Annotated in this window: 52 protein-coding genes (1 of these 52 running past the window's edge); 28 read left to right on the top strand and 24 right to left on the bottom strand. The window is 58.0% G+C overall.

The window, feature by feature from the left end; translation table 11 throughout:
* The 3 genes from mmsB to chvE all read right to left on the bottom strand — a co-directional run.
* A protein-coding gene (gene mmsB, locus NHF56_RS18770) for a multiple monosaccharide ABC transporter permease (RefSeq protein WP_252807446.1) crosses the window boundary here: on the bottom strand, nt 1–505 show its 5' end (the start). It extends 743 nt beyond the left edge of the window; only the first 505 of its 1248 coding nucleotides appear in the window; the start codon lies at nt 503–505; its stop codon lies beyond the left edge, outside the window.
* Nucleotides 506–517: 12 nt separating this feature from the next.
* Nucleotides 518–2032, bottom strand: coding sequence for a multiple monosaccharide ABC transporter ATP-binding protein (gene mmsA, locus NHF56_RS18765; RefSeq protein ID WP_252807443.1), 1515 nt, complete (start codon nt 2030–2032; stop codon nt 518–520).
* A gap of 104 nt (nt 2033–2136) precedes the next feature.
* The gene (gene chvE, locus NHF56_RS18760; protein WP_252807441.1) at nt 2137–3201 is read right to left on the bottom strand and encodes a multiple monosaccharide ABC transporter substrate-binding protein; all 1065 of its coding nucleotides are present in this window, start codon (nt 3199–3201) and stop codon (nt 2137–2139) included.
* A 156-nt stretch (nt 3202–3357) separates the two neighbouring features.
* Between chvE and NHF56_RS18755 the strand changes: the two genes are divergently transcribed.
* The gene (locus NHF56_RS18755) at nt 3358–4299 is read left to right on the top strand and encodes a LysR family transcriptional regulator (protein WP_252807439.1); all 942 of its coding nucleotides are present in this window, start codon (nt 3358–3360) and stop codon (nt 4297–4299) included.
* Here NHF56_RS18755 and NHF56_RS18750 read toward each other — a convergent pair.
* The gene (locus NHF56_RS18750) at nt 4296–4961 is read right to left on the bottom strand and encodes a TetR/AcrR family transcriptional regulator C-terminal domain-containing protein (RefSeq protein ID WP_252807437.1); all 666 of its coding nucleotides are present in this window, start codon (nt 4959–4961) and stop codon (nt 4296–4298) included. The two genes, NHF56_RS18755 and NHF56_RS18750, sit on opposite strands and share 4 nt — an antisense overlap.
* A gap of 122 nt (nt 4962–5083) precedes the next feature.
* Here NHF56_RS18750 and NHF56_RS18745 point away from each other — a divergent pair, with 122 nt between their 5' ends.
* The 5 genes from NHF56_RS18745 to NHF56_RS18725 all read left to right on the top strand — a co-directional run bounded on the left by NHF56_RS18745 (nt 5084) and on the right by NHF56_RS18725 (nt 8719).
* The gene (locus tag NHF56_RS18745) at nt 5084–5797 is read left to right on the top strand and encodes an NAD(P)-dependent oxidoreductase (RefSeq protein ID WP_252807435.1); all 714 of its coding nucleotides are present in this window, start codon (nt 5084–5086) and stop codon (nt 5795–5797) included.
* Nucleotides 5798–5908: 111 nt separating this feature from the next.
* Complete coding sequence (locus NHF56_RS18740) at nt 5909–6502, top strand: TetR/AcrR family transcriptional regulator (RefSeq protein WP_252807433.1); 594 nt, start codon at nt 5909–5911, stop codon at nt 6500–6502.
* 27 nt (nt 6503–6529) lie between these two features.
* The gene (locus tag NHF56_RS18735; RefSeq protein WP_252807431.1) at nt 6530–8008 is read left to right on the top strand and encodes an AMP-binding protein; all 1479 of its coding nucleotides are present in this window, start codon (nt 6530–6532) and stop codon (nt 8006–8008) included.
* The gene (locus NHF56_RS18730; protein WP_252807430.1) at nt 8001–8369 is read left to right on the top strand and encodes a MaoC/PaaZ C-terminal domain-containing protein; all 369 of its coding nucleotides are present in this window, start codon (nt 8001–8003) and stop codon (nt 8367–8369) included. Before NHF56_RS18735 ends, NHF56_RS18730 begins: the two co-directional genes overlap by 8 nt.
* Nucleotides 8366–8719: a phosphate acetyltransferase gene (locus NHF56_RS18725; RefSeq protein ID WP_252807426.1), complete on the top strand. Its 354-nt coding sequence runs from the start codon at nt 8366–8368 to the stop codon at nt 8717–8719. The genes NHF56_RS18730 and NHF56_RS18725 overlap by 4 nt, the downstream gene beginning before the upstream one ends.
* Before the next feature lie 21 nt (nt 8720–8740).
* On the opposite strand, the gene NHF56_RS21050 is transcribed toward NHF56_RS18725, so the two are convergent.
* Genes NHF56_RS21050 through NHF56_RS18710 form a run of 3 tightly spaced genes read right to left on the bottom strand, consistent with a single transcriptional unit; the run spans nt 8741 to nt 13043 of the window.
* Nucleotides 8741–10411: a CRTAC1 family protein gene (locus NHF56_RS21050; RefSeq protein ID WP_373456342.1), complete on the bottom strand. Its 1671-nt coding sequence runs from the start codon at nt 10409–10411 to the stop codon at nt 8741–8743.
* The gene (locus tag NHF56_RS18715; RefSeq protein WP_252807424.1) at nt 10408–11820 is read right to left on the bottom strand and encodes a di-heme oxidoredictase family protein; all 1413 of its coding nucleotides are present in this window, start codon (nt 11818–11820) and stop codon (nt 10408–10410) included. Before NHF56_RS18715 ends, NHF56_RS21050 begins: the two co-directional genes overlap by 4 nt.
* A gap of 23 nt (nt 11821–11843) precedes the next feature.
* Nucleotides 11844–13043 carry an ROK family transcriptional regulator gene (locus tag NHF56_RS18710; RefSeq protein ID WP_252807422.1) on the bottom strand — a complete coding sequence of 400 codons (1200 nt, stop codon included), beginning with the start codon at nt 13041–13043 and terminating at the stop codon, nt 11844–11846.
* Between the two features lie 213 nt (nt 13044–13256).
* Between NHF56_RS18710 and NHF56_RS18705 the strand changes: the two genes are divergently transcribed.
* The 3 genes from NHF56_RS18705 (at nt 13257) to NHF56_RS18695 (ending at nt 16563) form a co-directional block, all read left to right on the top strand.
* Complete coding sequence (locus tag NHF56_RS18705; RefSeq protein ID WP_252807420.1) at nt 13257–14291, top strand: substrate-binding domain-containing protein; 1035 nt, start codon at nt 13257–13259, stop codon at nt 14289–14291.
* Between the two features lie 140 nt (nt 14292–14431).
* Complete coding sequence (locus NHF56_RS18700; RefSeq protein WP_252807418.1) at nt 14432–15760, top strand: sugar ABC transporter permease; 1329 nt, start codon at nt 14432–14434, stop codon at nt 15758–15760.
* An 11-nt stretch (nt 15761–15771) separates the two neighbouring features.
* Entirely contained in the window at nt 15772–16563 is a 792-nt protein-coding gene (locus tag NHF56_RS18695; RefSeq protein WP_252807416.1) for an ATP-binding cassette domain-containing protein, read from the top strand.
* Nucleotides 16564–16647: 84 nt separating this feature from the next.
* On the opposite strand, the gene NHF56_RS18690 is transcribed toward NHF56_RS18695, so the two are convergent.
* The 9 genes from NHF56_RS18690 to NHF56_RS18650 form a co-directional block, all read right to left on the bottom strand.
* Nucleotides 16648–16845, bottom strand: a complete 198-nt coding sequence (locus NHF56_RS18690; RefSeq protein ID WP_252807414.1) for a DUF3329 domain-containing protein — start codon at nt 16843–16845, stop codon at nt 16648–16650.
* A 57-nt stretch (nt 16846–16902) separates the two neighbouring features.
* Nucleotides 16903–18414 carry an aldehyde dehydrogenase (NADP(+)) gene (locus NHF56_RS18685; protein WP_252807412.1) on the bottom strand — a complete coding sequence of 504 codons (1512 nt, stop codon included), beginning with the start codon at nt 18412–18414 and terminating at the stop codon, nt 16903–16905.
* Between the two features lie 160 nt (nt 18415–18574).
* On the bottom strand, nt 18575–20194 hold the full coding sequence (locus NHF56_RS18680; protein ID WP_252807410.1) for a hypothetical protein: 1620 nt from the start codon (nt 20192–20194) through the stop codon (nt 18575–18577).
* An 11-nt stretch (nt 20195–20205) separates the two neighbouring features.
* Nucleotides 20206–21423: a CpaF family protein gene (locus tag NHF56_RS18675; RefSeq protein ID WP_252807408.1), complete on the bottom strand. Its 1218-nt coding sequence runs from the start codon at nt 21421–21423 to the stop codon at nt 20206–20208.
* Nucleotides 21420–21557 (bottom strand): hypothetical protein, encoded by a 138-nt coding sequence (locus NHF56_RS18670; protein ID WP_252807406.1) that lies wholly within the window; start codon nt 21555–21557, stop codon nt 21420–21422. The genes NHF56_RS18675 and NHF56_RS18670 overlap by 4 nt, the downstream gene beginning before the upstream one ends.
* Before the next feature lie 3 nt (nt 21558–21560).
* Nucleotides 21561–23462 (bottom strand): hypothetical protein, encoded by a 1902-nt coding sequence (locus NHF56_RS18665; RefSeq protein ID WP_252807405.1) that lies wholly within the window; start codon nt 23460–23462, stop codon nt 21561–21563.
* Nucleotides 23459–24283 (bottom strand): ABC transporter ATP-binding protein, encoded by an 825-nt coding sequence (locus NHF56_RS18660; RefSeq protein ID WP_252807403.1) that lies wholly within the window; start codon nt 24281–24283, stop codon nt 23459–23461. Before NHF56_RS18660 ends, NHF56_RS18665 begins: the two co-directional genes overlap by 4 nt.
* Complete coding sequence (locus tag NHF56_RS18655) at nt 24280–26775, bottom strand: hypothetical protein (protein WP_252807401.1); 2496 nt, start codon at nt 26773–26775, stop codon at nt 24280–24282. Before NHF56_RS18655 ends, NHF56_RS18660 begins: the two co-directional genes overlap by 4 nt.
* 49 nt (nt 26776–26824) lie before the next feature.
* The gene (locus tag NHF56_RS18650; RefSeq protein WP_252807399.1) at nt 26825–28939 is read right to left on the bottom strand and encodes a hypothetical protein; all 2115 of its coding nucleotides are present in this window, start codon (nt 28937–28939) and stop codon (nt 26825–26827) included.
* 250 nt (nt 28940–29189) lie between these two features.
* On the opposite strand from NHF56_RS18650, the gene NHF56_RS18645 reads away from it, so the two are divergent.
* From NHF56_RS18645 to NHF56_RS18565, 17 genes are all read left to right on the top strand, one after another.
* Nucleotides 29190–29402 (top strand): hypothetical protein, encoded by a 213-nt coding sequence (locus NHF56_RS18645; RefSeq protein ID WP_252807396.1) that lies wholly within the window; start codon nt 29190–29192, stop codon nt 29400–29402.
* Between the two features lie 46 nt (nt 29403–29448).
* Nucleotides 29449–29631 carry a hypothetical protein gene (locus tag NHF56_RS18640; protein WP_252807395.1) on the top strand — a complete coding sequence of 61 codons (183 nt, stop codon included), beginning with the start codon at nt 29449–29451 and terminating at the stop codon, nt 29629–29631.
* A gap of 105 nt (nt 29632–29736) precedes the next feature.
* On the top strand, nt 29737–30306 hold the full coding sequence (locus tag NHF56_RS18635; protein ID WP_252807392.1) for a prepilin peptidase: 570 nt from the start codon (nt 29737–29739) through the stop codon (nt 30304–30306).
* 7 nt (nt 30307–30313) lie between these two features.
* A complete protein-coding gene (locus NHF56_RS18630) occupies nt 30314–31102 on the top strand; it encodes a hypothetical protein (protein ID WP_252807390.1) in 789 nt (262 codons plus the stop codon).
* Nucleotides 31099–32553: a pilus assembly protein TadG-related protein gene (locus NHF56_RS18625; RefSeq protein WP_252807389.1), complete on the top strand. Its 1455-nt coding sequence runs from the start codon at nt 31099–31101 to the stop codon at nt 32551–32553. The genes NHF56_RS18630 and NHF56_RS18625 overlap by 4 nt, the downstream gene beginning before the upstream one ends.
* Nucleotides 32525–33115 carry a hypothetical protein gene (locus NHF56_RS18620; protein ID WP_252807387.1) on the top strand — a complete coding sequence of 197 codons (591 nt, stop codon included), beginning with the start codon at nt 32525–32527 and terminating at the stop codon, nt 33113–33115. The genes NHF56_RS18625 and NHF56_RS18620 overlap by 29 nt, the downstream gene beginning before the upstream one ends.
* Entirely contained in the window at nt 33112–33759 is a 648-nt protein-coding gene (locus NHF56_RS18615; protein WP_252807385.1) for a hypothetical protein, read from the top strand. Before NHF56_RS18620 ends, NHF56_RS18615 begins: the two co-directional genes overlap by 4 nt.
* Complete coding sequence (cpaB, locus tag NHF56_RS18610; RefSeq protein ID WP_252807382.1) at nt 33756–34526, top strand: Flp pilus assembly protein CpaB; 771 nt, start codon at nt 33756–33758, stop codon at nt 34524–34526. The genes NHF56_RS18615 and cpaB overlap by 4 nt, the downstream gene beginning before the upstream one ends.
* Nucleotides 34527–34529: 3 nt before the next feature.
* Entirely contained in the window at nt 34530–36494 is a 1965-nt protein-coding gene (locus NHF56_RS18605) for a CpaF family protein (RefSeq protein ID WP_252807381.1), read from the top strand.
* Nucleotides 36491–37354, top strand: a complete 864-nt coding sequence (locus NHF56_RS18600) for a type II secretion system F family protein (protein ID WP_252807379.1) — start codon at nt 36491–36493, stop codon at nt 37352–37354. Before NHF56_RS18605 ends, NHF56_RS18600 begins: the two co-directional genes overlap by 4 nt.
* Entirely contained in the window at nt 37354–38232 is an 879-nt protein-coding gene (locus NHF56_RS18595; RefSeq protein ID WP_252807377.1) for a type II secretion system F family protein, read from the top strand. The genes NHF56_RS18600 and NHF56_RS18595 overlap by 1 nt, the downstream gene beginning before the upstream one ends.
* 7 nt (nt 38233–38239) lie before the next feature.
* Nucleotides 38240–39070 (top strand): FHA domain-containing protein, encoded by an 831-nt coding sequence (locus NHF56_RS18590; protein ID WP_252807375.1) that lies wholly within the window; start codon nt 38240–38242, stop codon nt 39068–39070.
* Nucleotides 39071–39093: 23 nt separating this feature from the next.
* Nucleotides 39094–42813, top strand: coding sequence for an SUMF1/EgtB/PvdO family nonheme iron enzyme (locus tag NHF56_RS18585; protein ID WP_252807373.1), 3720 nt, complete (start codon nt 39094–39096; stop codon nt 42811–42813).
* Nucleotides 42814–43205: 392 nt separating this feature from the next.
* A complete protein-coding gene (locus NHF56_RS18580; RefSeq protein WP_252807371.1) occupies nt 43206–43601 on the top strand; it encodes a DUF4384 domain-containing protein in 396 nt (131 codons plus the stop codon).
* A 2-nt stretch (nt 43602–43603) separates the two neighbouring features.
* Complete coding sequence (locus tag NHF56_RS18575) at nt 43604–44188, top strand: OmpA family protein (RefSeq protein WP_252807369.1); 585 nt, start codon at nt 43604–43606, stop codon at nt 44186–44188.
* A 38-nt stretch (nt 44189–44226) separates the two neighbouring features.
* Nucleotides 44227–45801 (top strand): caspase family protein, encoded by a 1575-nt coding sequence (locus NHF56_RS18570; RefSeq protein ID WP_252807367.1) that lies wholly within the window; start codon nt 44227–44229, stop codon nt 45799–45801.
* A gap of 79 nt (nt 45802–45880) precedes the next feature.
* Entirely contained in the window at nt 45881–46993 is a 1113-nt protein-coding gene (locus NHF56_RS18565; protein ID WP_252807365.1) for an RHE_PE00001 family protein, read from the top strand.
* A 343-nt stretch (nt 46994–47336) separates the two neighbouring features.
* On the opposite strand, the gene NHF56_RS18560 is transcribed toward NHF56_RS18565, so the two are convergent.
* The 3 genes from NHF56_RS18560 to NHF56_RS21045 form a co-directional block, all read right to left on the bottom strand.
* Nucleotides 47337–47669: a type II toxin-antitoxin system PemK/MazF family toxin gene (locus tag NHF56_RS18560; protein ID WP_252807362.1), complete on the bottom strand. Its 333-nt coding sequence runs from the start codon at nt 47667–47669 to the stop codon at nt 47337–47339.
* Nucleotides 47669–47926: an AbrB/MazE/SpoVT family DNA-binding domain-containing protein gene (locus NHF56_RS18555; protein ID WP_252807360.1), complete on the bottom strand. Its 258-nt coding sequence runs from the start codon at nt 47924–47926 to the stop codon at nt 47669–47671. The genes NHF56_RS18560 and NHF56_RS18555 overlap by 1 nt, the downstream gene beginning before the upstream one ends.
* A gap of 171 nt (nt 47927–48097) precedes the next feature.
* Entirely contained in the window at nt 48098–48343 is a 246-nt protein-coding gene (locus tag NHF56_RS21045) for a GNAT family N-acetyltransferase (protein WP_373456341.1), read from the bottom strand.
* Nucleotides 48344–48705: 362 nt separating this feature from the next.
* Here NHF56_RS21045 and NHF56_RS18550 point away from each other — a divergent pair, with 362 nt between their 5' ends.
* Complete coding sequence (locus NHF56_RS18550) at nt 48706–49731, top strand: hypothetical protein (protein ID WP_252807359.1); 1026 nt, start codon at nt 48706–48708, stop codon at nt 49729–49731.
* Between the two features lie 81 nt (nt 49732–49812).
* On the opposite strand, the gene NHF56_RS18545 is transcribed toward NHF56_RS18550, so the two are convergent.
* The 5 genes from NHF56_RS18545 to NHF56_RS18525 all read right to left on the bottom strand — a co-directional run bounded on the left by NHF56_RS18545 (nt 49813) and on the right by NHF56_RS18525 (nt 56194).
* A complete protein-coding gene (locus NHF56_RS18545; protein ID WP_252807357.1) occupies nt 49813–50901 on the bottom strand; it encodes an ABC transporter ATP-binding protein in 1089 nt (362 codons plus the stop codon).
* An 11-nt stretch (nt 50902–50912) separates the two neighbouring features.
* Nucleotides 50913–52577, bottom strand: a complete 1665-nt coding sequence (locus NHF56_RS18540) for an alpha-glucosidase family protein (RefSeq protein ID WP_373456340.1) — start codon at nt 52575–52577, stop codon at nt 50913–50915.
* Nucleotides 52578–52602: 25 nt separating this feature from the next.
* Nucleotides 52603–53745 carry a carbohydrate ABC transporter permease gene (locus NHF56_RS18535; protein ID WP_252807356.1) on the bottom strand — a complete coding sequence of 381 codons (1143 nt, stop codon included), beginning with the start codon at nt 53743–53745 and terminating at the stop codon, nt 52603–52605.
* A gap of 10 nt (nt 53746–53755) precedes the next feature.
* Nucleotides 53756–54763, bottom strand: coding sequence for a carbohydrate ABC transporter permease (locus tag NHF56_RS18530; RefSeq protein WP_252807355.1), 1008 nt, complete (start codon nt 54761–54763; stop codon nt 53756–53758).
* Between the two features lie 78 nt (nt 54764–54841).
* Entirely contained in the window at nt 54842–56194 is a 1353-nt protein-coding gene (locus tag NHF56_RS18525; protein WP_252807354.1) for an ABC transporter substrate-binding protein, read from the bottom strand.
* 273 nt (nt 56195–56467) lie between these two features.
* Between NHF56_RS18525 and NHF56_RS18520 the strand changes: the two genes are divergently transcribed.
* Nucleotides 56468–57502 carry a LacI family DNA-binding transcriptional regulator gene (locus NHF56_RS18520; RefSeq protein WP_256995430.1) on the top strand — a complete coding sequence of 345 codons (1035 nt, stop codon included), beginning with the start codon at nt 56468–56470 and terminating at the stop codon, nt 57500–57502.
* Nucleotides 57503–57671: the final 169 nt, after the last annotated feature.

Genomic DNA, 57671 nt, shown 5'->3' with positions numbered 1-57671 from the left:
CACGCGGGAAGGGGCCGACCGACTGGCCTTCGAGCAGCCAGAGCGACAGGCCGCGGAAAACCAGCATGCCCGCCAGCGTCACGATGAAGGACGGAATTTTCCAATAGGCCACCCAATAGCCTTGCGCAGCGCCAACGAGCCCGCCGACGATGAGACACACGACGATGGTGGCATAGATCGAGATGTCGTAATTCACGATCATCACGGCTGCGAGTGCACCGACGAAGCCCATGACCGAGCCGACCGAAAGATCGATATTGCCCGACACAATGACAACCAGCATGCCGAGCGCCATGATGATAATGTAGCTGTTCTGCAAGAGCAGATTGGTGACGTTAACGGCGCGCAAAAGCGTGCCTTCGGTGACGATCTGGAAAAACGCCATGATGACGATAAGCGCCAGAAGCAGACCGTATTCGCGAAGGTGCGAGGCCAGATAGGCCGCAACGCCCTTGCTGGAGCCTGATGCATCGCTGGAAGAATGTTCAATATTGGCCGAATCCATGACTTGGCTTTCCTATTCGTTCACAATGAGCGACATGATGCGCTCCTGACTGGCTTCTGCGGCTGTCAGTTCCCCGACAAGCGCGCCTTCATTCATGACATAGATCCTGTCGCACATGCCGAGCAACTCGGGCATTTCCGACGAGATCATGACAACGCCCTTACCCTGGGCGGCCAGATCGTTGATAATGGTGTAGATTTCATACTTCGCGCCAACGTCGATGCCGCGCGTGGGTTCATCCAGGATGAGTACCTCGGGCGAGGTGAACAGCCACTTGGCCAGCACCACCTTCTGCTGATTGCCGCCGGACAGGTTCACCACCTTCTGGAACACCGATGGCGTGCGCGTTGCAAGCGCCTCACGATAGTGCTCGGCAATGCGGGTTTCCTCGTTGCGATTCAGCACGCCGCCGGAAGAGACGGCTTCCAGATTGGCCAGCGTGGTGTTGAAACGGATCGGCTCATCAAGCACGAGGCCGAGAGACTTGCGGTCCTCGGTCACATAGGAAATACCGGCCTTGATGGCGCGCGGCACGTTGGAAACGTCGACCGGCTGGCCTTTCAGCTTCACCGTACCGGAAATATTGCGCCCATAGGAGCGTCCGAAAATCGACATGGCAAGCTCGGTGCGGCCCGAGCCCATGAGGCCTGCAATGCCCACAACCTCGCCGGCGCGGACATTGAAGGACGCATTCTTGATAACCCTGCGTTCCTTGTGTTCCGGGTGCCAGACGGTCCAGTCCTCGACTTCCATGAGAATGTCGCCCGGCGTGCGGGCGTGCTCGGGAAAGCGGTGCGTCATGTCACGACCCACCATGTCGCGCACGATGTCGTCTTCGCTCAGCCCCTTGGCGGGAAGCGTCGAGACGGTCGTGCCATCGCGGATCACGGTCACCGTGTCGGCGACATAGCGCACTTCGCCGAGCTTGTGCGAAATGATAATGCTGGTAACACCCTGCGCCTTCAATTCCAGCATGAGGTCAAGCAGCTTGCGGCTGTCATTTTCCTGCAATGCGGCTGTCGGCTCGTCGAGGATGAGCAGTTTCACATCCTTGGAGAGCGCCTTGGCGATTTCGACGAGCTGCTGTTTGCCCACGCCGATGGAGTCAACCAGGGTGGTGGGTGCTTCCCGAAGGCCGACTTTAGACAGCAGTTCTTCGGTGCGCCGGTTGGTCTCGCGCCAGTCGATGACGCCATTGGACGCGCGCTCATTGCCCAGAAAGATGTTCTCGGCAATGGAAAGCTGCGGCACAAGCGCCAGTTCCTGGTGAATAATGATAATGCCGCGTTTCTCGCTGTCGAGAATATTGCGGAAGTTGGCCGGCTCACCCTCGTAGAGGATTTCGCCCTCAAAGCTGCCTGCAGGATAAACGCCGGAAAGAACTTTCATCAGCGTCGATTTGCCGGCACCATTTTCGCCGCATACGGCGTGGATCTCGCCTTTTTGAACTTTAAGACTCACCTCGTCGAGCGCTTTGACGCCCGGAAACTCTTTGGTGATCTTACGCATTTCCAGAAGCGTAGTCATGGTTGATCGTCTCGACCTTGATTATTGCCGGGCGCTTTGAAAAGCCCGGGAAAACCCGCCGGGCGAAAAAACCCGGCGAGTGATGGCTTGTTCAGGATTTTTTCTTACTTGATCTGGTCCATCGTGTAGTAGCCAGAGTCAATGAGAACCTTTTCCCAGTTGCTCTTGTCTACAGAAACCGGCTCCAGCAGATAGGAAGGAACAACCTTTACGCCATTGTCGTAGGTCTTGGTGTCGTTGATTTCCGGCTCGCCGCCCTCGAGAAGAGCGTTGACCATGCCAACGGTGACACGTGCCAGTTCACGCGTGTCCTTGAAGACTGTGGAATACTGTTCGCCAGCCAGGATCGACTTGACGGAGGGAACTTCTGCGTCCTGACCGGTCACGATCGGCATTTTCATGTCGCCGGAGCCGTAGCCAACGCCCTTGAGCGAGGAAAGGATGCCGATGGAAAGGCCGTCATAGGGCGACAGAACGCCGTTGATCTGCTTGTCCGTGTAGTAGGCAGACAGAAGGTTATCCATGCGGGCCTGTGCCACAGCACCATCCCAACGCAGCGTGCCAACCTTGTCCATGCCTGTCTGGCCGGAAACGATGTTGATCTTGCCTTCGTCGATCATCGGCTGAAGAACGCTCATGGCGCCATTGTAGAAGAAGTAGGCGTTGTTGTCGTCCGGAGAACCGCCGAAGAGTTCAACATTGTAAGGGCCGTCGCCGAAACGCTCTTTGAGGCCGTCGACCAGCGAAGTTGCCTGCTGAACGCCAACCTTGAAGTTGTCGAAGGTCGCATAGTAGTCAACGTTGCCCGAATCGCGGATCAGGCGGTCATAGGCAATCACCTTGATGCCCGAGGCTGCAGCATTTTCCAGAGCGTTCGAAAGCGTCGTGCCATCGATGGCTGCAATCACGAGGACGTCGACGCCCTTGGTGATCATGTTTTCAATCTGTGCCAGCTGGTTCGGAATATCGTCTTCAGCATATTGCAGATCAACATCATAACCCGCATCGGTGAACTGCTTGACCATGGAATCGCCGTCGGAAATCCAACGTGCAGAAGACTTCGTCGGCATGGCAATGCCGATAGAGCCCTTGTCGGCAGCCATTGCAGGTGCAGTTACAAGCCCGACGGCAAGTGCCGCCGAGGCGAAAAAGGAAACCAGTTTTCTCATCATATCCTCCCGGAGATTTCGGAGCAGGCACGTCTATCGGCCAAGACCCCGCAGGTACTGTTTTTACCTCACTCGAAATTAGAAAAGTCGAGACATGACATTCAAATGCATATATTGGTGAAGTGCATACCAAAAACGATAAGTTGATGATCCACCATGCAACACCTTCTCAACCGCTTGCAGCTTCGCGATTACCGGCTCATTCGGGCGATCTATGAAACCGGACAGCTTGCTCTTGCCGCCGAAAAGCTTTCGCTGACGCAGCCGGCAGCCTCACGGCTTTTGGCAAGTATCGAACAGCTGACGGGTACGGCGCTTTTCCACCGACATCCGAAAGGCATGACGGCAACACCGACCGGCGAGATTGTCGCCCAAGGGGCCGCGGCGATTCTCAACAGTGTGGAACACACGCTTCGTGATGCTTCGGCGATTGCCAGTGGGCGTTCGGGCAGCGTCCGTGTCGGCTCTGTGACCGGTGGGGCGGTGGCTTTTGTGGTTCCGGCCATTCAGAAGCTGAAGGAGGCGGCAAAGGGCGCCGATATCTACGTGGATGTGGCCCCGTCCCACGACTTGGTTGAGCGATTGCTCAATGGCGAGTTCGATTTCGTGCTGGCGCGGCTTCCCGGTGAAACGAACACACGCCAGTTCAATATCCGCAGTGGACGACCCGAGCTGATCCGCTTTGTGGTCCGGGTCGGCCATCCGCTCAGCCTGCGCAAGGGCCTCACACTCTCCGATCTTGCGAGTTACGAATGGATACTTCAACCGCCGAATACGCCGTTGCGGCAATCGATTGATGAAGCTTTTGTCGAGCAGGGGCTGGAGTTGCCCGTGGAGACCGTGATCACATCGTCGCTTCTGATGACGATTGCCTATTTGTCGACCTCTGATGCCATCGCCCCGGTGGCAAGCGAAGTGTCCGAACTCTTGAGGCGGGAAACACTGGGTGCGCCGACGACGGCGCTCGACCTTGCCGACGGCTCGATCAATGTGTTGCCCTACCACCTGATCTCCAGGCGCAGCCATCTCATGAACCCGCTGGCCAACCGCCTCCACGAACTGGTCTTTTCGCTCCTCTCCGGCGATACACCGCTTTAGGTGAGAGCCGCTTCAAGCCCATCGAGGATCAGTTCAAGCCCGAATTCAAACTCGTTGGAATAGGCGTAGCCGGGTTTGAGCACGAGTTCGCGGGTCATCTCGGCCAGATGCGGGTATTGTTCTTCCGGCAGACCCTGAAGGATCTGTTCGGCGACGGCATGGGCCTCTTCTCCGGTCTTGAAGGGCAGGGTGGTTTCCTGCATCACGAAGCCGTAGATATAGCTGTCGATGAGCGAATAGGCGTGTGCAGCCAAAGCCACGGTGAAGCCGGCACGCCGGAAGCAGCCGATCACCGCATCATGATGTGAAAGGGTGATCGTGCCGGGATTGCGACGGGTTTCCAGAACCTGCACGGCCCAGGGATGACGCATGAGCACCTCGCGGGCGGACCCGGCCCGCGCGCTGATCGCATCCTTCCAGGGCTTGCCTTCCGGCGGAGGTGAGATTTCGGCGAAAATCTGGTCCACCATCGCGCCCAGCATCGCGTCCTTGTTGGGCAGATGGTGATAAAGCGACATGGCTTCCACGCCGAGGCTCTGCGCAAGCTTGCGCATGGTCAGCGCTGCAATGCCGTCTTTGTCTGCCAGTCTGATTGCTGCTTCGACAACCCGGCTTTTGCTCAGTTGCCCCTTTTGCCGATTGCCGGCCGTCTTGTCTGCCATGTGTTTCCATTCACCGATTACGCCGGGTTGACTCACACCCTCAACCTTACTATGTAAGGCACCTTACGACGTAAGGGAAGGCAAATTATTGCTCATCAGGCGGCGCGTGAAAGGAGAGCGGAATGCAGGAAACAGGAAAAAGGATCGCCATCATTGGCGCATCGGGCAAGTTGGGGCGCTACATGGTCGCCCATGCGCTGGAGCGTGGTTATGAGGTGGTGGCTGTCTGCCGACCAAAGAGCGTTGCCAAGCTGGATGCGTTCAAGGATGCCATCACCATCGTTCCCGGACGAACCGATGATCGCGCGGCGATCCGCAAGGCGGTCAGCGACTGCGATGCCGTGCTCACCGTGCTGGTGCCGTGGGGTGTTCATGGTTATGCCACCAACACGGCGCAAGCGGTTTTGGACTTTGCGCCGGAAAAAGCGCGCCTTATCTTTTCCTGCGGCTGGCATATCAGCCGCGACGGCAAAGACGTTTACCCGCTCGGTTTGCGTCTGCTGGTGCCCCTGGTCAGCGTGGTCGGGCGGCTTCTACGGCTCGTCGATATCCGCGATCAGGAGAACGCCACCCGGCGGATATTTGAAAGCGGGCGGCGATGGACGGTTGTCCGCGGCAGCGACCTGGAAGAGGGCGAAAGCGAGGGGCTGCCGGTCTGGAGCCGTCATGTGGGCGACCCGATCCTGGCCAGCAACCGCACGCGGCGTATCGATTTCGCGCTCTTCATGGTGACCGCGATCGAAGATGAAAGTCTTGTGCAAGAAGCCCCCGCGATCGTCAGCTGCAAATCGCAATCGGCCATGGCTGCAAAGGGGGCTGCGGCGCTGACTAGGTGACTGTCCGCTTTCAGGTGTCGTCGCCGTGCCGCTTCTTCATGTAGCCGCATCAAACTTGCGTGGCTTCTCTGCTTCAGATATGAATGGTGACTCATATTTCAGGGGGGAGATATGGAGCTTAAGAAGCCCAAGACACGGCGCGGGCTGAAGACGCGCGAACAGATTTTGAATGCGGCCGAGGAAGTGTTCGGCAGCCAGGGTTACGCGGCAGCCTCCATTGCCGATATCACCAGCCACGCGCATGTGGCGCAGGGAACCTTTTATATCTATTTTCCGAGCAAGGAAGCCGTGTTCAAGGAACTCGTGCGTGAAATGGGGATCAAGACTCGTCAGGCAATTTCCAAGGGAATCGCCGAAGCGCCGGACCGTCTGACGACGGAATATGCAGGTCTCAAGGCCTTTCTGGAATTTGTGCGCAAGCATCCGGCCCTCTACCGGATTGTCGAAGAGGCGCAGTTCGTCGACCGCCAATCCTATACCGACTATTTCATGGGTTTTGCCGAGGCCTATCAGAAGCGCCTTGAAGAGGCCAAGGCGAAGGGCGATATTGAATGCGGCGATCCGGAGGTGACCGCCTGGGCGCTGATGGGACTTGCCCGCGGACTGGGTGAGCGGTTTGCGCTGTGGGGCGATGAACGAAGCCTGGAGGATGTCGCAAAAACAGCCTTCGCAATGATTTCCGGCGGTCTGAAACCACGCGTCTGAAAATGACATGTTCCTGGGAGGCGAACAATGGCATTTATCACTGATATGGCGGCACGGCGCGCAGAGCTGACACCGCATGAAAGCGCATTTATCGATGTGGAAACAGGCTCCGAATTTACCTTTGCGGAGGTGAATGCACGCGCAGAAGGCATGGCCCTCGGCCTGAGCGAGATGGGGCTAATCCCTGGGGACCGGGTTGCCATCATCTGCCACAATCGCGCGGAATTTTTCATCACGCTGTTTGCCTGCCAGAAGGGCGGTTTTGTGCTGACCCCGCTCAACTGGCGTCAGCCTGCGCCGGAGCTTGCACCGCTTTTGACGCTGACCGAGCCGAAATGCATCATCCATGATGCCAACTTTGAAAAGACTGCGCGCACGCTTGGAGAACAGTTTGCCCTGCCGCTGCTTTCCCTTGAAAAAGGGGGTGCGCTGGACGGGTTTGGCAGAGCAGAGACGAAACTGCGCCGCCGCATTGATGATCAGGCGATCTGGTATCTGCTTTTCACATCCGGCACGACCGGCCAGCCGAAAGCGGTTATCCAGACCGCTGCCATGGCCTGGGTCAATGCCGTCAATATCGGGCAGGCCGTTGATATCGTCAGCGCGGATGCGGGCGTCAATTATCTGCCACTCTTCCACACAGCCGGCGTCAATCTTTATACGCTGCCCCTCTTTCTTGCCGGTGCCACATCCTACATTCTGCGTCAGTTCGATACGGACGCGATCTTTCGCTTGATTGCCGAGGAGAAGATCAACCAGTTTTTTGGTGTTCCGGCGATATACCAAAGCTTCAGCCAGCATGCCGATATCGACCGTGTCGATCTGGGGCGGATGAAATCGCTGGGCTGTGGTGGAGCACCCTTGCCGGCACCGCTGGTGGCCTTCTTTGCCGCGCGCGGCGCGTTGGTGCAAAACGGTATGGGCATGACGGAGACAGGCCCGACCGTGTTTCTGCAATCGCGCGATGAGGTGAGAGCCCATATCGGCTCGGTCGGCAAGGCGCAGATATTGTCGGAGGTTTCCATCGCAGGCGGCGGCTCATCGGGTGAGCTTCTGATCCGCGGACCGGGTGTTACGCCCGGCTATTTCAAGAACCCGGAAGCCACTGCCGCAGCCTTTACCGAGGACGGGTGGTTGAAGACCGGCGATGTGGCGCGTGTCGGCGCGGACGGCGAATATTACATTATCGACCGCATCAAGGACATGTACATTTCCGGCGGCGAAAACGTCTATCCTGCCGAGGTGGAAAAGCTTCTCTACACCCATCCGCAAATCCTGGATGTTGCCGTCATCGGCGTGCCGGATGCAAAATGGGGGGAAACCGGTGCGGCCTTCATTCAGGTGCGCAAGGGTGAGGCGATCGATATTTCCGGGCTCAGTTGCTGGTGCCGCGAGCGCATTGCCGCCTACAAGGTGCCGGCGCATTTTCATCTGGTGGACGAGTTTCCACGCACGCCATCGGGCAAGGTCAAGAAGCACGAATTGGGAGCCCGTCTCGATGGCTGAACGTGAACTGGCTAGACGCATCCCCACACAAGCCGATTTTGATCTTTTCGCAACGGTCAGCGGCGACGACAATCCGATCCATGTGGACCCGGATTTTTCTGCGCGAACACGCTTCGGACGGACGGTTTCGCACGGTATGCTGCTTTACTCCTGGGCATGGGCGCTCCTGGCTGAGGCCTATCCGGGCCGAGAGCCGGATCATGCGCAACTGATGTTTCCCAATCCTTGTTACGCAGGCGAGGAAATCGCCTTTGTGCTGGTGGAGCCAGACCCGGCATCCATCAAACTCTGCGCCTATCGCACCGCTGACGATACCGAAGTCATGCTTCTGGAAACCGCCATGAAGGAGAGGGCGGCATGAAGGTTGGCGATCGCGTTGAAATCAGCCGTGTTTTTGATGAAGCGGCACTCAAGGGTTTTGAGGCACTCACGGGCGTAAAGTTGGCTCATGTGCCCGAGCCGCTGATTGCGGGCATGATTTCCTATCTGCTGGGCGTCAAGCTGCCGGGCCCCGGCACCAATTACCTGAAGCAGGAACTGCGTTACGCGGGCAAGGCCATGCCTGGCGAGGCGCTGACGGCGAGTGTGGAAATTACCCGTCTGCGCCCCGAGAAACACCTCGTGGACCTGCGCGCGCTCTGTGTAAACGCGGCAGGCGAGGTGATCTGCGAAGGCCGGTCGCTGGTTCTGGCCAGGGACGTCGGTGCATAGGCCTGCGCCGACCGATTGGCATCACTGGCTCACCGGAAACCAGTATTGCGCCGCATCCGCGCCACGGCGGATCACCACATGTTCGTTGGTGAAGACGCGGTAAGGCGCACTCCATTCGCCATCCGGCCATTGTACGCGGATGACCGCGCGCTCGCTGACACCAAGACCGAAATGCGTAAACCCGACCTGACCTGATGCGTGGCCGCCGCCCGCCTGCACCGTGCGCACCTGCGTGAGCGTGCCCGAGCGCACATTGATCTTCGCACCGATGGCGTTTGGATTGATCTTGCCATTGTCGAGTTCGATCTTCAGCCAATTGCCGAGCGGGCGGTGGCCCCAATCGGTCTTGGCCCCCAGGTTTCGGAACAGGTTGACATTGTGCTTGCGGTTCACCACGAGCAGATCGAGCATGCCGTCGGCATTGAAATCCTCCACCACGCCGCCGCGCCCCTTCGTATCAAGCGCAATACCGGCCTCGTTTCCGCTTTCATGGAATTTACCGTCAAAGCCGCCAAGCAGAAGGTTATCCGGGTCGAAGGCCGCAAAGTCGGGCATCACCTCCACATTGCCCTTGGCAATGAAGAGGTCGAGATTGGTGTCATTGTTCAGATCGGCAAACTGGCTGTGCCAGCCCGTGGACGGTCGCTTGTCGCCGCCCACATAAGGGCGGTGCGCCGTGGAGCCTTTTTCAAAGGCCATGTCCCGGTAAACGGGACGTTCATCTTCGGCCTCTTCGTCCAATGTCTGTAGCATCGTGTCGCCCATCGAGGTGAGCGCATATTCTGGGTAACCATCGACATTGAGGTCTGCCTGGGCGATTCCCATGCCCCAGATTTTCAACTGCTGCCAGCCTTCCGAGCTTGTATATTGGCGCGGCGGCCTGCCATCGGGCAGCTGCCAGAGCTGTTCTTCGCCGCCACGATAATATTGCCGGTCGTTGGTCACACGCAGCGACATCTGGCCAGATTTGTTCCAGTCGGTGAAGAGCATGGATAGCGAGCAGTAGCTTGGATGCAGCGTGAAGGGCTGTGAATAATCCGGCCCTTCAGCCGCCTGCGGGCGGAAGACATAATTGTCCGAGCAGGTGCCAAAGGGTGTGCCGGGGGCAGAGCGATCAACATAATTGCCAATGGCGAGTGTCGGATAGGTCATCCCCGCTTCCCAGGTTGCGGCAAAAGATGTTGTCCATTCGCGCCCGCCCGAGAAGGAAAAGAGCCGGTTGGCCTTTTCGAATGTGCAATCCTTGCCGCCCTTCAGGATGATGTTTTCGCCAAGGCGCAGCATCACGAGGTCCATCTGACGGTCGTTGTCGATATCGACGGGATAGAAACCGAGAACCGATTTCAGTTCGCGCTCAGGAAGACCGAGATCCTTTTTCTCAAATTTCAGCGCCCCGCCGATGGGGCTTTTATTGACATAGAGCGCGGCTTCGCTTGAACCGCCAGCAATGGCAAGATCGGGCAGTCGGTCGCCGTTGCAGTCGAAACTGGCCGCACCGCCGCCGACGAAAAACTCCCAAGGCCCGGTATATTGATGGTCGATCCCGGCAGCGAGCGCTTCTTCCTGCATGCTTGGAACATCACCGGTGAAGGGGCTGGCGGCTTCGGTCTGATCCTCGCCCGACGAAACGGTAGGAATGGCTGCGCCTGCGATGGCCAGTGCGAGAATGCGTTTTGCAATATGCTGTCTCATTGTTCGATCACCAGTGTCTTCAGGAATGCAATCATGGCACTGCGGTCTGCCTCGGGCAGATCGGCAAAGGCGTCGCGCTGCTCACGCGCGTCGCCGGCATGCGCCAGGATGATGCTGTCCAATGTCGTGAAATCGTTGCGGTGGCCGTAAGGTGCGGTTGAGCCCACCCCCCACAGTTCCGCCGTCATGAAGATGTTGCGGTCCACAAAGCGCTGCGCCATCAGCTCATTGCCCAGCTCCTCGCCACGCGCATCTGTCATGGTGTGGCGCTTCAGATCGCCGAAAAGCGGCACGAGAACCTCACCCTTTTCATTGCGGGGAAGGGTCTTGAACCAGGGCAATAGCGACAGGTCGTAGGAAGCCACCTCCTTCACCTGATCGCGGTTCAGCGTGCCGGAAACATCGACCGGGCCCGGATCGTCGAAGACCGGGCTTTTCAGCGGCAGGCTTTCCATATGGCAGCTGCTGCAGCCGGTACTGTTGAACAGTTCTTCGCCGCGTGCTGCCGCTTCCGCCCAGCCTTCGATATCCGGCACCTGCCGCGTCGGCACGGGGCGGGTCGCCTGCCACGCCACGAGCGCGGACACATCGCCCGCATTCATTTCGTCGGGAAAGTTGTCCTCGTCAAAATCGTCCGTACCCGTCCAGCGTTTTCCATAGCGCTCGTTCGGCTGCATGCCGTGGTGCTGGTTCATGGCGTTGATGGTGAACTGACGCAGAGAGGTGATGACACCTTTCTGGCTGAAGGGGCGGATCACCAGATCCATGTCCACGCCGTCCAGTTCGCTCATGTCTGCAATGCCGTCCGGTTCAACCGTCAGCCAGCCGAAATCGACGCCCTTGGTTTCCAGTTTCACCCGCTGGCTCTTGCCGCTTTTATGGGCCTCCAGGAGCGCGTCGCGCCTGATGGATTGCAGGTCCGCTGTCATTTCACGGGCCAGGAGTTCAATCAGACCGGCGCCGAAAAGGTGGTTCGTTCCCCGCTCGCTGGAAAACTGCGGGTCTGTGGTGTCGAAGTCGGCGCTTTCAAAACCTTCGGACGCAAACACGTTTGCGGTGAAATCGCCTGCACCGCCCACCACGGGCTCGCGATGGCAGGAGCTGCACGCATTGCCATCGGCTCCCGAGGTTCGCGAAAATGCATTCTGGACGGGATGGCGGCGTTTGGTGGGAACAATCGCCTGCGTGGCAGCGGGTCGGCCCGCACCATCATTGACGGTGTAGCGGGCAATAAACAGTTCTTCCCCGGTTGCGATGAGCTTTTCAAGCTCAGCGGCGGTGAGCTTGCCGCTCACTTCTTTGCCGGACGCCCCCAAAGCGTTTGTCTTTTCCGCCCACGGCTCGGCGGCGAGCGCCGTCGTCGCCACAAATGCTGTCGCGAGACAGGCGGCCAGTTGTTTCCACCCCATGATTTCCCCCCTTCCTTATACAGCTATTTTCCCAGAATGTGTTCGTCGATGCGCTCCAGCGCACTGGCTTTGTGTCCTTCAAAAACCAGTTCGGCTTCACCCTCCACCAGCGTGATCTCCGGCACACCATGCATGCGCACCACATGCGTTTCCGCCAATCCGCTCTCCAGCCCATCGCGCATCAGCTCGTAATAGCGTGTTCCCGGCCCGGTAATGGCAATCGGCATGCGGCCATGGAGGCTGAGCAAACGCGAGAGACCCTGACCGAGCGCAACACCGGCCTGGCGGAAGGCAAAGCCTGCCATCCTGTCGCCCCGCCTTGCACTGTCGGCAATGCGGTCTATCTCCGAAAGCGGCACGAATTGCGCGGGTATATGATCCTTCGGTACTTCAAAGGCCGTTCGCAGAATGGCATAAAACCCGGCATAGGCCTCCACGCAGCCATTGGCACCGCAGCGACACCGGGCGCCATTTGGCAAATGCAGCATGTGGCTGAAATTGGGTGCGAGCGTTTGCGTCTCGCCGTCGACCGCGCGCACAAGGCCCAGGCCGATATTATGGCCCAGCGAAACAACTGCAAGCCCGAGTTGGCCAAGTGGTAGCCGTGTGCCCAGCGCTCCGGCCACCAGCGCGGTTTCGTTTTTGAGGATGATGCTGGCATTGTCGTATTGGGCAAACACATCCGCGAAGTCGATCTGACCGTCGCCGAATATGGGTGACCACAAAAGAACCGGACGCGCGCTATCGACAATTCCCTTGCTGCTGATGGAGATCGCCAGAATCTGCCGGTCGGTGATTTGCGAACGTTCACAAATACGCTCAAGGCTGGTGCGGAGAAGCGAAACGAACGGAGCGGTGGCTTTGATGGTCTGGTTTCGCGATTCGTAGAAGCGGTCGAGCAGTCTGCCGGAATAATCGGCCAGCGAAAACTGCACGGCATCCGACGAAATGGCGATGGCAACGAGATAGCCGCAGCCCTGCGCGGGCTGGAGAAGAACCCGCGGCCTGCCGCGTGCGCCGGGCGTATGCTGCTCGCTTTGTTCTATGATGCCTGCATGTGTGAGTTCCGCCGTGATGGCGGAGACTGTTGCAGAGGCCAGTCCGGTTTCGGAAATGATGTCGGTATGGGACAGCGCACCACGTTCGCGCAGCGCTCTGAGAATCAGAATACTGTTCGTACGGCGCAAAAACTCCGTGCTCGATCTGGCCTGCGCGACCCTCATGCAAATCCCTCAAGGCCCTTGAAAGACCGTCTCCTCCCGGTCCCTGTCAATATTCATAAACTCTTATAAAGGCCGTGTTGACAGGTATGGGAATATCTGACATCTATTTTCTCGACTGTCGAGAAAAATTTGTTTTTCGCTCCGGCAGCACGTAGCGTGTGGTGAGGGGGATGATCACCTGGTCGCCACAGTTCGTCATTTGGGAGGTAAATTATGAAACTCGTTTTGAAGCTGATGGCCGGTGCGGCCATTGCTGTCACCATGTCCAATGTTGCACTGGCAAAGGACAAGGTTATTGGTGTATCCTGGTCGAACTTCCAGGAAGAGCGTTGGAAAACCGATGAAGCCGCGATGAAGGCCGCGATCGAAGCCAACGGCGACACCTACATTTCTGCAGATGCACAGGCCTCTGCTGCCAAGCAGCTGACCGATATCGAGAGCCTGCTGACCCAGGGCGCGGATGCACTGATCATCCTGGCCATGGACAAGGACGCTATCGGCCCGGCCATCGACAAGGCTGCTGCAGAAGGCGTGCCGGTTGTGGGTTATGACCGTCTGATCGAAGACAATCGCGCGTTCTACCTGACCTTCGACAACAAGGGCGTTGGCCGCATCATGGCTGAAAAGGTCAAGGCCGTTCAGCCGGAAGGCAACTACGCCATCATCAAGGGCGACAAGGGCGATCCGAATGCTCAGTTCCTTCTGGACGGCATGATGGAAGTTCTCGGCCCCGACATTGATGCCGGTAAGATCAAGATCGTCGGCGAAAGCTTCTCCGACGGCTGGAAGCCGGACAATGCGCAGAAGAACATGGAGCAGATCCTGACGGCCAACAACAACGAAGTTGACGCTGTTCTGGCCGAAAACGACGGCATGGCCGGCGGTGTTGTTGCAGCCCTTTCCGCACAGGGCATGGCCGGCACGGTTCCGGTTTCCGGTCAGGATGGTGACAAGGCTGCGTTGAACCGCGTTGCACGCGGCACCCAGACCGTGTCCGTCTGGAAGGACGCACGCGAACTCGGCAAGGCTGCCGGCAATATTGCAGCGGCACTTGCTGACGGCACGGCAATGGATGCCATTGAAGGTGCCGAGAAGTGGTCCGGCGGTGAGAAGGGCGTTGAAATGAATGCCATCTTCCTCGCCCCGACCCCGATCACCAAGGACAATATCAGCGATGTTATCAACGCCGGCGTCATCTCCAAGGATGAAGTCTGCGAAGGCGCCATGGAAGGCGTAGACGGCTGCTGATAAGCCCACGCATCGCCTGAAGGCGACATATCGGCCGCGCCGGGGGAAAGCCCGGCGCGGCTTCAAAATTGGGACTGTGCTTCATCCCCTGCGTAAAGAGCCGCGAGCGGACTTCTGGGATGCGGCATCTGGAGGGAAACATGGCAGACACCACAAGTTTGCAAAAGACGCAGGCGTCGGCAACCTACGACGAGTCGGCGATCACGCGCTTCCTGCGCAAAACCGAAATCGATTCACGCTTGCTTGGGATGATCGGTGCGCTGGCCCTGATCTGGATCGGCTTTCATCTCTATGGCGAATGGGCCAATGGGCGCGGCCTCTTTCTGACCTCACGTAACCTGTGGAACCTGACAGTGCAGACCGCCTCGGTCGGCATTATGGCCACCGGCATGGTGTTCGTCATTGTCATGCGCCACATTGATCTTTCGGTGGGCTCGATCCTCGGCTTCTGCGCCATGTTCATGGGCATTACCCAGGTGCATGTGCTGCCGGATTATCTGGGCATCGGTCACCCTGCTATCTGGATACTGACCGCCATCGTCGGCCTTGCGGTTGGAACGATGATCGGCGCCATCCATGGTTATCTCATCGCCTACCTGCAAATTCCCGCTTTCATCGTCACCCTTGGCGGCCTGCTTGTGTGGCGTGGCGCGGCCTATCTTCTGGCGCGCGGCGAAACCATCTCTCCGGTTGATTCAACATTTGCTTTGCTCGGCGGCGGCCCCTACGGTTCAGTCGGCGCAACGGGCAGCTGGATCGTCGGCCTCGTGGCCTGCGCGGGCATTATCTGGATGTTGCTTTCCAGCCGCCGCCAGCGCCAGCGGTTCCACTTTCCGCTGCGCCCCGTTTGGGCTGAGTTTTTCCTCGGCTTTGTCGGCTGCGGGCTGGTCATCGGCTTCGTACTGCTGGTGAATTCCTATGGCTGGCCGAGCGGCATCGTTCGTCAATATGCAGCGGCCAACAATATCACCGTGCCGGAAGGCGGGCTGTTCATCGCTCATGGCTTTGCCATTCCCGTTCTTATCATGCTCGGTGCCGGCATATTCATGACCTTTCTGGCAACGCGCACACGCTTCGGCCGCTATGTTTTCGCGATCGGCGGAAACCCGGAAGCGGCTGATCTTGCAGGTATCAACACGCGCTGGGTGACGCTCAAGGTGTTTGCCCTTATGGGCTTCCTTTGCGGCCTGTCCGCAATTGTCGCCAGCGCACGCCTCAACTCGGCCACCAACTCGCTTGGAACGCTCGATGAGCTTTACGTGATTGCCTCAGCCGTGATCGGCGGCACGTCACTCGGTGGCGGTCTCGGCACCATCTATGGCGCAATTCTCGGCGCATTGGTCATGCAGTCGCTGCAGACGGGCATGGTTCTCGTCGGTTTCGACTCCGCCATCCAGCAGATGGTGGTCGGCATCGTTCTCGTCATTGCCGTGTTCCTTGACACCATCTACCGCGCACGCGCCAAGTAAGGGAGGATATTATGTCAGACGAAAAAACAGGCACACCTCTCGTTGAGATGCGCGATATCTCCATTGGTTTTGGCGGTATCAAGGCTGTCGATCACGCCTCGATCGATCTCTATCCAGGCGAAGTCGTCGGCTTGCTGGGTCACAATGGTGCCGGCAAGTCCACGCTGATCAAGATCCTTTCCGGCGCTTACCGCCGCGACGGGGGCGATATTTTCATCGAGGGCGAGCAGGCGACCATCAACAATCCGCGTGACGCCAAGGCATATGGTATCGAGACGATCTATCAGACGCTCGCCGTGGCCGATAACGTCGATGCGGCGGCAAACCTCTATCTTGGGCGCGAGTTGCGCACCCGTTGGGGTACGCTGGATGATGTGGCCATGGAAGCCAATGCCCGCGAGGTGATGGGTCGTTTGAACCCCAACTTCCGCCGCTTCAAGGAACCGGTGAAGGCGCTTTCCGGCGGTCAGAGACAGTCGGTCGCCATTGCCCGCGCCATTCTGTTCAATGCCCGCATCCTCATCATGGATGAGCCAACGGCAGCCCTTGGACCGCAGGAGACCGCCCAGGTGGGCGAGCTGATCAAGCAGCTCAAGCGCGAGGGTATCGGCATCTTCCTCATCAGCCACGACATCCACGATGTCTTCGACCTGGCTGATCGCGTGACCGTGATGAAAAACGGCCAGGTTGTCGGCTCTGCCCGCACCGAAGATGTGACCAAGGATGAAGTGCTCGGCATGATCATTCTGGGCAAATGCCCGCCCAAGGCCATCCCCGGACCGGGTGCACTCGTCGAGGCTTGAAGCATCCGCCACTGCAAAAGATCAAAGCCCCGCGCATCGCTGCGCGGGGCTTTTCCATTTGCTCTCTGAACCGGTCGAGGCCGATCAGGTCTGACCGCCATCGCCATCCGGGTTGAAGGTAATGAACAGGCGATAGCCCGCATAGGCGCCGATACCCCAGACCAGCACGGTCCAGAAATAGGTGCCGTTCAAAAGCTCCATCAGCCCCCAGCCAAAGCAGACCAGCACGATGAGGACGCGTATCCACAGTGGGCGGTAAAAGGGGCGGTCGAACTGGTTCATCAGGTTATTCCACGATCAAGATGATAAACTGGCGGGCGAAATACCCGCCAATCTATATCAGAAATCAGACGGCAGAAGTGCGCTCGGCATGTTCTGGTAGCAGACCGGGCGCAGGAAGCGGCGGATGGACAGCGTGCCGACCGAGGTTGCGCCAAAATTGGTCGACGCCGGGTAGGGGCCGCCATGCACCATCGCGTCGCACACTTCAACGCCGGTCGGGAAACCGTTGACCAGAAGACGGCCAGCCTTGCGCTCGATGATCGGCATCAGGCTTTGGGCTGCTTCGGTATCGGCGTCGTCCATATGCAGCGTGCAGGTGAGCTGACCTTCCAGCGACTTGGCAATGGTGCGCATCTCATCCATCGATTTGACGGTCACAACAATGCCGAGCGGCCCGAAAACCTCTTCCGTCAACTCGTGGTTCGCCAGCCAATTTTCGCCAGTGGTGCGGAAAAGATAAGGTGTTGCATTGCGCAGATCGCATGTGGAGGTCAAGAGTTCCTGCACACCGGTGCCGGCGGCAACACGGTCGCGGCCCTTGCGGAAGGCAGCGGCTATGCCGTCGGTGAGCATGACCTGCGGCCCAACCTCCGAGAGTGCAGCGCGTGCAGCTTCCGCAAAGGCTTCGCCTTCGCTACCGTCCATCACAATGGCAATGCCGGGATTGGTGCAGAACTGACCCGCACCCATGGTGAGCGAGCCCGCCCAGCCTTTGCCAAGCGCTTCGCCGCGCGCTGCAACGGCTGCCGGCAGCATGAACATCGGGTTGACAGAGCCAAGCTCGCCGAAGAAGGGAATGGGTTCGGGACGGCGTGCGCAAAGGTCAAACAGCGCGCGACCGCCGCCAAGCGATCCGGTGAAGCCGACAGCCTTGATCAGCGGATGGGTCACCACCGCTTCGCCCACTTCGCGGCCACCATCCTGAACGAGCGAGAAGACACCCGGATGCAGGCCGCATTTCTGGATAGCGGCGTGGAAGGCCTCAGCCACGATTTCACCCGTGCCGGGATGGGCGGGATGGCCCTTCACGACGACCGGGCAACCGGCTGCCAGCGCAGATGCCGTGTCACCACCAGCAACGGAGAAGGCCAGCGGAAAATTCGATGCGCCAAAGACGGCGACCGGGCCGATGGGGCGCTGGATCATGCGAATTTCAGGCCGCGGCATGGGCTGGCGATCCGGCAGGGCTTCATCAACGCGCCGGTCCAGATAATCACCTTTGAGGATATGCTGGGCAAACAGGCGCAGCTGGCCGGTCGTGCGCCCGCGCTCACCTTCCAGGCGAGCGGTCGGAAGCCCACTTTCGCTGGTACCGATTGCAGTAATGTCAGCGCCGCGCGCCTCGATCTCGTCAGCAACGGTATTCAGAAAAGCTGCCCGGTCTTCGCGCGACGAATAACCGAAAGACCAGAATGCTTCTTCTGCTGCTTTTGCTGCCTGATCAACCAGATCAGGATTGCCATAAGAGAATGTATGCGCATCGCCATGCGCCGGCTGGGAGGTGAACGTCTTTTCCGTTCCAACCCAATTGCCAGCAATCAGATGTTTTCCGTGCGGTGTGAAACTCATCGTTTCCTCCCAAATAGTATGATTATTTAAATTCACTACCGCTTAGATAAAAGCCGAACGCCCAAACGTCCAGCCCTCCGGCCAAATAACGTGGATTTTTGAGATGTGAGATGGGGATGGAATCTCTTTCTCTGTCCCCGTCTCTTCGTCCTCGAAATCGTTACCACTCGATTTTCTGCGCGCGCGGCAAATCGCCGGAACCGGCTTTTTCCGGCGCGGCTGCCTGCTTTGTTTCCGGGGCGCTTGAAGTTGGTGCGGCTTTGGCAGGCGGCGGGACAGTATCTTCCGGGGTGGATACGATATCAAATGCCTTCAGGTTGAAATTAACGACCTTGCCGACGGGGATGTCTTTTGTCAGCATAATCTTGCCTTGTGAAGCAACCGCGTATTTGACAACGCTCGCGATACAATCCTCAAATTTTTCTTGTTGGTTGTGGTCGTCGAAAATGGCGCCGCCGCAATTGTTTGCCAAGCCCATGCCAGCGCCTGCGATCTGGAAATACTCATTGCTCATGACCTTCAGCGTCTTGTCCAGCAAAGGCGCAAAGCGCCCCGCCTTGGCAACCATCTTCGCAGCGCTATCCGGTTTCAGGATCATGATCCCGTCCGCAACCAGCCCGGCGACGGCATAGGCCGTTTCAGCGCCCTTAGCCCAGTCTTTTGGATCAATCTCCGGATTGATGACCTGAATGGCGCGGCCAAGCGCATAGCCGGTGCCTCTGGCAACAAGGGGGCCGATGCCAGGATAATCGCGCATCGCCTCATTGCCGATCTTGCGGCCAATAACGTTGACGGTCGTTGCGACAAGGCCGTCAACGGTGTTGAAAGTGGAGAAGGCTGCAACGACGACAAGCACCGGTATGATGTTGCCGCGATTTTCCGCTTCTGCACCGATCTGCGCATCCAGCGCATCACTCAAGAGCGAGATGACACCCAGCGCGGTATTGGGAATCTCCGGCACTTCCGGTGCGCTGACCGCAAGCGCTGTCGGGATAGCCGCATGGGCAGAGCGGGCGAGATCGGTGCTTTCTGGCAGGGCGGACGCCGACAATAGGGGCGACATGGCCTCGTCCAAGCCAACCATGCCCCGTCTGACCTTGAAGGGCCGGTCCTTGGCCTCGCCGTAGTCCAGGCTTCCCTCGTAGCTGCTCGCAAAATAAAGCATGTCGCGAAAGTCGGCGGAGATGACAAAGGCACCTATGCCGGAAACGGTGCCGCTGGCCTCCCCGGCATTGAACTTCGTCTCGTTCAGTTCGAAGTGAACAAGCGCATAGGCTTGCCCGTCTGCTTCGAAGGGTTCGACTGAAAAATTGAGCGGCAGTTCAGCTGAAAGCGATTGCAGCTGCGACGTTGCGGACCAGCTGGCTGCAGACAGAAGGTCCGTCGGCTGTTTGCCGATGATCGAGCGGTTGATATCTCTGACATATGAGGGCTCCGGCTCGGGAATGATCCACTTGATCCCGCTCTCCTGACTGTAAGCGGCAACCACTTGCGGCTGGTCAGCGGTTATCCCCACCAGCCGCATTTTCCCGAAATCGGATATCGCAGCTTCGACGTTCACCGGCGAGATGGCGTGGACCACGGTACCGTTTTGCGATTGTTCACGGAGGTGGGCAAGCAATGTCGCTGTCGAAAGCGTCTGAGTGTCAGTGCCGGAGCCGAGTTGCACCTCTTGCGAATAATCGACGAAATCGAGGCTTTTTTCCTGCGAAAGCGCTGCACTGACCGGCCAGATCGCCAGAAGGCACACAGTTAGAAATCTTCGGACATACCGTGTCACAGCCTGCTCCCTCACGTCGGTTTATCTGCTGGAGCAGGATCGATGCCGAAGACGTGAGAAAGGCCTTTCTGCCGGGCAAGTGGTGCAGCCTCCTCGGCGAAAGACGCGATCTCACGTGTCGGCGCGCAGAGCGGTCCGTCATAGCCTGTCCGGTAGATTGCGTCGCTTCGATCGAAAATGGGCTTCAATGTATAATTGTCGTCATCGGAAAGCCGGCCCACTTCATGAATAAAGGTAATGCCCCTGCGGCCACCGATCCGCTGCACCTGAACGATCACATCGACCGCCGAGGCGATTTGCGCACGAAGCGCGCGCTGCGGCAGGTCCACGTCGCTCATCAGCGCCATCGTCTCCAGCCTGTTCAAGGCATCATCGGGCGTGTCTGCGTGCAATGTGGTCAAGCTGCCACTGTGACCGGACGTCATGGCCTGGATCATGTCGAGGGCTTCGGCACCCCGGCATTCACCAACGATGATGCGATCCGGTCGCATGCGCAGTGAGGCCCGGAAAAGTTCGCGGATGGTAATGCCACCGCGGCCGAATCTGTCCGGTTTCTGGGCCTCGAGATACACGGCATGGGGCTGACGTATCTCCAGCTCGTTGACGTCTTCGATGATGATCAGGCGGTCGGTGGCATCCATGAATTCAGACAGCGCATTCAAAACGGTCGTCTTGCCCGTGCTGGTGCCGCCGGAAACCACGACATTCTTGCGGAGCGCCAGACAGACTTTGAGGAAATCCGCCGCCTCGGGTATCAGCGAGCCGTTGGCAATCAGGTTGGCGACCGAGTGTTCCGACTTGGCAAATCGTCGAATGGCGATGCACAACCCGTTGCGTGCCGCCGGCTGCTGAACGATGTGAACGCGAGATTTGTCGTAAAGTCTGGCTTCCACACTCAGTTCTTCCGGGGTCAAACGCTTGCCGGAATATTGGGCGATGGCGCGGGCCGCCGCTTCCAGATGCTCGGGTCCTTCAAATTTGGCAGCGAGCTTTTCCACCAGACTGCGGTCGCGGTATCCGCCATCCGGCAGGGTCTCGCGGGTTTTCCTCTCCGCATAAATCTCAGCAGGCCCGTTGATCATGATTTCCGTCACTGCCGGATCGTCGAGAAGATCGTGAACGGGATGGAGAAGACGGCGAACCGTGGCTTCGAAAATTGCCTGCCGTCTATCCGGTGTCTCGGCATCGGCAGCGCTGGACGGCGCTATCTTGGTGTTGACTTCGTTCATGGCCAAGGTGTCCCGATCATCGAGGATGAAAGCCGGAAGAGCGCAAAGAGCGCATCCAGCAAATGCGGAAACCAACCGATCATCGGAATGGTGATGACGGCGGAAAAAATGACGTAAATTGCCGGTTCACCCATGCTTCAACTCCCCTTGGAAAAGGCTGGCGAGGTCTCACCGGTCATGAGATCAACGGGCAGGCTGTGCGGGCGAAGGGGAAGCCGGTAGAGGATAACTGCGGCGCAGCTCAATGCGGCCAGCAAGACACCTGCAAAGCTCAACGTTACGCTGCGCAGGAGGTCGCTCACCCATATTCCATAGGGTGCCCAGGCCGCAGCGGCGATGGGAACCAGGCGCACTTCCATAAGGCCTATGCCGGCCCGCGCCGCCGCTGCGGCGTCAGAACTCTGGAACCAGTGTTCAATAGAGACGAGGAGCGCGAGATTGAGTCCAACTGCAGCTACGGCTGCGACGGCGAGGCAAAGCCCGATCTGCAGCATGAAGCCAAAATAGAGTTGGCCAGGCGTCATGCCGCGGGCGAGCAACAGGCCGTAACCGGCTGCCCGTCGTGCTGCCATCGGCTGCATTTGCAGGTAGAGCACCACCACGCAGAGGATGAGACCCAGAAGGGCCAGGCTTCCTGAAAGGTAGGCGATCACCTTTCGGGTGAAGTCCATGCGCCCGAGCGCATCAAGATAGTTTTCGCCAATGCGGAACATGCGTTTGCCGCTTTCATCATGTTCGGCACCGACCCGGTCGAGAAAGCCTGCGATGTCGCTGCCGGAGGGGACAAAGAACAACCCGTTTCGCACATGCGCATCCGGGAAATAGCCGGTCATGCCTTCATCACAGGGCATTCCGTCCGGCTTCATGCGAAGACGAATTGCCAATGCACTGCACGGGGCTTCCAATTGCGCGCCATCCACTTCGATCTGCGGATAGGCGGTGAAGACGGGGTGCATATTGGGGAAATCGGTAAAGCCAGCCGTCTCCACGCACTGGTCTGCATAGAGGCGTGTGGTCGGTGAGCCGAAATGAATGGCAAGGCGGCTCCCGGTTCTGTCGATCGTGGCAGCTGTCCCGAGGCATCTTGCCAATTCGTCAAACGCTTTGTCGCCACCCATGTGTTGCAGCCGCTTTTGCGTGGCGGGCAGCGAAAGTCCGCGAAAAGCGTAGCCTTCGAGCACGCGGTAAGGTTCGTCGAGATCGTCGCGGTCTGAAGCAAAGGTTAGCGCGAGGCTGGTATTGGACCGGATTGCCGCGGCCAGTGTGGAGATTTCCTCAGGCACGATAAAGCTGATTTTCTGAAGCGCAGGCAGGCTTTCCGCCCATCGGATTTTGAATCTGAGCAGCCTGCGCGTTTCCTGCCGGAAGGGCAGGCTGAGGTAAATGTCCTCAAGTTCTGTAACGTCAGAGAGTGCTTTGGGCAACTCCTCGACCGCCGGTCGGGGCAGCAGCTTCTCCAACGCCCCTCGATAGGCGTCATAGCGAAAATGCGCGTTGAAGAGCGTTCGGCTCAAGATCACGGTCTGTATCGAATCGTCCGGGTTGCCATATTGAAGCCAAAGCGGATTGTTGCGTGCGATGGACCAGCCGCGAATATCCACCTCGGCGAAATTGCGCGTGGAAACGCGCTCCCAGTTATCGTCGGCAGGCAGACGGATCGCATAGTCTCCAGGTTCGATCTCGGTGACAGGGTAGAATGTGCCGAGGGGGTGAGCGGCAGTATCGACGGATGTCTCAAAGCTGCGGCCGGTATAGACGGCGCTGATGGCGAAGCCATTTTCAGGATGGCCGTTTACCCAGATGGGAACACCGGCGTTGCGCACGTGGCCAAGCAGGGCATTGGCGAGGTTCTGGCTGATGCCACGTCCCGCACTGATTGAAAACGCAGCCATGGCGATCAGAATGGCGCAAAGACCGAAAAGTGCGAGAAAATCCTGTCCGGCGCGCGTCCGCCGCACACCGAAAAACCGTCCGACACCAAAGCCGCCCGTTCCGCGAAGGAATTCGCGCATAAAGACAGTGGTCACCGTCTTGTTCATGGCGTCACCTGCATGACTGCGGGGGCGCTGGACATTCCGCCTCGTGCAAAGAGCACAGTGCTTGGAACGGTTTCGACCTCCGTCATTTTCTCCACCGAGGTCAGTTGGAGAGCGTAAGGAGCCTCTTCGAATTCGAATGCATCGTTATGATGGGTGATCCAGACAAAGGCGCGATCCGGCGCGCCATCGATCCAGCGATTGACGCAGCGGTTGATCTCGCGGCGTGTGTCCGGATCGAGACTGCCGGTCGGTTCGTCCGAGAATAGGACCGCTGGATCGGTTGCGATTGCCTGCGCAAAGGCCATGCGCTGTCTTTGCCCGCCCGAAAGCTGCGATGGAAACCGCTCACCGATTTCACCAACTCTCTCCAGCGGCGTCAGCACCTGCGCAATCAATCCGTCGACCCGCTCCCTGATCTCCATATATGACAACGCTTTGTCCGCAAGTTGAAGCGGTAGCGCCACATTTTCGCGAACGGTCAAATGGGCAACCAGTGCCGCATCCTGGAATGCAAATGAAAAATGGTGGCGGCGCAGCTCGCTTGCCGACAAGGCAGCACTCTTCTGATTGCCTATCGTAAAGTTGCCGCGTGATCCGAGTGTCCAGTTGATCTCGCCCGCCATCGGCCGCGCCTGTCCAGCCAAAGCATAGAGAAGTGTTGTCTTGCCGCTTCCAGTGCGTCCGACGATCGGTATCCTGCGGTTGAACGTCGAAAAATCGACAGCGAAGCTGGCGCTTTCGATGATCGCCCTGCCACCCCAACCGACGGATAGATTGGCCGCAGACAGCTTCACCCGATCGTCGGAATCGTTCGCGATCATGGCAGATATTCCAGTGGCACCCAGAAAATCTGTTCACCCAGATAGGGACGCCCGAGCCGGTAATTATCTGGATCGGGACCGGGCGCGATGGCAACTGGTGTATCCTGGATATATTTCAGTCTCTGCCCCTGGGGCGTCATATCCGGGCAGTCATTTTCGGGCTGGTCGACACGATATTCGCTCAGCCGCTGCACCATCGCATTTGCAAGCATGGTGCGGCTTGCTCGCAGCCAGACGCGCAGCCGGTCAACCTCGCATTTCCCCAGCACGCCGCCATCGGTGAGCTGCGCGAATGTATAGTTCAGGAAGGGCGTCTTGATCGGCCCCGGCATGCGGCCCGAGCGCATCAAGAAGGTGGCAATGTCCTCGTTCAGCTTTTCCGGCGTTGGCAGAAGCAGAATATCCTGAAGCGAATTGCGGACGATCTGACCCATGGCGGTGCGCTGCTCCGGCAGGCTCATTTCCGTGGCCTTGATGATCGGATCCAGCAGTCGGGTCCAATCCTGCAACTGGTCGCTGGTCAGCCAGGCATCCAGCGTCAGAGGTTCGGATTTCGGAATATAGAGATCGAACACGCCGTCGAAGATGCGCTCGCTGCAGGTCTTTTCGCCTTCGGCGCAAACGGTGCGTTTGATCATGTTGAAAAACAACACCGGGACATCGATTTTCTCGCGCTGCAGACGGTCGATCACCTCTTCCAGTGCCGATCCACCATGCAGATCGATGAGGATTTCATTGATGACGTCGGGCCGCGCAACCGATTTGACGCTCTGTGTCATGCGCTCGATCATTTCAGCGGGCGCGCTCGCACCGGCTGAAAGATCAAAGAAATAATCGCGCGCATTTCCCCCAAGTGCGTCCCGATTGAGAACGCCGTTGAGGATTTCCTCGCCCAACTGCTGATATTCATTCCAGGAGGTGAGGTAGGACGTGTATGAGGTGTCGGATTTGTAATTCGAACGATCCTGCTGTGGTGGGCGTATGAAGAAAACCGTCAGCTTTTCATTTTCCAGAAGCGGGCTTAGAACATCATAGATGTCGAGCCCGACAAAACCGCGCTCCATCTGTGCCGAAGCGTCATATCCGGCATCTGAAATCACAAAGAGGATCTTCTGACGGTCTGGGCATCCCTGCATATCGATGGCCGCCTGTTGCAGGCCGCCGAAGAGATTTTCGTCGAAATCGTCCTTGTCGTCGGTTGTCGTGGAAATGCTTTTCAGGAACCGATCAAAACGCCGGCGCTCGCTCTGGCTTGTATCCAGGTCCTCATCCTCGCAATTGGCTTCGGTGAGCGGATAGGACTCATCAATGCCGCTCGCGCCATTGGCGACAGAATCGCGGAAGACGCGGAAGCCGGCCCTGACGGATGCACCGCCGCCGCGGGTTTCAATCGCCTGTACAATCTGATCGACGACCCCCGGGCTCGTATCGGTCCCGCGGATTGCATCAATGAATGGCATCATGCTGCGCGTGCCGTCGATCAGAAAGAAGAGATCGACCTTGTTGAAAGAGAGCAGCCTGTCTTCGTCGATGCCTGGCAGATCATCGGGAGCGATGTTCAGCTTCTTCAGGACTTCCGTTGGCAGTTTCAGCTTCCCATCCACCAGTTCGCCCCCACCGATGCCGGAGGCTGCACCCACCACATGATAGGAATTGTCGAGAACGTCGATGACCGGCAGGCGCTGATCCGTCTTGAACCACCTGTTGCCGCCCAGAATGGGAATGCACTCGCTATCCAGTGCTTCGCTGGCATAGCCGCAAACACTGCGGGGGCCTTCTTCCGAACCGTTCACGGTGAGGGCGGGGCGCACGCCGATGGCCCAATTCCAGTTCAGGACATCCTCCTTGCGCACCCAGCCCACCAGCTTCTCGTTGATGCTTGAGAGGTTGAAGCGCTCCACCAGCAGGTAGGCCTCATCCGATTCCGCGTAGATCAGATAGGTGTTGAAGCGGGAAAGCCTGCGGCTGTCGTCCAGTTGCTGGTCGGAGAGGTCGGGACTGCGATAGGCGGTGATCGCCTGTATTTCACCATCCTGACGTTCAGTCGTCTTGGTGCGGATCAGCGCCTTGCGTTCCAGGCCGGTGATCTTGTCGCGCAACGGCACGGAACGGCACAGGAGATCAGACCGGCTCATCCAGTATTTTTTCTTCGTCGAACTGTTCTCGAAGGGCAGGGAGACGGCCACGCGCTCGTTGGGCGCTTCATTCGCCGTCAGCACTTCGATCACGCTCACCGGATCGGAAAAGGCCGCATTCTTTGTCGGATTCTGGGACGTCGCGTCCTCAAAGAGTGGGGCACCGTCGCGCATCACAAAGGCAGTCTGGCCAGAAGGGTCGGACATGTTGCTTCCGAACTTCTGATAGAAACTAAAATTGGAGCAGTCGCCGTCAATGGAACCGCTTGCAGCATTGGCATGTGGTGCGGCCACCATCGCCAGGCTGGCAGCGAGGGCCCATTTCGTGACCGTCTTGGCTTTCCAAAATCTCCTCATTTCTGCCTCTGTCCGTCTTTCCTGTTTCTCACCGTGCTGAATGCATTGCTCAGTGGTTGCGGTTGATCTCATCCAGAAATGCCGTCGCCAGCTGATCGCGCGTTTGGCCTGCAGGTGTTGCGGTCAGTTGCTCAACGTCGCGGCAGGTGAGGCCGGCTCCAACGCTTGCAAACATGTGTTCCCACTGCTGGCAGCGGCCGATCGAAAAGATGGAAACCGGCACCTGATCGTAATAGAGCCAGGCAAACATCGGGCCGGTATTGACCTTGTCGAAGTCTTCCCGGCTGCTATCGGCAACATAGATAACGCGCTCGGTGGGCGTGCCCTCAAGGGCGCGATAGACATATTTGAGGTCTTCGAGCGCTGACATGGAGCGAACGCTGAAGTCAAAGCTTCGCATCAGGTTGGCGGTATGCGCAATTTTCTGCTGAGCGCCCATTGCGGCCAGAAGTGCGACAGTTTCCGGCTTGACCACGCGTCGCACCGTCCGCTCGCCATCGATGATATAGATACTAACAGGCTTGAGTTTGCCCGTGGCGGAAACCTTGTCGTAAACGGCTTGTATTGCACCCTTGATCGGCAAATCCAGCGAACTCGCCTTGAAGCGGTTGCTCAAGGACAGGACGACGGCTGTTTCTGCGCCCTTCACTTCAATGGGCAGAAAGCTGTAGGTCAAAACCTTTGATGTGCCTGATCCAGATTCCACCGCATTGATGCAGCCGGAAATGGCAACACCGTCTGAGGATAGAAACGCGGCCCCACCAGGCTCTCGCTCTATCTTGTCGGTGACGGCAACCAAAACGGCGTCGGGATAATCGGCAGCATAGGGAAACGCGCTTTCACAGGCCAAAGGATCGGGGAAATGCGCGATTTGAAGCTTTTCACCGGAAGGCACGCCGGCATATTCGACAGGATAGCGGGCCGGCGCCTTGACCGCATCCAGCTCGGGTCGCGGCTCCGGTACCACATTGGCCACCGGCGGGACTGAATTGCTGTCACCTGTGTCTGCGGCCTCTTCCTTCTGGCGTTCTGCATCTGTGCTTGTTTCTGCAGCCGCTTCTGAAGGTTTTTGCCCGGCTAAGTCGGCCTTGATTGCTTCCTGCACCTCGTCGATGAGTGGATCCGAGGTCGTTTCTTTTGCGGTCTCGACGGCCTCGCTTCTGGCCGTCTTTCCGTCTTTGCCATCCTGTGCTTGGGCATCAAGCGAGGATCTTAATTCCGGATCGGGTTGCTTTGCCGTATCGGCCCATTCAATCGTCTTGGCATGCGGTGCCGGCGCATTTTCTTTCACAATTGCCTCGGCGAGCGCGATGAATTCGGCCACCAGCGTCGTGTCGGTCCATACCGCTCGAAGTGCCTTTGCGGATGCGTCGGCGAGTGTGAGGTCGGCCTGGACTGAATTGACATCGCAGCTCAGGCTTCCAGCTTCCTCAAGAAGCGCACAGATTTTTTGCGCGGAAAGGGGTGGGGTCATTTCATCTGCTCGTTCCGCGGTCGCATTCCAAATCGCCAATAGTCCGCCGGAAGCAAGCTTCTGGAACGCTTCAAAATTCTCTGCTGAGCCGATTGGCATGCCGGTTTCGAAGAGGCGCCATTTTTGCGTATCCTTGCCGGCGACGGGGGTCATGGCGCCGGTGCTCAAGAAGACGATATTGCTCCAACTGGAATTCAACTCGCGACCGCTCGCTTGCACATCCACCTTTGTGTTGACTGTTGCGGGTGTCCTCAGAGGCTGCGTTGTTTCCTCGGTTCGTTCTGCAGGCGCACAGGACGGTGCGAGATATTTTGCCTTGCCTTTCGCGGGATAGCTGTAGAGCCGGTGATAGGCGACATCGGAACCACCTGGGGCCTGCAGCTTCAGCATCGGCAGCACCTTCCAGTGAAAGGACGCTTTGGCACCAGCCTTTCCGGGCGCACTGGTGACAGAGGCGTCCGTGATCGCATCCGGCTCGCCTGTGACCCCGGTGAAGACGATTGCGGCAAGCGCGCCTTCACCGGGTAACGGCGCGGGAAAATCGCGCAAAACCTCCTCTTCGCCCTGCAGGTCAATGCATTGTTCGAGTTCGATGGGCAGGCGCTCTGCCACGCCCTTTCTCGCAGCAGAATTGGCGTTGCAAACGAATGTCAGCGGCAACCCGGCAGCCAGGGATAATGCGACACCCACGCGCCGCCACCGGCAATGCGATCTTCCCCAGTTCGTCATGCTTCCCCATTCAGCGCCGTCTCTTGTGCCCCCAGCAATCCGGCTTCAGGAATTGTTCCTGCCGTCGGATTGCGCTTCAATAGAGCACAATGAAAAGTTTATTGGCAAGAAAATTTTCCTGTTGAAGTTGTATCTCCTTTGTGCATATCATTAATGGAATATGCACTATATACACAACTATATGGTGCGTTCAGGAGTAGGGGAAAAGTTGATGGACTTCAAATCGGTAGTGGATTTTGCACGCGCGCTCGACCGCGACGAACGGGGTATAACGGTTGCAGAAATGATCATGCTCGCAGCCGTCGTTCTCATTCCCACAATCATTGCGATGACGGGGTTTGGGAAAGATGTCGTCAAGTGGCTGGGTGATCAGTTCGGCAACGTGAAGGGTGAGGAAGGAACGATCAAGTGGGAGTCATCTTGATCTTCGCGTGATCGCCCTTCGGTTCTTCACTTGTGGAGGTGAGGCGTTGCAAATTGCACCATTGTGTCTGAGGCGTCTTCACCTCGACCAGCGCGGAATGGAGGTTGCGACCATCATTATTTTGATGGCCGTGGTCGGTATACCTCTCATTATAGCGCTCACCGGTTTTGGCTCGGATATTCTCGACTTGCTCAAGGATTCCACGGACCGGTTGCGTCCGAACGAGTGATCGGCGTTCGTAACTCTCGGAACTGCGATCGGCGGAGCAACGGACGCAGTCGCCAGTTGGCCAATGCATCCATCAACAGACCTAACGACGTTCGGGGACAAACATTTGCTTGGGTTTGATGTCTTCTATATTTGCCTGGCTCTGGCCGTCACGGCTGCCATCTATGATGGTGTAACTGGCAAAATCCCGAATTTCATCACCTATCCGGCGATCCTGGCGGGGCTTTCCGGCTGGTGGGTGGCAGGCGGGGTTTATGGCATCGGCGGTTCGCTCGCCGGCTTGGCTTTCGCCGCGTTTCCGTTTCTCCTGGCGTTCATTTTCGGCGGTTGCGGTGGTGGCGATGTTAAGATCATGGCAGCCGTTGGCGCGCTTCTGGGATTTCCCGGCATCCTTCCGGTCCTTGCGCATGCGCTGGCGGTTGGCGCACTCATGGCGATTTTCATGCTTCTTCTTCACGGCCGGCTCCGCCTGTTCTGGGAGCGCAACGTCGCCCGGCTGATGATGTTGCGTTTCGGCGTCTGGAATGCACAGGAACTCACGGCCTGGAACAAGGCGTCCACGTCCGGTGAGGTGGGTTTGCAGGAGGGAACCGTTACCATCCGCTTCGGTATCGCTTTGGGTGTGGCAATGGTCTGGCTTCTGTTTCCCGCCTTGCCGCGCATTCCGGGTCTGTGAGGTGTCGATGATCGCGAGCCTCCTGACCGATCCTGCCTTTGCAAATGCGCTGATGTCGTCGCCGACCTTTGTGAAGACGCTTGCAGCAGATGCTGCGTTGTTCGGGGCCGGGCTCTGCGCATCCCTCGGGCTTTATCAATTTGTTCGGTTTTTCAGGCCTGCAATCAGGTCACAGAAGAGCATTCACCGCGATGAGTGCGGTTCGGCGCTGGCCGCTGATCTGGTGCTCGTCATGGTTCCGGCCATCACGATCATGTTGATTCTTGTGCAGTCGCTTTGGCTGATGCGCGAGACGGTCATCGTTCACTATGCGGCCTTCACGGCTGCCCGCAGTGCACGGGTGAACATCTGCCCATCCATGCCGGAATCGTTGCAGGCCTTTACGCTGCAGTCTATGGGCAAACTGGGTTGCAGGGGCGACGGCGGGCGCGCCGAGCAGGCCGCCCGGCTCGCGCTCATCAGCGCTTCGCCGCCGTGGGAGGTGCCGTGCCTGGGCAATTGCCGTATCCCGGAAAAAACGCTGAGAGCCATTGCCGACGAAACCGGCACCGGAGACCTCTATCCAGCCCTTGAGGTTCAGGCGCGCTATGCCTTCGATCCGCAGAATGTGGCGCTAAGCGTTGGACCCGACCCGAAATATCTCGCGCTCGCACTCAAACCCGGTTTGACGCCGCCGATCCGCGCGCGCCTGACCTTTCGCCATTACGTGATTTATGGACTCGGACGCGCCTTCGGCCAGAAGCGCTCCGATGGCTATTATTATAAAGAGACAGTCGCGGAGGTGACCCTCCTGTGATTGCTGACGCGCTCAACCTCCTGAAGAGTTTGCACAAGGACCGCGAAGCGGCCATCGCCCCACTCTTCGGTTTCATCCTGCTCTTTTTCGCCTGGGGCATAGGCGCAGTAATGAATACCGGCGAAGTGGCCTACGACAAGGTTCGTGCGCAGAATGCCGCCGATATTCTGGCTCTTGCCCATGCCGATCAGATGGCGCGCGATCTGAATGTGATGGCGATGAACAATGTCGGCCTCACGCAGATGATGGTTGTCGGGGCTGTCAGCTTCACGGTGCAGGAGGAGTTGCTGAATATCGGTGTCCGGGTTGCTGCTGGCACCGCCCATATTGCCTGGTCTGCCGCGAAGCGCTGCCCGAGTTGGGGACACTTCGCCTTCATCTGCTACTCGATCCATGCCGGAGCCATGGCCGGTACGTTGGGCGCGGGTGCTGATGCTGCCTATATCCAGATCAGATATCAGCCGCATCAGGGGGTGGCGACGGCAAGTCGCCTCATTGATGCATTCAATCGCATGAACGACTATATTTACCAGAGCTTCCCGAAGCGGTCTGGAAAGCTGTTGCGGGAGCTTGCCGATGCCAATCGGATAGACGCTTTTTTTGTCTATCCACCATGCAATCCGTCCGGTGCGTCTGATTGCACAGGTCAGGGTGATGAGGGAGGCGATCTGCCGCTTTCCCGAAATGGCTTCGAGAGGCTGTTGGCGCATACGGAAATGTGCCAGGCAGCGCAAAGCGGTTCGGTTGGGGAAAGTCGCTACAATTTCCGGGTTCACGGGTTTCCCGATGGACGGGGGCCCTATACGGCAGGGGGCTCGTCATCTCGTCCGCATTTGCGCGATCATGTCAACCATACCGCCGGTTTTGCATCACTCCTGCCGTTCTACGACGGTGTCATGCGCGGCACGGACTGGCTCATCCGCTACCCGAAGCCGCCCTATTATGACAAGCGCCAGCGCAGCGACAACAACCATTTTACCGAATTGATGAATACCAATTGGTCGGCACTTTGCGGTGCTGCCGGATCGGTGACCGCGCAAGTGGCGAATCTCTTTTTAACAATGCCGGACACCTACTGGATCGACGGCCGCTCCTACGGCTCGGTGATGGCCTCGCAGATCGGTTTCATGAGCATGGATTATGAAAAGCTCTCGCGGCTGGTCGTCGTGGCGCGCGCCCGCGGCGGGCGTTTCAATCCGGAGGACTTTGAAGAGAGGGAAGATCCCTACAATGCCTATGCGCAGGCACTGACATTCAATCCGCAAGCGCTCGACCTTTACACATCCGCCTGGACGTCGCGCCTGACCCCGGCCTCCTACATGGACAAGGCAACTGCGGTGGCTGAGGCGCTGACGACCAAAGCAGAGAACAAGCAATGGTTCGGCCTGCTTGCCAGGATCATTCAACGGGAAAGAAGCGATAATGTCTGGGCCTCTGTCAATTTTCATTGAGAGATTGCACCACGATGAGCGTGGTGTCGTGGCATCTGCCGAGCTTATTCTCGGATTGCCGCTCTTTCTGCTTTTCTGGGTGCTGATGTGGGAATATGGCGTTTTGCTGAGCGCCAAGCTGGCGCTGGCGGGCGAAACCCGCACGGCCGCTTTCATGCAGGCTTTCACCGGCCATTGCCTCGCGCCTGCCAACCATCAGGAGGCAATGCGCCGCAAGTCGGTTTTTCATCCGCCGAGCTGTTCACTCGAGACCTGGCCCGGGGCTTCACGGTTCTGGCAGGACATGGATGGCGAGGGTGGCGAGGGGCTCACGCGTGATGTCAAGGCGGCCACTGCGCCGCGCCGCGTGAATGTTCGCTTGCAGGCGGACTTTCGCTTTCACCGGGAACTCGACTGGGGAACCTACGCCATGTCCAACCGGGTCGTTGTCATGGAGCCTGTGCGCTATACCTATGAGGATGCGAAGCTGAAATATGGCTATGACCAGGTGCTCAAGGATCGGGTTTCGCAACACGGATCGCTGATTGATCTTTTCCCCGGTGTTTTCAGGGGGGCGCGATGAAGAAATCCGCCTCTTTTGTTTTCTGGCTCTGCGCCTCTGGCGCGATCATCATTGTGGGTCAGCACACCACTCGCTTTCTTGCCAATTCCGCTGATGGCCCTTCTGCCAGCGATGTTGTTGAGACAGCCATGGCAGTCAGCGCTCAACCGACGGCGGCCAACGAGGCCGCCGCACAGTTTTTCTCCGGCCTTGATGCAACGCTCACCACGCGGTCCGGACCATTGTCCGTATCCAGAACCGCAGACAGGCTCGAAGCTTTTTATACCGCGCGGCTTGAAAGCTGGGCGCATGAACGGGTGGAGAGTGCCGGCCTCTTAGCCGGTGTCTTTGGCGGCGGCGACACTTTGAGCCGGGTGTTTCGCTATGACCTGCCTGGGCTTTCCATCGTCGGTGTCGTGCGCGAGCCGGAAGGTTTTGAGGAACCGAACTTTGATCAGCAGAAGACCAGCCGTCAGGCGACGGACATGATGAGCGTAACGCTCATTCGGGAGCGTCCCGGCGGCAGCAGTCTTGCGACCTATCGCTTTGACGGACGCAATCTCGCGCCTGCGGGAGCGCGCGCCCGTCAGATCGAGGGCGACCAGACTGAGGCCGATGCAATCGAAATGCTGTTTGAACACGATGCGGGGAAGAGCACCTTATGAAACCAGTCTACAGACATATCATTGCCGGCGTCCTGGCCGTTCTGGTGATTTTTTCCGGCTGGATGTGGACCCGGATGTATGAGGACCGGCTGACCTCTGCGAAGTTTCTCCGGTTGAAGCCGGATGTTCAGCTTGTTGCAGGTGAGACGGTTCTCAAGGACGACATGATCGAGATTGCGGAACTGCCGGAGCGCTTCGCCGAGGGGCTGAAGGCGCTTGCCATCCCTGCAAGCCCTTCGACCTATCGCACGGCCATCACAGGCAAGAAAGCGACAAAGGATGTTCCGCCGGGTTCGCTGCTCTTCTTTCAGCATTTTGCCCGTGAGGAAGATCCCGATCTGGCGGCGGAAATTTCGCCCGGAAACCGCGCGCTCACAGTTTCGGTCGGGGCGCAAAGCACGGTCGGATTCTTCGTTCGTCCAGGAAGCCGGGTGGATTTGATCGGGACTGTTCTTGATCCCAAATCGGCCAATTCAGTCACCGGCCAACTGGACATGGTCACCCGCGTGCTGCTTTCCGATGTGAAGGTGCTCGCCGTCGGTGCGGCGCGCAGCTATGCCGAATATCAACGCCTTGGTGACCGCGGCTATTCGACGGTCACACTCGAACTTTCGCCGAACGACGCCAACCTCGTAACCTTCGCCCAGCAGCAACTTGCCGGCCCCATGACCATGGTTCTGCGCGGCGGAGAGGCGGATGGGGATCAGGCGGAACCGGTTCCGCAGGGTGTCGACTGGAGCGTGTTCGATGAACGGACAAAAGGTTAGGTCATGAACGGATCGGCCCTGCTGGAGATACGCTATACATCCGAACGACCGACCCAGATCGTGCCGCTGGAGGCGCGCGAGTATCGGGTTGGTGCGATGTTTACCGAACTTTCGCATGAGCGCGGTGAGATACCCTTGAGCGGTACCGGCATTTCGCGTGTCCAGTTTCGCCTCATATTCGATGTCGCACTTGAACAATGGCTGATGGAGCCGGTTGGTACGACCGAGACATTCCTCGGTGAAAAACGCGTCAATGGATTGGCTGCCGGCAGACTTCTGGAGATCCCGCCGGAAGCCCATATCATGGTGCCGGGTGCGCGCATCATGGTGCGACCGATGGCGCGGCAAACATTGTCCGACAGCCGTTATGACGAATGGGTCGGGCTGCAGGACAATATTTATGACAAACTGTTCGGTGAGCTGGCGCTGGAGCCCGGCGAAACGGGGCAAGAGCATGATAGTCCCGAAAACCGCGCCTCGATGGCGCAGCTTCTGGACAAGCACGCATCGATTTTCGTCAACAAGGCTGCTGACAAGGTGATCCGGTCGGCCAATGCGGCAGCATTGCGCTTGACGATCCTGAAATCCATTGCCGGAACCTCTTCGTCGCTTTCCGCCCACGGCGGTTCGGATGGTCCGCAAAGGCCGGGCCAGGTGCCAGCGCTTGCCAAGCTCTTTGGCACGGAACTGAGGCTGGCCTTGAAACGCGAGAGCGTGGCGGAGGACGTCAGGAAGCTGGAAGAGGGCTTTCAAGCGCTTTTCACCCAGATTTACGAAAACATGCCGATCGGCGACAAGCGCGCGATTGCCAAATGGTTTCTGGCGTCCAATGTCTGGAATGCGATCTTCAATTTCGGGCCGATCACGGACCTGATGGATCTGGAGATCATCACCGAAGTGATGGTGGTGCGCCATGACCGCATCTATGTGGAGCGCTTTGATCGCCTGGAACGCTACGATTACGGTTTTTCGTCGCCCGAACAGCTTCTGGTGATCGTGAAACGGCTCGCCAACCGGGCAAATCGCGAGGTTAACCAGTCATCCGCCATGGTGGATTTCAAGCTGAATGACGGCTCGCGTGTGAATGCCATTATCGCGCCGCTGTCGCGCAATGGTCCCTGCATTACGATCCGCAAACATCGCAAATCGATTGCGCTCACGCTCGACATCTTGTCTGGTCCCGATGGCAGCATGAACCGCAATATGGCCGGTTTCCTGAAAGCCTGCGTGCTTGCCCGCAAGAACATCATTGTTTCCGGTGGCACCGGTACCGGCAAGACGACGCTTTTGAACGCCATGTCGGCTTTCGTTCCCAACGGCCAGCGGGTGATCACCATTGAAGACACCGCCGAACTGGCGTTGGCAAACGAGCATGTCGTCTCGCTGGAAACGCGCACCGCCAATGCCGAGGGTGGCGGACAGGTGACCATTCGCGACCTGCTTCGCAACTCCCTGCGCATGCGGCCCGACCGGATCATTGTCGGTGAGTGCCGTGGCGGCGAGGCAGTGGACATGCTGCAGGCACTGAACACCGGCCATGCGGGCTCGATGACGACCGCACATGCCAATGGCGCTGATGAAATGCTGATGCGCCTGGAGGTGATGGTTCTGCAAGGCGAGCCGAACCTGCCCGTTCCAGCCATCCGTCGGCAGATCGCCAATGCCATTGATATCATCGTGCAATTGACGCGAATGCCGCTACCGGATCAGCCGGGGCGTTCGATCAAGCTTCTGACCTCGATTTCCGAGGTTATCGGCATTCACCCGCTAACCGGGGAAATCATGATTGAGCCCATCTTCGAGTTCGCCGGATTTTCCCCAACGTCAAAACCGGTCTTCCTGTTTACCGGCTATCTGCCCTCCTTCATCGAGGAGATCGATGAAGTCGTCGCCGCCCAGAGCCTTGCCGAAGAAAAGTGGCAGCTCATGGAAATCGAGTACATGTTTCAGACGGAGATTGCCGCATGACCGAGGCTGTGCGCTATCTCTTCGCAATTTCTCTCGGGCTTCTTCTGCTGGCGCTTTACTGGGAGCTTCTGGCTGCGAATGAGAGCTCCAAGGATGCAGGCAATGTTCTGAAGCGCAGCAAGCGGCTGCGCATTCTGAGTGAAATTTTCTCGATTTCGGAAGGCGCGGCACTGGGGTTTTCCTTGCTCATCTGCTTCGTCGTCCCGTTTTTTCTCATGTTCTGGCGCGTGCCTGTTGGCGTGCTTGCCGTGGTTGGCGGGATTGGAGCCTTTGCGCTTATTCCCTGGTGGGGGCCGAAGTTTCTGGCCAATCGGGCGAGTGCAAAATTTGAAGAGCAACTGCCCGCCTTTGTTGATCTGATGGTGTCCGCTGTTCGCGGTAACCTGCCATTGCCGCTGGCACTTTCCCATGCCGTGCCGTCGCTGCAGGAGCCTCTGAAAAGTGAAATTTCGCGGCTTTCTACGGAAGCCTTGAGCGGGCGTGGCGGGATGAGCGCGGCGATTGAAAACGCCCGCAAACGTCATCCGAGCCGCAACTATTCGATGTTGCTTGCGGTGCTGGGCGTTTTTTCCGCCCGCGGCGGCAATCTCGTCGAGCCTGTGCAGACGATGGCGAAATCCTTCAAGGAAATCCATCGGCTCTACATCAAACTGAAAACGGCAACGGCTGCCGCCCGCTCATCCTTCTGGATGATCAATGGTGCGATGCTCTTCATCATCGTCATTGTTTCCGCGCTGTCGCCCGATCTCCTCGATATGACCTTTCAGAGCTTTCTCGGCGGGGTTCTCTTTTTCATCGGTCTGCTGATCTGGGCATTCGGTGCCTATCTCTTGCGGCTGCTCACCAAGGTGGAGATCTGATGAACTGGCTGTTTTCCTTTTCTCTCGGTGGTCTGGCAGGCTTGCTCTTTTATTGGTACGCGCCAGATCCACTGTCGGTGGAAAAAGGTAGCGCTGACAAGAAGCGGATTCCCTTTCACCAATATTTTCCGATCAAGCAATTTGCCGCTTCCGTGGCTCCGGTTCTCGAGCGGGTTTTCCCCAGCCTCATTGCGAAACTGGATCGGCAACTGGTGGAGGCGGGGCGGCCGGACAATGGCGTCAGGGCCGCGCACTTTTTGGCCGCCCTCTATTTTCCCGCACTTCTGATTGCTGTCTACGCGATGGTCTTCGCGGCCTTGGGCATTCAGGACGTCAAATCGATGGTGCTGACCTCGATCCTCGCTTTTGCCGTTCTCGCCTTTTGCGGCCCGCTCTGGATCAAGAACATGCGCGACAAACGCAAGCGCCGGTTGGATCAGCAATTTCCCGGTTTTCTCGATTTTGTCCTCATGATGAAGGAGGCCGGTGAGACGCTTGCCGCATCGCTTCGCCTCTATGTTCTCAATAATCCCGGGCTTGAGCTGACCGAACATATCCGGCGCGTCGTGGCGGGGATTGAAACTCACAAGGACGGTCTGCCGGGAGCGGTGATGGAATTTCACAACGAATGCGCCTCCGAACTAGGCCAGACCACGCTGCTTTCCATTCTCAAGGCTGAAGAGATGGGCGCGCGAAGTGCGGCGATGCTGCGCGATGTTGCAACCGACATGCGCGAACGACGCTACGAAGACGCCGAGAAGATCGCCGAATCTTTGAAAGCCCGCTCCATGGCGCCTGCGGTTCTCATGTTCATGGGCGCTTTCCTCATGCTGCTGGCGGGCAGTCTGGGGAAGATGTTCACCAGTTTGGGAGGATGAGAAGACAGTGCTTTTCACAAAGAACCCCTATCTGGAATATAGTGCTGGCGGCAAGGTCAAGCAGGCCGCTCTGAACAAGAGCCCCTTCGTGATCGGCACCGGTCCGGACTGCAATCTCATCATCCGGTCCGGACAGATTGCGCCAAAACATGTTGAACTGGTGAAAGGGCCGGTGAGCTGGAACCTGCGACTTGTCGGTGCCAATCCGGTTTTCGTCAACGGAGTGCCGTTGAGCGACCTCGATCGCAACCTGAAGAGCGGCGATGTCTTCGAGCTGAAAGGCGTGCTTTCCTTCACCTTTCGAGACCCCGCTTCCGATCTTGAAAAGGCAAGAGTTGCCAAGCGTGAAGCTCAGGACTTGGCGGCCGCTCAGGAGAAGCCGGAAGAGCGGACCCTGAAAACGCTATTGCCCTATGCCATTGCGCTTTCTGCGCTGCTCTTCATCCTGATCGCCTATTTGAGGGGTGGCGACGAAACCGATACCGCCCTGCGTGCCGCAACGCCCGGCAATATCAAGATTGCGGTGGATGATATCGGCCCGTGCCTTGAACGGGCGGCCGCCCGCTTTTCCGGCGCGACGATGCCGCGCGATATCGCCCGACAGGGTGAGTTCTGGCAGATCGCCGAGGCGACGGCCCAGTCTCAGGACATCCACCAGCGCAAAAGCCGTCTGGAAGACAATGTTCAATACGCGTTTGCCGAGGCGCTGGGCTTTGAAGAGCGGGGCGATACCAACCGTGCAAGCCAGGCTTACAGCCGCATTCGCGAGGATGTGCCGGACATCAATTGTCTGGCCAATCAGCTTGCAGCGGAACGCATTAAAGCACTCACCGAATAAGAACCAAGAGGACAGGTGAACCCATGCCTGAAAATGAGACAAGACGCGCAAACGGCGGTGCCGTCCCCCATCTTTCGATCGACCTGAAGCGACGGTTTCCGCAGCCTTTTCTGCGAGACGGCGCTGTGGTGGAACCTTATGCGACCGACAACTTTCTGGTTCATGAGCGGCTGGACACAGGCGGGCGGCCATTTCGTATCCTCCAAGCGCTCCCGAACCTTGAGAAGCAGGAAGGGCTTGTGGATGTCCTGATCGAAAATCAGGAAACGCCGGATCTTTCCCGTGATACGCTCTTGCATCAAAGCCTGGAAATCATGACGGCGGTCAGTTCCAACGATCCTTTTTACATCGTGGAATCAACCATCGGCAAACCACTGGAAGACATTCTGCAGGAGCAGGACCTTGATCTCGACACCATCTATGGTTTTCTGCGCGATCTCCTGAAAGCCATTGAGCCTTTTCATGAGGCGGGAATGGTCATGGGATCCATGGATCTCGATCAGCTCAGGGTCATCCGTCCGCAAACGATGCAGGGTCTGCGGCTCGGCGGTTTGTACCGAGCGCATAAGGTGGGCGCGCCTGTCAATCTGGGCTTCAATCCTGAATTCAATGCACCGCCCGCGCCAGAGGGTGAGCCGTCATGGACACCGGCTGACGATATTTACGTCGTCGGCATGATCGCCTATCGCATGATCCTCGGCAAAGACAATTATCACGCGCAGTTCAGTTCCATTCTGGACGGACCGGAAGAGGCGCGTGCATCGGCCTGGGAAACACGGCACAGAGCCGGTTCCATCGGAGTTCTGCCGTCGCAGAAGAACAAGCAGTTTACGGCAGCTCTGGAAACGTGGCTGAAGCAGGCAATGACCGAGCGCGCCAAGCGTTTTCCTGATGCGCAGAGTGCTGCCGAAGCGCTGGATAAAGCATGGGAAGAGCATAAGATCATCCTCCACAATGGCGTGTTTTTCAACGATACGTCCGATGGCGTTATTGTTGAGGAGCCACCGCGCTGGAACAAGCGTCGGCTCACCATGATCGGCGCGGCGGCAGCTGTGAGCCTTGTCCTTTTTGTTGCCATCTCTGTCTTCAAAGGCCCGCCGCAGGAGGTTCTCGATACCATCGACGCGCATGCGAAGAGGATCGAAGCCATCATTGCCGATGGACGCAAAAATACGGCCAAACTGCCTGATGACGGCGAAATCGTCGGCAATTTCAAGACCCTCGTTGCGAACTATAACGCTGCCCGCAGCCACTATCCGCCGTCCAGAAGCAATGCGGATGAGGTTCTGGCCGGTTTCGTTGATCTGCATGCTGAGGCCGATGCTGCCGCTGCCGCGCTGAACGCGGTGATCGATGCGGCGAAGAAGGCGAAGGCGGATTATGATGAAAAGGCATCCGGTCCGCTGTTTGGCGCCATTGAAAAGCTCGGCGAGGAACACGGCTTACGACAGCAGGCATCTGCTCTGAAGGCGGCGGAAACCAGTGCCAATGAAGCACTGGAAAGCCTTGACTGGCCATTGGCGACAACGCAATTTGCCCGCCTCAGCGGCGGATATGACAGCCTTTCGGCCTCTTTTGAAAGCTTGGGCGAAAACGCAGGGGCTCAGGCTAGCGATGTGAAAGAAAGGCTTACGGCCCTTGCCAAGCTTGTCGGCGAAAGACGACCGGAACTCGCTGAGGCACAGTCGGAGGCTTCTCAATTGAGCGAGCTCCACAAGGCGGGCCGGTTCGATATGGTGGTCGAAAAGGCTGACGCGGCCCGCACGGGCATTATCGCTCTGGAAAAAGAGCTTCCGGCGAAATTTCAAAAGATGCAGCGCCGCCGCACAGAGTTTGAGAAGATTCACGAGAATGTTGCGAACACGGCGGGTCTACTCAGTTCGCAAAGTCCGCTTGGAACACAATGGAGCGAACTCGAAGACGCCTGCGCCGCCGATCAGGAGAGGCTCTCAAGCCTCTCGCTGGACCGCGCAGAGGCAGCTTACCGCGAATGTGGCGACAAATATGCAGCCTTTGAAAAGGCGCTGGATGCCTTGCGGGCGTCCGCAAAGGCAAGTCTGGACGCCTTTTCCCAGCGTTTGGCTGAGGCACGCGCTGCCCTGCCGGAAAACGATCCGACCCTGCAGAAGGCGACGGCTGGCGAGGCGGAGGCACAAAAGGCCTTTGAGGCGGGCAAGATTGAAAGTGCTGCCAGTCTCGCGCAAAGGGGCGTAGCGCAGCTGGACGCGGTGTTGCGCAAATTGGGTGAGACGATCAATCAGGCTGCTGAGGCCGTCGGGGCTGTTGACCGCGATGCCAGCGCCTTTGCCGAGGAAAATGGTCGCTGGACACTGGAGCTTGCTTCGCTGCAGCCGGTTACGACAGCGCTGGAGCGTGCTTCAGCCGCATTGCAGAAAAGACCGGTGGGTGATCTCAAACCTGTCATCTCGGAGCTCCAGAACGCTGCCAAGGCCTGGAAAGGAGACGTTACGGAGTTTGTCGCAAAGACGATGGCTCTGAGGGAAAAGGCCATGCGCGACCGCGATGCAGCAAGCCGCGCCGGTGGTCAAGATACATTGGCCTTCCAAAACGGTGCCGGCAAGCTTCAGGCGGCTGAGGATGCAATTGCGGGAAAGAACTATCCCGAGGCTGGCAAACACCTGCAGGAATCGGTTGATGCCTTTGCCGGCATTCAGGCCGAGCAGGCAGAAAATGCCAAGGCGGTGGCAGATTGGCGCGGCAAGCTGGCGAGCGGCCTTGAGGAAGCGCGCGCGCTTTGGCCGGAAGACGATCCGCTGCTGGCCGAAACCCGCAATGCACTGGAACAGCCGGCAGGCATGCCGCAAGACGGAACACTCAGCCGTTTGAATGCCTTCGAAACACTAGGAAAAAGGCTCTCCTCTGCGCTTGATCAGACGCGCGACCTGAAAGCTGAAGTGCTCTCGCGGATTGACGCACTGCCTGAGCGCATTCTAGCCATCCAGAAGGCAGGCGGCACCACCAGCACGCATTATGAAGGTGTTGAAGATGGCTTGGCAGAGGCCCGAAGCATGAGCGACACGCGCCAATGGGCAAGGGCGCATGATGTGCTGACAACGGTTGAAACGGCGCTGGGGGCGGTGGAAAGCGATATCGAAAATGGTCTCATTCTCGCTTGCCCCAACAATACGGCAGCTAATGGCACACGGCTTGTTCCGGCAGGCAACTATTCTATCGGCGGCAACACGCTGGCCGGTCGCATCGCCTCGGATGCCAAGGCGGAAATGGCCATGTCGCGCAATGAGCAAATCACGATCCAGACTGCGACCCCATTCTGCATCGAGATGCAGCAGGTCACCACCGCAGATTTCGAAACCTTTCTCTCCGAGGCGGGTGCAGGTGACGAATTGCGCAAAACGCTGGTCGAAAGCAGTCCGCAGAAGCCGCAGGGCGCTGACGATGCTGCGTTCGTTTCGCAAGACGAGGCAATGGCCTATGCCGCTTGGCTGTCTGAAAAGACGGGCCTGAATTATGCCTTGCCGACCTTGGAGCAAAGTCTGGCTGCGGTTTCCTTCGCAAGCGTTCCAGACCGAAGCATCGCAGAGCTGAGCTATGGCGTTCCCGACGATGATCGCGAATGGACCCGGGAAGCCTGCGGCAGTGCCGAGCGTTTTGTCGTTGTGGGGGCCACGGGCATCGGCGACCTGAAACTTTATGCGCAGTGCCTGAACAAAGAAGAGCGCAATGCCAAGCTCGGTTTCCGGCTTGTCATCGTTCAGAAGTAGGGGCGCAAGCCCGCCGGATTTACCAAGGTTGGATCTATCTCGGTACCGTTTGGCAAAAGCTCTTGATTTCAGCGAAATGTATATGCAATTATTAATTGATTAATAATTTATATGCACGCAAAAGTTATATGCAGTTGCGTTGCCTGTAAAAGGGGCTGAAGTTGGGACTGCAGATTGGAGATCGTTCGGCCAATTGCGGGGGCAGGGCTGAACATCGGGGAACATGCCGATCCGGAAAACACCCTCGCTTTGTTCTGCCATGGTGGAGCAGCCGCGCCGGCATATGGCTGGCGTTGCTTGCCGTAATGTTGCTGCAGTCATCATTTGCTGCGGCCGCTGGTTGTGCGGGGCATAGCCAGGTGCAGTGCGACATTGTTCAAAAGCTTGAGAGCATGAGGCGGGGAGACGCTTCCATCCGCACTGAAAATGGTAGGCACAACTTCGTTCAGGACGACTTTCTCATCTTCGAAATCTCCACTGGGCGCGAGCAGGGCTATGTGAGCATTGTCTATGTTTCAGCCGACGATAGCGTGCGTTTCATAAGTCGCGATTCCGGACCCGTACCGGCAGGTACGGTCTTGAATATCGGTGACGGCAAGCAGTTGATGGGAAGCCTGTTCGTTTCGCCGCCATTCGGCGGAGAACTCGCGCTGCTGCTCGTTTCACCCACACCCATTTTCAACGCAGAAGCGCCGGAGACGGCCGATGATCTTCTCAACGTCTTGCAGCGCGGCGATGCAGGTATTGCCGCCGCTTATGTGCTTTTTGAAACCAGACCGGAGGTTTGAACATGTTTCGCTCTTATCTATTCGCAGTTCCGGCGTTGTTTCTGATGGTTTCGCCAGCCTTGGCGGGTGACATTTCCTCCGATGAAATTGTCAGGTCGCTTTTGCCCGGCGGGCAGCAGCCCCTGACGCGCAGCTTCAAGACACGCGGCGTCGATATTCATCAGCCGGTGGACATTGACGGGCTGGTGAACAAGCGCGGCGCAGATTCGGTCAATAATGTTCAGCAGACTGTGACGGCGGCTGCGCCAGCCATCGATCTCGAAGTGCAGTTTGAAAGCGGCTCCGCCGTTCTTTCCTATAGCGCGCGATCGCAGCTCGACAAGCTTGCCGCAGCGCTCAACCATCCGGGCTTGAAGACGAGCCGCATCCTTATTGCTGGTCATACGGATGCAGTGGGGGCAGACAGCTACAACCTGCAGCTTTCCAAGCGTCGAGCAGACGCTGTGCGGGACTATCTGGCCGTGAACTACGGATTGACCGTCTCGCGTTTCGAAACTGTCGGCTACGGCGAAACCCGTCTCGCTGATCCGAACCATCCCACAGCGGCGCTGAACCGGCGCGTCGAGATCGTCAATCTGGGCGGTTAAAGCGAACAGCAAACAGGGGAAAAAGAGGGGGTAAGATCGTGAAATTTCAATCCATACTGAACAAGATGGTGCGCATTTGCACATCAATGGCCTTGGCCCTGACAATGGCGGCAGGCACAACAGGCCAAGCTTCAGCCGCCACCGGCAAACGGGTGGCGCTGGTGATCGGCAACGGGACCTATGCGTTTGCAAATCATCTGCCAAACCCGCCGCGCGATGCAGACCTGTTTGCCAACACCATCCGGGCTGCCGGGTTTGAGGTCATCGAGGGGCTGGACGTCAACAAGAATGACATGCAGTCGCTGATCGACCGCTTCACCGAAGCTGCCTATGATGCCGATGTCGCGCTGGTCTATTATGCCGGCCACGGCATGCAGGTGGAAGGGAAGAATTATCTCATCCCGGTCGATGCGCAGCTCATGTCGCCAGCGCACCTGCAGACCCGCACCATCCAGATGGACGACATCGTGTCTGCCCTGCCCAACGACCCGGCAATCGGCGTCATCCTCATTGATGCCTGTCGCGACAACCCGCTGGCACGCACATTTGCAGCCTCGCTGCCGGCCACGCGCTCGGTCGCGGTCAATTCCGGCCTGGCGCCAATCCAGACGACCACCAATGGCGACGGGACAGGCGGGCTGCTGATCGGCTATGCGACCGATCCCGGAGCTGTTGCGCTTGACGGCGATGGGGAAAACAGTCCCTACACGCAGGCTCTCGTTCGCCACCTTGCCGAGCCCGGCGTCAACATTCAGTCTGCCTTGACGCGGGTGCGTGGGGATGTGGTGAAGGCGACAGGCGGGCGCCAGCGTCCGTGGTACAATGCGTCGCTGGGACGCGAGGTGTTTTTGGGTGAGGAGGTCGAAGTTGCCTCGCTAGCGCCTGAAAGCACCTCAACCGCACAGCAAACCTATCAGGAAATGGTCCCCAGCGCGCCCGCGGTGGCCGGTGTCGATAAAGACTGGGAAATCGAATCCAGTTCCTGGGATCAGGTGGTCAAGGCCAATACCGAAGAGCACTACGAATTCTTCATCAAGAGCTTTCCAAACAGCCGTTTCCGTCCGCTTGCAGAGCTGAACCTGAAACAATTGCAGGAAAGGAAGAACACGCAGGTCGCCTCGCTTTCAAGTTCGGTCGGCGATGCCGGTGCGCAGATTGCCAGAACATTGCCAGGACAGCTTGAGCCCACTGTGTTGACTACGCCCGGTACGCCGCTGACGGAGGAGGCGATTGGCATGAGCCGGAATGACAAGCTTGACTTGCAACTGCGTCTGACAGCTTTGAATTTCGACACGAAGGGTGCAGACGGTTCGCTCGGACGCAATTCGCGTCTTGCCATCAGCGCATGGCAGACTTCGCGCGGCATCGTCGAGACAGGTTACCTGACCGGTGCGCAATATGCCGCGCTCAAGAACCAATCCGAGCCTTACATTGCCCAGGCCTATCGGGATTACGAAGCAAAGAAGGCAGCGCAGCAGACACGGAGCGCAAAATCGTCGTCAGGCCGCAAAACGAAATCGAAGGGATCGTCGGATTTCGGGAATGCAGTCGGAAAGGTTATCATCGGGGCAGGCACGTTGATCCTGGCTTGCAAGATCACCAACAGCTGCTGACGAACACTCTGACCAGAAAGACCTAACAGACTCGAAATTCGCGCTAGCGTCCGGATCGTTAAGCCCATACACCTTGGATATGCGGTATGATTTGGCCAAGCTTCCTGTGCAGGATCTGTTGGAGCCGGTGGCTCGGGCGACGGCCGGGCTTTGCCGGCTGGATGAGCGCGTGGCGCGGTCGCCGTCGGGGGCGGGCTGGATCGAGCGCATGCATTATGCCGATGCGGTTGCCTCTATGTGGGTGGATGGCGAGCTGGTGCATATAGAGGATCTTGTGCTCCACGATGCCGGTTCCGACATTCGTGCGCCCACCCATGAACTGACGATTGCCGGCGATGTTCTGCGCATTCGCCGGCGCATTGCAGCCCAGCCCGTTGCCTGGCCCTTGACTGACGAGGGCGTGCGTAACCTGCGCGGACAAGGAGGGCAGCCACCTGACGTTCATCAGGCACGCAAGCCAGAACCTGTGCATGAGAATGACGTGCCGGAACCCGATCAGTTTGCGCCAAGCGAACCCGATCCGCTGGCCGATGAGCTTGCAGCACTCGATGCGGTTCTGACGCGCAGCGATGCGCTTCTGGCCGGTGCTCCTGTGCCTGACGGTTCGGTTGCGCGTGATCCGCTGATTTATGAGCCGGACTGGGACGAAGATGAGCGGCTGGGGGAATGGCGTGCGGTTGTGCTGGAAACAAAGGGGCTGCCGCCGGTTTTGCGTGCGGTGCTTCTCCTGGATGCCTGGAACAGGATCGAGGTTTTTCAGCATGCCCGCTGGCTTGGGCGGCTGCTGGCGGCAGCCAGCCTGCGCGAGGCAGGTTTGACCACATCCGCGCATCTGGTGGCGTTCAATCTGGGGCTCAAGAGTATTTCAGTGGACCAGCGCAGAAACTGGGACCGCGACAGGCGGCTCCTCGCCTTTTTGAATGCGCTGGATATGTCCGCAGACATCGGGCTGCGGGAGCATGACAAGCTGACGCTGGCGCGCCAAACCATGGAGCGTCGGCTGGCCGGGCGGCGCAGTTCCTCAAGACTGCCAGAGTTGATAGACCTTGTGCTCTCGCGCCCCATGGTTTCCACCAACATGATCGCCAAGGCGCTCAATGTGACCCCGCGCGCCGCCCTTCGCTTGGTGGAGGAGCTAAATCTGCGGGAGCTGACGGGCCGCGGGCGCTATCGGGCGTGGGGTGTGATTTAGAGCACCGGGCGATAATATTGAGCCATTCTGTTGGCCCAAACCGGTTCGTTCCACGAGGAGAAGGGTGCAGGCTGTAGCCATAGCTACAGTCAAACCCTTCGACACTGTGGCGGGCCGGTTTCGGCCAACCCTTCGGGCGGCACCAATTTCCGCCATCATCGTCGGCCTTCACCTCGCTGTACCTACGGGTACAGCCTTCGGTAAAGTCCTCGATCCTGACGGAAATTCCTTGCCGCAGAATGGCTCAATATTGTCGCCCGACGCTCTAAGACGGTATGGTCAACCCTGTTCGGTTTGAACCTGCGTCAGGGCCAGGATGCTGAAACTGAAAAATTCGCGACAATTATTCGAGGATCGTTGAGAGCTTCGCCAGCACCTCATCCATGATCGCGCCAGGCACACTCTCCAGCCTCCGCCCGCGCAGTGCACCGATATCCAGCGCACGCGGTTGATCACAGCGAACAACACCGGTCGTTTGAGTTCCAGCTCCCATGAGCGAAACGGTGAAGCCGGCAGTACGGGCAAAGTTGCCGCCGCTTGTGATAGGAAGAACCACGGGGGTTTTCGTCAGTCCATTGAAAGCACCTGGCGATACGACAAGCACCGTTCGCGTTCCTTCTTGCTCGTGCCCGGACGTCGGATCGAGCGAAACGAGATAGATATCGCCGCGCTCCATTACAGCAGTTCACCGCCGGTCGGCTTCGCATCGAGCCATTCCCGTTCTTCAGTGGTCAGCTCAGCGGAGGGGTCACATTGGGCCAAGAGCTCATCGAGCGTATAGCGTGGCCGTGCGCTCGGTTCGATCACGAGACGGCCATTATCAACAGTGAGACCGACTTTGGCCCCAGCCGTCAGGTGCAAAACGTCGAGCAGCGCTGGCGGGACGGCTAACATGATCGAACCGCCGACCTTCCGAAGATTGGTTGTGTGCATATGCCCCTCTATGAGTTATATGAAAATATAACTTCTCGTTGACTTATTCAAGAGCCTGGTCGGAGGCGAACATCAGCACGTGGAGTTTGACGCGAAAATCAGGATTTCCACGACAAGAAATCTGGCCACGATGCGGCAAACATCTCCCGTTGTAGGTTTCTCGAAAATATCTCAAACGCTCCACGCCCTGTCCCAGACAACAGAAAGTGGCCTGAAGCCCGAACGCTCATAAAGATGATGCGCGGCTCTACCGTCTAATGTGTCATCTGCAATCGTATCAACATAGATCAAGGACGGCGGCGGGAACGTTTTCAACGTCGCTGTAACCAATGCTGCGCCCATACCGAACCTGCGACAGTCTGAGCTTACCGCCAGCCATCCCATCCCGTATACGCCGACCCATCCATCGGGTAACATTGCACCTGCGACCGCAAAATCCGTATTCTGCTTTGTTCGTCCACCTGGCCATATTCGCAGCTTCGGGCCGACCGGACCGAATTCTAGCAAATATTCGCTAGATAAAAGTAACGGGCCGTAAACTTTAACGACCGTTTTCTGCCGTGAAACGGTATTTTTTGCAATGAAATGAAGAATATCCCGATTTTTACAGCTCCTGCCATAAACCAGTTGTCAATATAACGCGTTTATTGGTTCAGTATTCAGTATTATTATTCAGGCGGACGAAACAAGACGATGTTCGCCGGGCGGGAGCACCACGAATGGGGAACCAACCTCAACGAGATCCAAATCGCAGCATAAATTATAAGGTCTTTGCCTTGATGAACCGGCTCCATTTGGAGCCGAACCCGATCAATTTCGAGCTGATGCACGAGATCCTGAGTGGTGCGAACCCGGAACTGCGGGCGCGCTTTACCAAGCTTGGCCGGTCGATCACGCAGAAGCAGCTGGATGAGCTGGCGAAAGAGTTTCTGCCGCACCATTTCGGCGATTCCATCTTCGACAAATCCACAACGACTGTGCGCGATGATCTGGAAGACCTGATGCGCTCTCTGGAACAGTCGCGTCGCGATCTTGATGAATATGCCACGCAGCTTTCCACCTCGTCTGAACGTTTCCGCAGCATGGACCCGAAGGATGAGAAGGCGATCCGTCTGGAACTGACGGGCCTTGCGGCGCTGACGGACCAGCAGAAGCTGAAAGGCCAGGCGACGCTGGGTGTGGTCAGCAACAAGCTGGAATCCGTGCGCGCCGTTGCCGCCGAGGTGGACGATGTGCAGACCGCCAAGTTCACGCATTCGGCGTCCGGTCTCGGCAATCGGCGCGCCTTCAACAAGCGCATGGCGTCGCTGTTTGCAGAGGGTTCCTTCCCCGGCGAATATAGCCTGATTTTCGGCAAGATCAGCGGCTTTGATTTTCTGGACCGTGCCGATGCAATCAAGCCCAAGGAAGCGCTTCTGGCTCGGGTGGGCAAGAGTGTCAGCGCCATCACCACCGATGACGATTTCGGCGGGTGGATCGATACGCCCCATATTGCCATCCTCCTGGCAACGGCGGAAGAGAGCGAAATCGTGCGGCTTGTGGGGCAGGTTGCCAACCAGCTGCAGACGGCGCTGAAAAATCTCAAGACGCAATCGCCGTTTCTGCCGCTTCTGTCGATCGCATTCGGCGCCAGCACCACCTACAGCGCCAAGAATGCCGCGTCCATGATACAGAATACCGAGGCAGCACTGGCCCAGGCCATCGATAAATCGTCTCTGAAGGTGGTGATCTTCGGCCAGACGACGTCGGATATGGAAGGCGGCAAGGATTACCGGCTTTATAATGGCGGTGACACCTACCTCTGATGCGGCATTTTCATCAGTGACAAATAAGCCGGGCATGATCATATCAGCCCGGCTTTTGCGTTTCCGTCCACCGCGTAAAGATCAGCGGCGATAGGTCTTTCCGTCCGCATCGAAGAGATGCAGCTTGGCTTTTTCTGCAGCAAAACGCAGCTTCTGTCCTTTATCGACCTTCACGATGCCCGGCAACTTGACGACAAGTGGCTCGTCTTCGCGGATATCGCTGACGTAAAGCAGGGTGACCTCGCCGAGACCCTCGGCGATATCGACGGTTCCTTCAAAGAGAAAATCGTCGGCGGTTGTGACGGTGAGGTCTTCCGGACGCACGCCGAAATGGCAATCCTTGCCCTTTTCCGATGCATCGGTGGCCACGTCTACGGTGACACTGTTGCCGCCCGGCAGCCTGACGCTTGTTTGCGCGCCGGTCTCTTCGATCTTGCCTTTCACGATATTCATGGCCGGCGAGCCGATGAACTGGGCGACGAAAAGATTGGCCGGATGTTCGTAGAGTTCCAGCGGGGGGCCAACCTGCTCGATGCGCCCGGCTGACAGTACCACGATCCGGTCGGCAAGCGTCATGGCCTCCACCTGATCGTGTGTCACATAGATCATGGTCGTATCGGCCATCTGTTCGTTGAGCTTGGCAATCTCGATGCGCGTTGCCACGCGCAGTGCTGCATCGAGGTTGGAAAGCGGCTCATCGAAGAGGAAGACCTTCGGATCGCGGCAGATCGCCCGGCCGATGGCCACGCGCTGGCGCTGACCACCGGAGAGCGCCTTGGGCAAGCGGTCGAGATAGGGGGTCAGCTGCAGGATTTCGGCAGCGGAACGCACCCGCCGGTCGATCTCTTCCTTGCTTTCCTTGGCAATGCGCATGCCAAAGGCCATGTTGTCGTAAACCGTCATATGCGGGTAGAGCGCATAGGATTGGAACACCATGGCAATGCCGCGTTTGGAGGGTGGAACATCGTTGACCACCTGACCGTCAATGACAAGTTCGCCGCCGGTGATGCGTTCAAGCCCTGCAATCATGCGCAGGAGCGTGGACTTGCCGCAGCCCGAAGGGCCGACGAAGACGATGAATTCTCCCTGCTCGATTTCAAGGTCGACGCCCTTGATAACCTCCACGGCACCGTAAGATTTGCGGATACCCTTCAGCGACAAGCTTGCCATGTCTCTTCCCCTCAGTTGACGCGGGCGAAATACGCACCCCAAGCGGGGAAGCGGATTTCATTGCCTGCAAGTTCGCTCGCAAGACCGTGGCCTTCGAGTGTTTCCAAATCGCCATTCGGCTTTGTCATTGTCTGGTCTTCGCCGCTCATGTTGAAGCAGCACAGAAGCGTCTCGTTGCCGTAACTGCGCTCGAAGGCCAGCACTTTGCCGGTTCGCTCAATGAACCGTATGTCGCCCTTTTTCAGCGGCAGATGCTGTTTGCGGAAGGCCAGGAAGCGGCGGTACTGTGTAAGGACGGAATGGGATTCCTCCTCCTGCAGCGAGACCGCGCGTATCACATGCGCAGGCGGAACAGGCAGCCATGGCTTGACCGATGAGAAGCCGCCTGTTTCAGTCGGCTCCCACACCATGGGCGTGCGGCAACCATCGCGGCCCTTGAAATCCGGCCAGAACTGGATGCCGTAAGGGTCCTGCAGGTCTTCAAATTGCAGTTCGGCTTCCGGCAGGCCCAGTTCCTCGCCTTCATAAAGGCAGGCTGAACCGCGCAGCGAAAGCAGAATGGCGTTCAGCACTTTTGCAAACGCGTCCGTGTCTTCAATGCCCTCGCTCCAGCGGCTGATATGGCGCACCACATCATGGTTGGAAAAGGCCCAGCAGGCCCAGCCTTCCGGTGCTGCTGCCTGAAAGGCCTCCTGCACGTCGGCGACACGGGCCGGGGTCATCGGTTCTGCAGACAGAAGCTCGAAGGCGTAGCACATCTGCACCTTGTCGCCGCCGGACGTATATTCGCCGGCAATCTCGAGGCCGCGCTGCGCATCGCCCACTTCACCGACGGCAGCCGCGGCCGGATATTCATCGAGCACGGCGCGAAAACGCTTCAGGAATTCCAGGTTTTCCGGCTGGTTCTTGTCGTAAAGATGTTCCTGATAGTTATAGGGGTTCACCGCAGGTGCAATCGAGGCATTGCGGCGGTCTGCCGGCAGCGGCGGGTTGCTGCGCAACTGCTTGTCGTGAAAATAGAAGTTGATCGTGTCGAGGCGGAAGCCGTCAACCCCGCGATCAAGCCAGAAGCGCACGACCGACAAAAGTGCGTCCTGAACATCGGCATTGTGCAGGTTGAGATCGGGCTGCTGGGTCAGGAAGTTGTGCAGATAATATTGGCAGCGCGTCGCATCCCACGCCCAGGCCGAGCCGCCGAAGATGGAGAGCCAATTGTTGGGCGGTGAGCCATCGGGCTGGGGATCGGACCACACATACCAATCGGATTTTGCATTGTCCTTGCTCGTACGGCTTTCAATAAACCAGGGGTGCTGGTCGGATGTGTGCGACAGAACAAGGTCAATCATCACCCGGATGCCGAGACGGTGGGCTTCTTCGATCAGGCCATCAAAATCGCCAAGCGTGCCGAAGGTTGGATCGACATCGGTGTAGTTGGAGACATCGTAGCCAAAATCCTTCATCGGCGAGGTGAAGAAGGGCGAAATCCAGATCGCGTCAGCGCCGAGATTGGCCACATAGGAAAGGCGGGAGGTAATACCGGCCAGATCGCCGATACCGTTTCCGTCTGAATCCTGAAAAGAGCGCGGATAGATCTGATAGATCACAGCACCGCGCCACCAGTCCTTGTCGGCAACAAGTGTCGATGTGGAAGCCGAAGTGGACATTGCCAGGTTCATGCAAATGAGTTCCTTCTAAAATGTTTTATTTAACGGAGCCAGCCAGCAGACCACGAACGAGATAGCGCTGCATGGCAAAGAAAACGACGAGTGGCACAGAGATGGAAATGAAGGCAGAGGTCGCCAGGATTTCCCAGTTGCCGCCGCGCGTACCGAGCAGTTCCACGATCTGCTTGGTCATCACGGTTGTATCGCCGGTGGAATCAATGAGGAAGACGAGCGCGACCAGAAGATCGTTCCATGTCCACAGAAACTGGAAGATGGCAAAGGATGCCAGAGCTGGAAACGACAGCGGCAGGATAATGCGTACGAAAATCTGGAAATCGGTGGCACCATCGACGCGCGCATTTTCGATAATGTCACGCGGCAGGCCGACCATATAGTTGCGCAAGAGATAGATGGCGAGCGGCAGGCCGAAACCGGTATGGGCAAGCCAGACACCCAAATAGCCCTTGCCGATGCCGATATCATTGTGGAGCCGCAAAAGCGGGATCAGCGCCAACTGCAGCGGAACGACCAGCAGCCCGACGACAGCGGCAATCAAAAGAGCGCGGCCGGGAAACTCCATCCACGCGAGCGCATAGGCGGCAAAGGCTGCAATGAGGATCGGGATGATGGTTGCCGGGATGGAAACCGTCAGCGTGTTGAAAAACGCCTTGCTCATGCCCTCCCGGTTATTGGGGTCGAGAAGGATGTTCTTATAGTTCTGCAGCGTGAATTCCGGCGGCGTGGCAGCCGTCGAGAAGATGCGCGGCAGGCGTTCGTCGCCAAAACTTGTGGGGCTCGAAAGCGTGTAGGCACCGGTGTCATCCACCGTCAGCGTCTGGCCATCGTCGAGATCGACAACATCACCAGGCTCAAAGGCCGCTGGATCGCGCGAGCTGGTGCCCCAGGCGCTCACGGTTGCATCCTTGTTGGGAAACAGGTTGCCGTGGATGACGAAGCGACCACCTTCTTCCACTTCTTTGCCTTCCACGCGAATGGCGGGAACGGAGCGCTCCTGCGTCATGAAGGAGGCCCACCAGCCGCTAGTCGCGATCTGGTCAGCCGTGCGGAACGAGGAGATGAAGAGGCCGAGCGTGGGGAAAAGCCAGAGCGCCACCAGCAGTACGACGGAGATGTGAACGGCCCAGGTGAGAGCGGATTTCTTTGATGAAGCGGAATACATGTCGTGCTCCTCAGCGCATTTCTTTGCGGGCGTTCATGACGTTCCAGACGAGGATCGGGGTTACCAGCAGCATGATCACCATGGCGCTGGCTGAACCCACGCCCCAATCGTTGGCGCGGAAGAGTTTGTCATACATGTAATTGGCCAAAACCTGGGTTTCCCACTGCCCGTTGGTCATGGCGAAAACGATATCGAAGACCTTGAGCACGACGATGGTGATCGTCGTCCAGACCACTGCAATGGTTCCCATGATCTGCGGAACCTTGATCTTGAAGAAAATCTGAAACGGGTTGGCGCCATCAATCACCGCAGCCTCGATCGTTTCTTCAGGAATGCCGCGAAGGGCGGCCGACAGGATGACCATGGCAAAGCCGGTCTGAATCCAGATCAGCACGATCATAAGGAAGAAATTGTTCCAGAAGGGAATGGTCAGCCAGGTCTGCGGATCTGTGCCGCCCAGATGAAGATAAATCGCATTCAATATGCCGATCTGGTCCTGATCTGCAGGTCGCGTGTCGTAAACCAGCTTCCAGATGACCGACGCACCCACGAAGGAAATGGCCATCGGCATGAAGATGAGCGATTTGGCGATGCTGCCCCAGCGGATGCGGTCCGTCAGCTGCGCGGCCAGCAGACCGAAGGCGGTGGAAAAGGCCGGCACCACAATCAGCCAAAGGGCATTGTTGCGCATCGCTTCCCAGAATTTCGGCTCGCTGAACATCAGCCGGTAATTTTCAAAGCCCACAAAACGGGTTTCATCGCCCGGCACGCGTTCGGACAGCGACAGGATGAAGGTGGCGACCACCGGATAGGCGAGATAGAGGCCGAGAAAGAGCAGGGCGGGTGCCAGAAACAACCACGGACGAACCATATTGGCGCGGTTGATGTTGCGCCCGGCATGTTCGCCCTTTGCCGGAAAAAGCACCTTGTCGAGAAACTGATTGGACAGATAAAAATAGCCAACGCAGCCGCCGACGCCGAGAATGATGGTGATCAATCCCTGAATTGCCGGGTTCATCCTTCTCTCCCTCAGAAGGTTTCGGGGTCAGGAAACCCCGGCGCGCGGGCCGGGGTTGTCCATGTTTTTTTGTTGTTCTTACTTCTGCTTGTCCCAGGCGGACTGGATGCTGTCGGCAACATCCTTCGCCGACTTGCCGCCGACATAGTCAACCATGCCGGTCCAGAATGCGCCGGCACCAATGGCGCCCGGCATCAGGTCGGAGCCATCGAAACGGAAGGTGGTGGCATTGAGAAGAATGTCGTTCATCTTCTTCAATGTCGGGTCGCTGAAGAGTTCCGTGTTCACGCCCTTGTAAGGGGTGAGGAAGCCCTTCTGCGCCATCCAGACTTCATGTGCGATCGGGGTTTGAAGGAACTTGATCAGCGCATCTGCAGCCGGGCTCTCCTTGGTGATCGCCCAGACGGTGCCGGCACCCAGAACCGGGTTGCCAAGGTCTTCGCTGGCATAAGGCGGCATGTAGAAGAAGTCCGCATCGGTGCCCACTTCCGTTCCCTCAGGGAAGAAAGCCGGAATGAAGGACGCCTGATGGTGCAGGTAGCACTGCGGCGGCGATGAGAAGAGACCCTTCGGGCTGTCGCGGAAATCGGTCGATGCAACGGCACCAGCGCCGCCGGCGACGAACTTGTCGTTGCGCGCAAACCAGCCAAACTCGTCAATAGCGTTGATCACAGCCGGGTCGTTGAACGGAATTTCGTTGGAAACCCACTTGTCGTAAACCTCAGGCTTCTGCGTGCGCAGCATCAGGTCTTCAACCCAGTCTGTGGCAGGCCAGCCGGTTGCCGCGCCGGAGCCGAGGCCGATGCACCACGGTGTTTCGCCGTCCTCGGCGATCTTCTCGGTCAGAGCTTTGAGCTCTTCCATCGTCTTGGGCACTTCATAGCCGGCGTCTTCAAAGTTTTCCGGCACGTACCAGACCAGCGATTTCACATCGACCTTGTAGAAGAAGCCGTAAAGGTTCTTGTTACCATCGGGGCCTGCGAATGTGCCGAGGTCCACCCAGGACTGGCCGGCGGCATAATTGTCCTTCACCCAGTCAGCGGTACCTTCCGGCAACGGAGAGAGAAAGCCGCGCTTTGCCATGTCGGAGGCAAGGCCCGGCTGCGGGAAGACGGCAATGTTGGGCGCTGAGCCTGCTTCTGCATCCACCATGATCTGCTGTTCGAAACTGTCCGAACCCGTGTAGCGCACGTCAGCGCCGGTTGCTTCTGCGAAATAGGCAAGAACGGCTTCGACATTGGCCTGGTCAGGACCAAGCCAGGGGCCGAATACGGTCAGCTGCTGTCCCTTGAGATCGATATCCTTCAGCTTCTCATAGCTGTCCCAGTGGAAGCGGGAATCCTCACCGGGCTTGAACTTCAGCTCCGCAGCGGAAGCAGAACCCGCAATCAATGCCGCGGCTGCGACACCAAACAGAAATGCCTTCTTCATTAAAACCTCCCTTTGCTGCCCAGATACGGGGACAGCTCGTTTACCTCAAAGCGCTTTGAAGGACGCTTGTAAGTACTAAAACATGAATTCTGTTTTCCCTGCAACCCTCAATCATGTTTTGGCGCTGTTTTGCTGCGCTGCAGCTTTATTTCGCAGTGCGACAAGGCGTTTCTACTTGGCGTCATCGCTTTGCATCTGTTAATAAACATGCCCACTGAAATGATCGTTACGCTTGTTCAAAGCGCTTTGGAAATAACAACGGGGTTAGCAGCGTTGACGAACCTGAAGCAGCTTGCTGCCATGCTCAATCTATCGCAAACCACCGTCAGCCGGGCTCTCAATGGTTATCCGGAGGTTGGCGAGGACACGCGAAGACGCGTCATGGAAGCGGCGCTGAAAACCGGCTACCGCCCCAATCTGGCCGCCAAGCGGCTGGCAACCGGCAAGGCGGCCTCCATCGGCCTCATCATGCCGGTTTCGGAAGGTGTGGGGTCTGACCCGCATTTCGGGGAATTTCTGGAAGGTTTGAGTGAGGTTGCCGTTCGGCACGATTTTCATTTTGTCATCGCGCCCGCGGCCCCGAACGACGAGGTCAATGCGCTCCGGCGGCTGGTGAGCGGCGGCAGCGTCGATGCTGTATTCGTTGCTTATGTGAAGGAAGAGGATGCGCGTATCAGCTACCTGAAAACGGCCTCGATACCCTATCTCGTGCATGGACGGCTAATGGGCGACACGCACGATTACCCCTTTCTCGACGTGGACAATGCGCGCGCCTTTCATCAGGCGACAAAATTTCTCCTGCAACTGGGGCACAAGCGTATCGCGCTGATCAATGGGCCGGAAGAAATGACGTTCGCCATCATGCGCAGGCAAGGACTGGAGCAGGCACTGAGCGAGCAGGGGCTAACGCTGCCATCGCACTATGCCTTTTCCGGACGTATGACCGATCGTGTGGGGCTGGAGGCGATGACGCGGATGCTGGACATGCCCGAGCGGCCCACCGCCATCTTGTGCGCCAGTACGGCCCTTGCCCTTGGTGCGGTGCGCGCGATCAACAAAGCGGGCCTGACAATCGGCGAAGACGTTTCGATCATCGCGCACGATGACGTGTTGCCGTTTCTGCGCCCGGAAAACTTCAATGTACCGCTGACCACCACCCGCTCATCGCTGCGCGCCGCCGGCGTGCGCATCGCCGACCGTCTGATCGCGCGAGTGCATGGCGGCGACACATTTCCCGAGCAGGAACTCTGGGAAGTCGAACTGATCGTGCGGGCCTCTACTGGGCCGGCGCCGGTGAATTCAAAGTAGCCGCATTCGATCTGATTGAATCCACAGTCGAACCAAGGGTTTGTTCGCTGCCTTACTTTATCGCCCGATGCTTTAGGTCACGGACTCATAAATGAGGTTGTTTTGGTAAGCCAAATTTGGTCAGCAACTAGGCGCAAGGGCGCAGGAAATGCCGATCATTTTCAAGCCG

The sequence above is a fragment of the Rhizobium sp. L1K21 genome (assembly GCF_024055895.1).
GTDB lineage: Bacteria > Pseudomonadota > Alphaproteobacteria > Rhizobiales > Rhizobiaceae > Ensifer_A.
This window is presented reverse-complemented; position numbering and strand designations above follow the sequence as displayed.

Coding starts and splice junctions, on each gene's coding strand:
- NHF56_RS18600 (WP_252807379.1), top strand. CDS start 36,491: ATGACCGAGGCTGTGCGCTATCTCTTCGCAATTTCTCTCGGGCTTCTT.
- NHF56_RS18575 (WP_252807369.1), top strand. CDS start 43,604: ATGTTTCGCTCTTATCTATTCGCAGTTCCGGCGTTGTTTCTGATGGTT.
- NHF56_RS18540 (WP_373456340.1), bottom strand. CDS start 52,577: ATGAACCTGGCAATGTCCACTTCGGCTTCCACATCGACACTTGTTGCC.
- NHF56_RS18655 (WP_252807401.1), bottom strand. CDS start 26,775: ATGAGGAGATTTTGGAAAGCCAAGACGGTCACGAAATGGGCCCTCGCT.
- NHF56_RS18730 (WP_252807430.1), top strand. CDS start 8,001: ATGGCTGAACGTGAACTGGCTAGACGCATCCCCACACAAGCCGATTTT.
- chvE (WP_252807441.1), bottom strand. CDS start 3,201: ATGAGAAAACTGGTTTCCTTTTTCGCCTCGGCGGCACTTGCCGTCGGG.
- NHF56_RS18530 (WP_252807355.1), bottom strand. CDS start 54,763: ATGAACCCGGCAATTCAGGGATTGATCACCATCATTCTCGGCGTCGGC.
- NHF56_RS18735 (WP_252807431.1), top strand. CDS start 6,530: ATGGCATTTATCACTGATATGGCGGCACGGCGCGCAGAGCTGACACCG.
- NHF56_RS18715 (WP_252807424.1), bottom strand. CDS start 11,820: ATGGGGTGGAAACAACTGGCCGCCTGTCTCGCGACAGCATTTGTGGCG.
- NHF56_RS18705 (WP_252807420.1), top strand. CDS start 13,257: ATGAAACTCGTTTTGAAGCTGATGGCCGGTGCGGCCATTGCTGTCACC.
- NHF56_RS18605 (WP_252807381.1), top strand. CDS start 34,530: ATGAACGGATCGGCCCTGCTGGAGATACGCTATACATCCGAACGACCG.
- NHF56_RS18615 (WP_252807385.1), top strand. CDS start 33,112: ATGAAGAAATCCGCCTCTTTTGTTTTCTGGCTCTGCGCCTCTGGCGCG.
- NHF56_RS18555 (WP_252807360.1), bottom strand. CDS start 47,926: ATGCACACAACCAATCTTCGGAAGGTCGGCGGTTCGATCATGTTAGCC.
- NHF56_RS18545 (WP_252807357.1), bottom strand. CDS start 50,901: ATGGCAAGCTTGTCGCTGAAGGGTATCCGCAAATCTTACGGTGCCGTG.
- NHF56_RS18740 (WP_252807433.1), top strand. CDS start 5,909: ATGGAGCTTAAGAAGCCCAAGACACGGCGCGGGCTGAAGACGCGCGAA.
- mmsA (WP_252807443.1), bottom strand. CDS start 2,032: ATGACTACGCTTCTGGAAATGCGTAAGATCACCAAAGAGTTTCCGGGC.
- NHF56_RS21050 (WP_373456342.1), bottom strand. CDS start 10,411: ATGAGACAGCATATTGCAAAACGCATTCTCGCACTGGCCATCGCAGGC.
- NHF56_RS18660 (WP_252807403.1), bottom strand. CDS start 24,283: ATGATCGCGAACGATTCCGACGATCGGGTGAAGCTGTCTGCGGCCAAT.
- NHF56_RS18665 (WP_252807405.1), bottom strand. CDS start 23,462: ATGAACAAGACGGTGACCACTGTCTTTATGCGCGAATTCCTTCGCGGA.
- NHF56_RS18595 (WP_252807377.1), top strand. CDS start 37,354: ATGAACTGGCTGTTTTCCTTTTCTCTCGGTGGTCTGGCAGGCTTGCTC.
- NHF56_RS18675 (WP_252807408.1), bottom strand. CDS start 21,423: ATGAACGAAGTCAACACCAAGATAGCGCCGTCCAGCGCTGCCGATGCC.
- NHF56_RS18695 (WP_252807416.1), top strand. CDS start 15,772: ATGTCAGACGAAAAAACAGGCACACCTCTCGTTGAGATGCGCGATATC.
- NHF56_RS18550 (WP_252807359.1), top strand. CDS start 48,706: ATGAACCGGCTCCATTTGGAGCCGAACCCGATCAATTTCGAGCTGATG.
- NHF56_RS18670 (WP_252807406.1), bottom strand. CDS start 21,557: ATGGGTGAACCGGCAATTTACGTCATTTTTTCCGCCGTCATCACCATT.
- NHF56_RS18630 (WP_252807390.1), top strand. CDS start 30,314: ATGATCGCGAGCCTCCTGACCGATCCTGCCTTTGCAAATGCGCTGATG.
- NHF56_RS18710 (WP_252807422.1), bottom strand. CDS start 13,043: ATGAGGGTCGCGCAGGCCAGATCGAGCACGGAGTTTTTGCGCCGTACG.
- NHF56_RS18585 (WP_252807373.1), top strand. CDS start 39,094: ATGCCTGAAAATGAGACAAGACGCGCAAACGGCGGTGCCGTCCCCCAT.
- NHF56_RS18685 (WP_252807412.1), bottom strand. CDS start 18,414: ATGAGTTTCACACCGCACGGAAAACATCTGATTGCTGGCAATTGGGTT.
- cpaB (WP_252807382.1), top strand. CDS start 33,756: ATGAAACCAGTCTACAGACATATCATTGCCGGCGTCCTGGCCGTTCTG.
- NHF56_RS18565 (WP_252807365.1), top strand. CDS start 45,881: ATGCGGTATGATTTGGCCAAGCTTCCTGTGCAGGATCTGTTGGAGCCG.
- NHF56_RS18560 (WP_252807362.1), bottom strand. CDS start 47,669: ATGGAGCGCGGCGATATCTATCTCGTTTCGCTCGATCCGACGTCCGGG.
- NHF56_RS18745 (WP_252807435.1), top strand. CDS start 5,084: ATGCAGGAAACAGGAAAAAGGATCGCCATCATTGGCGCATCGGGCAAG.
- NHF56_RS18690 (WP_252807414.1), bottom strand. CDS start 16,845: ATGAACCAGTTCGACCGCCCCTTTTACCGCCCACTGTGGATACGCGTC.
- NHF56_RS18750 (WP_252807437.1), bottom strand. CDS start 4,961: ATGGCAGACAAGACGGCCGGCAATCGGCAAAAGGGGCAACTGAGCAAA.
- NHF56_RS21045 (WP_373456341.1), bottom strand. CDS start 48,343: ATGTTACCCGATGGATGGGTCGGCGTATACGGGATGGGATGGCTGGCG.
- NHF56_RS18725 (WP_252807426.1), top strand. CDS start 8,366: ATGAAGGTTGGCGATCGCGTTGAAATCAGCCGTGTTTTTGATGAAGCG.
- NHF56_RS18525 (WP_252807354.1), bottom strand. CDS start 56,194: ATGAAGAAGGCATTTCTGTTTGGTGTCGCAGCCGCGGCATTGATTGCG.
- NHF56_RS18700 (WP_252807418.1), top strand. CDS start 14,432: ATGGCAGACACCACAAGTTTGCAAAAGACGCAGGCGTCGGCAACCTAC.
- NHF56_RS18535 (WP_252807356.1), bottom strand. CDS start 53,745: ATGTATTCCGCTTCATCAAAGAAATCCGCTCTCACCTGGGCCGTTCAC.
- NHF56_RS18645 (WP_252807396.1), top strand. CDS start 29,190: ATGGACTTCAAATCGGTAGTGGATTTTGCACGCGCGCTCGACCGCGAC.
- NHF56_RS18620 (WP_252807387.1), top strand. CDS start 32,525: ATGTCTGGGCCTCTGTCAATTTTCATTGAGAGATTGCACCACGATGAG.
- NHF56_RS18755 (WP_252807439.1), top strand. CDS start 3,358: ATGCAACACCTTCTCAACCGCTTGCAGCTTCGCGATTACCGGCTCATT.
- NHF56_RS18580 (WP_252807371.1), top strand. CDS start 43,206: ATGAGGCGGGGAGACGCTTCCATCCGCACTGAAAATGGTAGGCACAAC.